Genomic DNA, 54,870 nt, shown 5'->3' with positions numbered 1-54,870 from the left:
GTTCGCAGCGGACGACCTCCGCCAGCACGCGACGCTGGGCGGGCGTCAACCGCTCCCAGACCTGCCGGCAACGCCCGATCCGATCCGCCGGGGACTCGATCTGCCCCAGCTGCAGGGAGGTCAGCTGTCGGAAAGCGGGGAAGTCCGCCCCCCAACGGGGGAAGGGCACCTCGATCAGGCGCACGCCATCCTCCGGCCGCGCGTGCATCCGCCGGCCGTCCCGCGCTCTCTCCAGGAAGGCGCGAGGGGTATAGAGATGCCACACCCGATCTGCATAATCCAGATGCACCACCGCGGTGAGGAAGAGCATCAGGGCGAGCAGGCGTCGTCCCCCGGCCAGCACGACATGGAGGGGACGGCCCTGCGCCTTCTCCGCCTGGAGGATCTCCATCATCTGCATCCGAACGGCCTCGGCCGCGCGCTCATCCGTGATATCCAGCATGGGGCCCCGGAGATCCTTCAGCATGACCCGGCGCAGGCGGATCGAGCGACGGGCATGGGCGTAGAAATCATTGGGGAACTCGCGATCCAGGCGTTCCAGGGCGTGACGGGTTCGGGGATCCTGGGGGGCGAGGTGCAACACCACGACCTCCACGATTTGCTCACCGCGGCTCAGCAAGGCGTCCAGGGCGAAGGTGATCACCTGTGGCTGCCCGCCCAGCGTGGCGATCATCGTGCTGGCCGGTCTGGGTTCCATGGCCCACCTCCCACAGGTCCATCTCTTGCGGATATGGAGGATCCCGATGGAGCTGTTTCCCGCTGTGCTGATCGGAGGGCCGCCGAACTCCGGTAAATCCGTTCTAACATATAGTCTATCACAATCCTTGCGGAAGCGTGGCGTGGCCCATTATGTGTTGCGGGCGGCACCGGATGGGGAAGGGGATTGGTTTCACGAGGCGGAGCCCCGGCTGGCCCGGCAGCTCCGGATCAAGGGGGCCTTCGATGAACGCTGGGTGGATCGGATCGTCCAGGACATCCGGCGTCGCCATCTGCCGCTGCTGGTGGATGTGGGAGGGATGCCGACCCCGGAGCAGGAGCGGATCCTGGGCGTGGTCACCCACGCGATCCTCCTCATCCGGGATCCCGCGGCCCGCCCGGTCTGGCAGGAGCGCGTCCGGCGTTACGGCCTCCACCTGATCGCGGATCTGGACTCCCGGCTGGAAGGCTCCTCGCAGATCCTCGAGGAGGCCCCTGTGTTGCGCGGGGTGATCACCGGCCTGGAGCGGGGTCGCATGGCGGAGGGGTCGGTCTTTGAGGCGCTGGCCGAGCGGATCGCGGCGCTCTTCCGCTACGACCCGGAGGAGCTGCGCCGCTACCACTTGGCCATGGCCCCCGACATCGACTGGGTGATCGACCTGGATGATCTGGCCCGCATGTTGGAGATCCGCCGGGAGGGGGAGGCCCCGCGCTGGGCCCCGGAGGATCTGCCCCGGATGCTGGATTTCCTCCCCGAGGGCAAGCCCCTGGCCCTTTACGGTCGCGGCCCGGCCTGGCTCTACGCCGCCCTCGCCGTCCACGCCCTCCCAGCGCCCTTCTTCCAGTTCGACGTCCGGCTGGGCTGGGTGGAACCCCCGCGCTTCCGATGGGCGACGGAGGGCGAGGAACGGACAGCGGACCGTTCATCTCCGCTGGCGTTCACGGTCGAACGCGCGCCGGGGGGGTGGCGGCTCCGGGCCACGTTCCGCCATCCCTATGTAGAGCGGGAGGAAACAGAAGGCCTGCTGTTGCCCCCGATCCCGGAGGAAGGGCTTCTCGTCCTGAACGGGAAGCTGCCCCTCTGGCTGTTCACCGCCCTGGCCCGCGCCTGCGCCGGCCGGCCGGCCCTTGCGGTCTTCGAGCCCCGCGGGAATCAGGCGGTGGTCATCGCCTCCCGGGACCCCGCGTTCCCGGTCGGGACGGTGTGGCGCATTGAGGATCCCACGCTTCCGGGATAAGCCTGTTCCGGAACATCAGGCCGATCCGCGCCGTGTCGCTCCGGCCTGCGGCTATACCGGATGTCCACAATGCGGGCAGGCCGTCGCCTCCGGCTCCAGCTCCGCGCCGCAGGTTTCGCACACATACGTGAAGGCGGCCCCGCAGACCGGGCAGGCGCGGGCGTCCTCGGCCACCGCCGATCCGCATTCCGGGCACAGGGCCTGCCCGCAGGCCGGGCAGGCATCGGCCTCCTCCGGCAGCTCCGCCCCGCACCGCGGGCAGCGCCCCGAGAGGTCCAGGCCGCAGCGGGGGCAGCGCTCGGTCCCTTCGGATACGCGGGCCTCGCAGCGCGGGCAGGCGAAGGCCAGCTCGGCCCCGCAGGCCGGACACGCGGAAGCGCCGAGGGGGAGGATCTCCTGACAATCGGGGCAGCGCGCGCCGGTCTCCGCCCCGCACCGCGGGCAGATGAGCTCCTCCGGCCAGAGCCGGGCGCGACACCGGGGGCAGAGCCGCTGGCCGCAGGACGGGCACGGCCCCTCCGATGGGCGAAAGAGCGTTCGGCAGTTGGGGCAAACGGCCAAGTCGGCGGTTCCGGAGAAGCGGCGGGAGGCCGGACGGGCTTCCAGGGGAGGGGGCGCGGGGATGGAGGCCCCACACGATGGACAGCGCTCCGGCGCGCCGAAGAGGGGTTTCTCGCAGGACGGGCAATACCGAGGAAAAACCCGACCGCAGTCCGGGCATTCCGAGGCCGTGCTCAGCAGGACGGTCCCGCAATCCGGGCAGGCGAAGGCCAGCGCGAAGCCACACCATCGGCATCGTGTCTCCGCCGTGAGGGGCTCTTCGGGGCCGGGCTCCCCGCACATGGGGCACCAGATCGCGCCGCAGGCGGGGCACAGGGCCGACTCCGGCGCCACGGGCTGGCCGCAGCGCGGGCAGGTGAGCTCCCCGGCTGGCGCGCCGCAGGCCGGGCAGCGGGTCGCGCCCTCCGGCAACGCAGCCCCACACTGTGCGCAGATCTCCCCCAGGGGCAACCCGCACGCCGGGCACGCGGAGGCGTCCGCCGGCACCCACGCGCCGCAATCGGGACAGGGTTCGGCGCCACAGCCCGGGCACGGCTCGTCGGGCGGCACCATGGTCCCGCAGCGGCCGCAGGGTCGGGGCCGCAGGGGCGCGCCGCACGTGGGACAAGTCTCTGCTTCCGGCGGGACGGGTGCCTCACAGTGGCTGCAGAACCAGGCCCAGACCGTTCCACAAGCGGGGCAGCGATCCGCGTCCTCCGGCATGGGGGATCGACACGCCGGGCAGAAAGCCGCTCCGCAGTGGGGGCAGACGCCCTCCTCCATCGGGATCTCGCGGCCGCAGGCCGGGCAGGGGATGCACTCGATCATACGCGTGTGCGCTCCGTCGTCGGGCTTCGCGTCTTCCTCGTGTGGGGTGGTTCAGCCTTCCGCCCGCGGGGCCAGGGCTTCGGCGCGCTTCCGCCAGTAGCGCAGGTATCCGGCGACCACGCTCTCGTAGCTCACAGCCACATCGTAGAACGCCGGGTCGGCCCCGGCCGCTCGTAACTCGGCGTCTGCTCGGGTCCGCAGCGCCTCCAGGATCTCGGACTCCGTCCGGTTCTCCTCTATCATCTCCCGGATCCATCGTCCCCAATCCCACAGCCGGCGCTCCAGGTCCTCCCAGTGCCACTCGATGTCCTCGCGGAACGTCCCGAAGTGGGTCAGGCACAGGGCCTGGGCCTTCAGGGCCCGTAGCCGGGCGATGCTGGCCGACCAGGCCTCCAGGTCCAGCTCCGGCGGCGGGGTGGGCGGGCGGACGTAGCGAACGCCGGGCAGGCGCACCCCCGCGATGTCCCCGGTGAAGAGGAGCCCGGTGGTCTCGTCCAGGAAAGCGTGGTGGTGTCGGGCGTGGCCGGGGGTCTCGAAGGCCACCAGGGTGTGACCGGCCACGGGCAGGCGTTCCCCATCCTGAACCACCCGCACGCGGTCGGCAGGGACGGGGATCACCTTCCCCCACAGCGGCTCCAGCATGTCTCCATAGATCCGGGCGGCGCTGGCGATCAGCCGGGAGGGATCGATCAGATGCGGGGCGCCCACCGGATGAACGTAAACCTTCGCCCCGGGCAGGCGCTGGGCCAGGAACCCGGATGCCCCCGCGTGGTCCAGGTGGATATGGGTGACGATCAGGTGGCGCAAGGCCTCCAGGGGTGCGCCGGCCGCCTGGATCCCCTCCAGCAGGTGCTCCGCGCTGGAGGTCGGCCCGGTCTCCACCAGGGCGGCCTCCCGGCCGTCGTAGATCAAATAGGCCGCGATGACCTGCGGACGGCCGTGGAAATGAAGATCGATGGCGATGACGCCTTCGGCGATGGGATGCAGGGTATACGGCATCGTCCTCACCTCCCTTAGAGCCAGCGGACAGGCTCTTCGTCTCCTGCCGATCTTACCCCCAACCGGAGGGCTCTCTCAAATCTCTCCCGCCGGATGACCCTTAGAACGCGGGATCCGCCAGGGCGTCGTCGAACGTGACTTCCTCCTTCCCCTGGAGCTTCTCGATCACCTTCTCCACGATCAAGCGGAGGTGGCGGGGGTGTTGCACGAAATCCAGCCGATCCGCCGGGATGGTGAGCACGGGACAGAGATCGAACCGCCGGATCCAATCCTCATAGAGCCGGTTCAGGCGCTCCAGATAATCCGAAGGGATCTCCCGCTCGAAGGCTCGTCCGCGCAGCGCGATGCGGTGCCGGAGCGTGGGGACGGAGGCCCGCAGGTAGATCACCAGATCGGGCGGCGGCAGGAACATCAGCAGCGCATCGTAGAGCTCCCGGTAGACCCGCCAGTCTCGCTCGCTCAGATCCCCCTGTTCATAGAGGTTTCTGGCGAAGATCTCCGCATCCTCGTAGATCGTGCGGTCCTGGATCACCGAGTGGGGGCGTTGGAGCAGCAACACGTGATGCCGGAGCCGGCGGCTCAGGAAGAAGATCTGGGAATGGAAGCCCCAGCGGGCCATGTCCCGGTAGAAATCGGCGAGGTAAGGGTTGTCATCCACAGCTTCGAGGAAAGGCTCCCATCCCAGGGCTTGGGCCAGCCGCTCGGTCAGGGCCGACTTCCCCACCCCGATGTTCCCGGCGATGGCGATGAACTTCTTCCCGAAAATCCCGTGGTCGGTCAAGGTTTCCTCCTTTGAGGAGGGCTATGCTTTACGACAAGCCCGCCCGGGCGGACCTCAGGCGGGCTCCATGATGTTCCCACACAAAGCGATGGCCCACCGCCCGGAAGGCTCCCCAGCCGCGCCACGGCGGGTCCAGGGATTCCAGGCGCCGCGCGATCTCGGGGAGGGTTTCCGGCCGAACCCAGCGGAAGGCGGCGATCTGCTCCCTGAGGTCGGCGGGTCGGGGCTCCCCCTCGGTGCGAACGTAGAACACAAAAGAGACAAAGGGCGTCCCCAGGTCCCGGCGGTCTGCGGAGGGATACAGGGTGTAGGTGATGAGCCCCCACCATTCGGCGGCCTGCACCGGCAGGCCGGTCTCCTCGCCCATCTCCCGATGCAGCGCCTCCCAGGCGGTCTCCCCCCAGCCGATGCCGCCGGTGGGGAGGCGATAGGCCTGCGGGGGGTAGAACGCTTTAGTGTGGACCAGGATCTCACCTTCCGGGCGTTGGATCACTAAGAGCACCTCCCCACGGCGCCGATCCAGGCTGCGGCGCGCTTCGTCCCACCAGCCGTCGCCGACCATCACCTCGGCGTGGTGATGGGGCTGAGGGCCGAAGCGGGCGGTCAGCGTCTCCAGCTCCGATGGGGCGATCAGGGGTCGGTTCACGGGAGCACCTCCCGAACGGCTTCCTCCAGCATCCGGCGATCCCGCAATCGCAGGGCGCCCAGGCGGATCACGCCGTGCAGGGCGCCGAACACGGGTCGTAGCTCGGCGTGGGGTCCCTGCAGCGGGATGATCAGCAGATCGGCGCGGGGGAAGAAAAAGGCGGTGTGGATCTGAACCGGCGGGTCGTAGCGAACCCAAAGGACCAGGGACTGCGGTCCGTGGCGATACTCGGCCAGGGTGGCTTCAGAGAGGCCGATTTGGGGCTCATATCCTTCGAGATTGAGGCCCGAGAGCGCCTGGTTCAGGGCGGCGTTCAACCGGTCGTATCCCGGGGTTCCGGGGACGAAGGCCACCTCGCGACCGCCTGTGGTGATCCGGATCTCGGCGGCCTGGGCGTTCAGCCAGGGCCAGAACCAGAGGGGATCCCGGTTGGTCAGCGCGTTGACTCCCCAGATCAGGGCCAGGGCGAGGGCAGCAAGCACGATCAGCGGATCCCGCAGGCGCGGTGTCCGGGGCTCTTCCATCCAGCGCGCTCCTTTTCGCGGTCTGAAGGATCCAGGGAGAATTTTCCTCATATGGGGCCGGCCAGCAAGCCCCGGGGCAGGTTGCTCCATGCGGGAAGGATGCCCGGCCGATTATCCTCGGAGGATCTCAGCGGCCTCCAGCGGCCGCGCGGCCTGCTCCCGAAGCGGCGTGTGAAAGCGATTCGGGTGGAGGAGGGCAGCCAAGAGCTCGATCCCATCGATGGTGCGGGGGCCCGGACGGCTGAAGTAGGCGGAGGCCTCGAGGGCATAGACCTGCCCGTTGCGCACTGCTGGGATCTGCGGCCAGAAGGACAGGCGGGTGAGGAGGGGATAGGATTCGACCGCGTCGGCCAGGTGATACCCGCATGGGATCAGGCCGATGACGTCCGGCGCGGCGGCGAGAACCTCCTCCCACCGGATGCGGCGGGAGGGCTCCCCCGGGCGCCCCAGGACCTCCCGCCCCCCGGCGATCTCCACCATCTCGGGGACCCAGTGGCCGCAGCAGAAGGGAGGATCCAGCCATTCGAGGAGCAGCAGGCGCGGTCGGGGGGCGCCGGCCACGGCATCCTCCACGCGGGCCAGCCGGCGCCGCCATGTCTGGAGGAGATCCTCCGCGCGCTTGGGCACCCCGGCGGCCTCGCCGATCTGTTGCAGAGCCTCGAACAGATCCGTCATGCGGTAGGTATTGACGGCGATCACCCGGGGCGGCCGGCGAAGCCGGCCCGAGGCCCGGAGAGCCTGGCCCATGGGGACGGCGCAGACCTCACACAGGGCCTGGGTGAGGATCAGGTCGGGCTCCAGCGCGGCCAGCTGGGCTTCATCGATGACGTAAAGGGGCTCGCCCCGCCGGGCCTTCTCCCGGACGGCCGCGTCGATGGCAGCGGGGTCCGTCAGCCCCTCCGGCAGCGTGCTGCGGGTGAGGCGGGGAAGACCGGCCACCACCTCCGGGGGAAAATCGCACTCGTGGGAGACCCCGACCAGGTGCTCCGCCAGCCCCAGGGCGCAGACCAGCTCGGTAGCTCCGGGAAGCAGGGAGACGATGCGCATCCTTCAGCCCTCCGTGGACAGGACGGGGGCGGCGACGGCGCGGGCGGGCCGCCGCTTTTCCCAGAGCCGGCAGAAGGCGCAGATCCCGGGCGCGGAGGTCGGCTGCCCGCACTTCTCACAGGCGTGCAGCTCCGCCTCGTCGGTCGCGAAGCGGATCTGCCCCTCCTCCCGGGCCTTGAGGAAGCCCAGGTAGAAGCGGAGCTTCGTGCCGGGGCGCTCCTCCTCCAGCTTCGCCAGCCACTCTTTGTAGGCGATGCTGGTGGAGCCCTCGGCGTAGGGACATTCGTCGTAGATGTAGTCGATGCCTCGCAGCAGGGCGTAGGCGGCGGTCTCCCGCTCGTAGAAGCGGCAGAAGGGTTTCACCTTGCGGGCGAAGCCGGGGCGGGAGGCGGGCAGCACCGGGCCCTGGCGGGCCAGGTAGCCGACCTGCCAGTTCATCACGTTGCCGAACAACACCGCCACCTCGTCGTCCAGGTTGTGACCGGTGGCCAGGGCGGCGTAGCCCCCATCGTAGGCCACGCGGTTCATGATATAGCGCTTGATCAGCCCGCAGACCGCGCACGGCTTGTCCCGGCCGCGCAGGGTCCGGGCAGCGACCTCCGGGATGGTCTCCCCGTAGACCTCTTTCACGTCCACCACGATCAGGCGGGCGCCGGGCCAGCGCTCGGTCACAAAGCGACGGCACTTCTCATAGGATTGATCGGAGTAGCGGATGCCACCGTCGATGCCCAGGCCGATGTAAAGGCCGTCGGCCGCGTAGCCCAGGCGCAGCAGCACATCCCACAGGCTCAGGGAGTCCTTGCCCCCTGAGACCGCCACCAGCACGCGCTCCGAGCGATCGAACATCCGGAACATCCGGATGGTGCGCTCGGTCTGTTCCACGAACCACTCTGGGTAATGCTCCTCGCAGAGAGCCAGGCGGTGCTGGCGCATCATGATGGCCGCCTCGCGGCCGCACTTCCGACACCGGATCGCCATGGACGAAGATCCCTCCTCGTGCCCGATTTGAATCGCCCAAGCCCCTTGAGATCCTGCTCTGTCGGGAGTCCAGCGCCATTCTAAACAGGAGGAGTCCTTTTGTCGAATATCTCGCCGGCTTGTTTCATCTCCGGGCATCCGGCGGAGGGTTTGCGGTTCAAGGGTCAGCGGGGGGGCGACTGGAGCGGATCCGGGATACGGGGTTCCGGAGCTGACTGCGGTGGGAAGGGTTCCCGGAGCCGGTCGTTCCAGCTGCCTTGGGGTGGGCGGTTTACGCGGGGGCGGACGTGATCGCCCAGGAGTTGGGGGTAGGGCTGTATGAGGCCCGGCGCGGGGAGGTGGTCGCCCCCCGCATCCCTTCGGCGCCGGGGGCATCCCCATCTTTGCCCGAAACATCGGGATGACGGATGCCGTCCTGAAACCGAAGGGGCCTCGTTCGATAGATCCGCTCAATAGGCCCCCCGTTTCCGGATCACGGCGGGGATGGTCTGAGCCAGGATGGCCAGATCCAGCCACAGGCTGTAGTTGCGGATGTAGAAGAGGTCCAGGCGCACCCGCTCGCTGTAAGGCAGATCCGCCCGCCCCGAGACCTGCCACAGCCCGGTGATGCCGGGCTTGACGGTCAGCAGGTTCAGCGCCCAGCGCCCGTAGCGGGAGATCTCCTCCGGCGTCAGCATTCGAGGGCCCACCAGGCTCATCTCCCCCCGCAGCACATTGAAGAGTTGCGGCAGCTCATCCAGGCTCCATCGACGCAGGATCCGCCCCACCCGCGTCACCCGCGGATCGTCCCGCAGCTTGTAGTTTTGCCGGAAAGCTTCCTTTAACGCCGGGTTCTGCTCCAGGAGGGCTTCCGCGTTCACCACCATGGTGCGGAACTTGAAGGCGTCGAAGAGCTTCCCGCCCAGCCCCACCACGCGCCGCCGATAGAACACCGGGCCGGGGGAATCCAGCCGGATGGCCAGGGCGATGAGCAGCATCAAGGGAGCGAGAAGGATCAACGCCCCGGCGGCCAGGGTATAGTCCATCACCGCTTTGAGGATCTGTTCCAGGGGTGAGAGCCGGAGCCGTCGCCAGTAGAGCAAGGGAACGCCCATCACCTCCCGCACCTCGGTTCCCGTAGCCAGGAGCTCATAGAGGCCCGAGGAAAGACGCAGGTTGACCTGGGGATGGAAGGCGAAGGTGCGGAACAGCTCCACCAGCGCCTCCCGGGGTAGCGCGCTGGCGGAGACGATGACCTCCCGGATCCCCAGCTGCTCCACGAGGCGGGGGAGATCCGCCGGTGTGCCCAGCACCGGCAGGCCGGGCAGCACCTCCTTCCCGCGTGGGAGGTGGGGATCGAGGACGCCGATCAGGTTCATCCCGGAGATCGGAGACGATCGAAGCTGCTCGGCGACCATGCGCCCCTCTTCGTCCGCCCCGATGATCAGCGCGGGGACCTGGAGCCGGCCTCGAGCCCGCAGGGCGTAGACAACCCGCCGGACCAGAAAACGTTCCCATCCCACCAGGGCGATGGAGAGGATCCAGGAAAGCAGCAGCCAGCCTCGCGCGATCACCAGGCCAGGCTCCATAAAGCTGGCGACGATAGCCGCCATCATCCCCACGCTGGCCGCCTGGATCACCCGCATGTATTCTGATGTTCCATGGAAAAGATGATCGGGCGCGTAAAGGCGGTGAGCGGCGAAGATCAGCAGCCACACGGGGATCAGGGCAGCCATCAGCAGGCCGTAATACCGAACCGGCGGGCTCTCCGGCTGATAGAAGATGGGCAGCCGGGTCTCAAAGCGGATCCAGTAGGAGCAGAAGAAGGCCAGCAGCAGGGCGAAACTGTCCGCCAGGACCAGGCCGGCCCGCAGCCCCACCCATTCCAGCTCCCGGGCTTCTTCCCACGATCTCACGCGGATCAGTTCGGAAGGCAAGACGTCCGGACGCATCCTCAAGCTCCCCTTGTCTCATTCTCGATTTCCGGGCAGAGCCGCTTACAGGGATCCCCCCTCCAGATGTCGCGTGATCTCCTCGGCCGAGCGGCGCGCGTGTCGGGTGAGGGATTCCCCATTGGTCAGAGCCGGGTAGATCTGGGTCAGGTTGACCAGGAAGAGCCCCTCCACCGGGGTGACGAGAGGGGGGATCCGCCGCCACTGGCCCCGGTGGAAGAGCGGCTCCACGTAGCGCTCCCGATGGACCCGGGCGTGGCGCACCCAGCTCGGATGGAACGAGGGGAACATCCGTTGGAGATGCTCCAGCCATGCCTCCAGGATCTCGGAGTCGCTCCGCTGCAGCCAGGGGGAATCCCATGCCACATACTTGGGCAGGTAGACCAGGTGATGGCCCCCCACATCCGCCGGATCGATGTAATGCGTGGTTTCGATCACCCCTGTGAAGGGCACGGACTCATCAGTGATGTAAACCGTCCAGTAATCCGTCAGGGGACGGTCCAGGGCCAGGAGCACGCAGATCACCCCCAGGTAGCGCCAGGCGCGCAGATCTTCCACCCACGATCCCTGAACGTCCGGGAGGAGGGGAGGGACGAGGGGAGGATGTAGCGTGATCGCGGCGGCCTCGAAAGGCTCCACTACCCCATCGATCCGGACGCCACGGACCCGGTTCTCCTCCACCCGCACTTCCCGCACAGGGGTTCGAAGCCGGATCTCTCCGCCGGTGGCCTCGATCGCTCGGATCATCGCCCGGATCATGGTCATATGGCCGCCGACCAAGTAACCGGCCATCTCCCGCTGGGAGACCCCCCGGCGGGTGGAGCGGGTGCGGATCAGACGAGCCCAGATGTAGGTGGCGGGGAGATCCTCAAAGCGCCCGTCGAACTTGGCGCGCAGCATCGGCCGCCAGAGATGGTGAAACGCCCGCCGGCCGCCCCAGCGGATCAGCCACTCTTCCACGCTGATTTCCTCTAGGCGGCGCCAATCCCGGTGAAGGTAGGCCGCGAGGATCGTCAGCCCCAGGCGGATCCGATCCGCTGTCCGCAGGAGGGGGAAAGCCATGAAATCCCGCAGGGTCGTCATCGGATAGAGCCGGCCCTCGTGGAAGAAAGCGGATCCGGTGGGACGGAACCGTAGCCGGTCCGCGATCCCGAGCTCCGCTGCCAGCGCCTGCATATGGGTGTCGCTGGAGAGGATCGTGTGATAAAAGCGATCCACCTCCACATCGCCCAGCCGGATGGTCCCGGCCAGGCCGCCGGGCTGGTCGCTGGCTTCATACAGGACCACCCGATGCCCGGCCCGGCTCAGGAAATAGGCCAGGCTCACCCCTACGATCCCGCCCCCGATCACTGCGATGCGCATCTTCCCTCCCGGGGCCTGGCCTAGAGGGCCAGGCGGCTTAAAAATCGCGTTCACGCGCTACGGGCTACCAGGCTGACCCCCAGGGCGATGAGCAGCACGCCGATCACCCGGAGAGGGCTCAGGGATTCCCCAAACAGCAGATACGAGGCGATGACGATCAGCACGTAGTTCAGTCCCGCGAAGGGGTAGGCCAGGCTCAGGTCGATCCGCGACAGCGCCGTCAGCCAGAACAGGCTTCCTCCCAGATACAGGCTCATCCCCACCACCACCCATGGGCTGGTGGCCAGGCGGAGGATCAGATCCGGCAGCCCGGACAGGCTCAGGGTCACCGGGCCCATCTCCCGCATGCCCTGTTTCAGCAGGAGCTGACCGATGACGGCGCACACAATGCTGACCAGCAGATATCCCAGCGCTCCCCTCATCGAAGACCTCCGGATTCTTTGTCCGCCATCTGGAGAGGACCGGTGGGAAGGGAGGGCGCAGCCCTCACCGGGAAGATCAGGTGGGCCATCAGACGCAGGTGGGCCAGGATGGTGCGCAGGATCTTCATCTTTGAGCGCCCGAAGCGGCGGACTCGCAGGGTGGTCGGATATTCGGCCACGCGAAACCCCCGGCGGATGGCTTTGGCCATGATCTCCGCCACCGCGACATAGCCGTCTGACTCGATGGAGATCGCCTCCAGGACACGGCGGCGGTAGGCGCGGAAGAGGGCGGTGTAGGTGCGCACCGGAGAGTGCAAGATCAGCCGGTAGAGAAACGAAGCGCCGAAGCTGAACAGCTGCCGCCAGGGGGGCACGCCCTCGATGCCTCCACCGGGGGCATACGGCGAGGCGGTCACCAGATCCACATTCTCCCGTAGATGCCGCAGCAGCGTGAGGGTCTCTTCGAAGGGATAGGTCCCATCGCTGTCGGTCGTGATCACGATTTCCCCGCGGGCCGCCTGGAATCCGGTGCGCAACGCAGCCCCCAGACCCCGGTTGTGGGGGTGGCTTAGGATCCGCACGAAGGGCCAGCCCGCGAAGATCGCTCGCAGGAGATCCCCCGTGCCATCGGTGCTCCCGTCGTCCACGAAAAGCACCTCCACCCCTCCATCGCTCTTCAGCTGCTCGATCACGGGCCGGAGGGCCTCCCGGAGATGAGGGATAGTCTCCGCCTCGTTGTAACAGGGAATGATCAGGGTATATCGGATTTCACTGGGCAAGACGCTTTCCCTCCATAGTAGATTTCAGAGGACCTATTGGGGCAGGGAATCCCTGGAAAGCCAGGGGGTGGGGCGGCTGTTGAGCCGCACAGCTTCCCAGCGCTCCAGTTCCGCCAGCAGGGCACGAAGACGGAGCCCCTCCTCATCGTCCCCATCGCGTATCAACCGGGCGATCTCCGCTCGCAGCGCCTGCAATCGTTCCTCAGGCCTCACATGTTTCATAGCGCTTCACTCCTCCTTGGCAACGAGGGGAATATGGGAACAGATTTCTCATCCATCACTTCGTTTATGGCGACGCGGGGGCACGCCACATTGCCTCGATGGCCTGCATGGACTGTGCTCCATCAAACCAGGCCAGGCTGGGCTCCCGCTGAACCCGCAAGGCACCGTGGGGGACGAGGACGGCAGGGCAGTCGATGTGACGGATCCAGTAAAGGCCAGCTGGCAGGGCGTTATAGGAGGGGAGCTCCGGGAGGGGCTCGTCGAAGGCCAGCCGGATCATATAATAGGGCATGTTGCAGCCCGCCCGCGTGTAGAAATACGTGGTGGTGAAGAAGCGGCCGGCGTTGATCTCAGTGGGGAACAGGTTGCCCCGCTCGTCTTCCATCAGGTCCACGCTGAACACCCCGGTCGCCTGCGGATCCACCGCCAGCACACAACGCGTAGCCACCTCGTTGACCCGCTCGTCATGCACGGTCACCGTCACGGCGCTGGTCCCCGTGCGGCCGGAGGGCGCCAAGTGGGGATAGATGTATTCGATCCGCTGTCGTCCCTGGGAGACGATGAGCCGCCCGTCCTTCCAGAGGGATTGCCAGGCGAACTCCCGGCCGGAGAAGTAGGGCTGGGCGATGAACTCCCAGCGCACGCCCCGCGACCGCCAGTAAGCGATCCAGTGGATACCGGTCTCGATGCGCTCCACCAGGGTGGCGCCCCGCGCCCCTGCCCCCTCTCGGGCGCGCAACCAGAGGGGGAGCCCGATGATCTCCACCGCCCGCTCTAGATCCTCCGGAGTTTCCACCGGCACCGTGGGGAACGTGTGGATCCCAGCCTGACGCCAGCGCTCCGCCGAAGCCTGCTTGTCCTGGAGCAGCCGGATGGTCTCCTTCCGCGGAAGGAATACACGGGCCGGAAAGCGCTCCCGGTTCTCCGAGAGGGCGCGGACCTCCACATCGGGCTGGGCGTGGATCAGGTCGATCCCTTCGCGCTCCACGATCTCCGCGATCGCATCCAGGTAATCGGGGTGATCGACCGGTGGGACCAGATAGACCCGGTCGGCGGGCACCCATTCCAGATGGAAGGGGTTCATATCGGTTCCCACGATGTAGAAGGGCTCAGGGGCTTCCCGCCAGGAGCGGATCACGTTGATCCCCGGTGGTCCCCCTGCGCCCAGCAACAGGATGCGCTTCGGACGTTTCTTCATTGGAGCCATCCCTCATAGGAAGTTGGGATGTCGACTACCCATGTCTGATGGGAGGAGAGGGCTTCGATCAGGACGTCCGCCAGGATGTCCACGCTGTCCACGGTGATGCCCCTCGCACCAAAGGCGGCGGCCAGGGTCGGCAGGTCTGGGTTCCCCAGCGTGGTGCCCACGGCATCTCCGAAGCGCGCCATCTGCATCCGGTGGATCAATCCCAGGGCGTTGTCCCGCAGCACCAGGGCGATCACCGGGAGCCCGTGGCGGGCGCTGGTTTCCAGCTCCTGGACGTTCATCAGGAACCCGCCGTCGCCGCTGACCGCCACGATGGGCTCCTCGGGGCATGCCAGGCGAGCGCCCAGGGCGGCGGGGAGCGCGAACCCCATCGCGGAAAGCCCGTTGGAGAAGAGGATCCGCTGGCTTCCCCGGATGCGATAGGTCAGGCCCATGGCATACTTGTTGAGCCCGACGTCCACGGTGATCACACCGCGATCCGGAAGTACACGGGACAGCGTCCGGGTGATCGCCGCAGGGGAGAGCGGGGCGGTTTCCGCCAGCGGCCGTTGCAGGGGCCGTTGCATCGCTTCCCGCACGGTGGTCACCTCCAGCCAGGGCTGGCGGTCGGCCGGGGCGAGGGCCGTCAGCTCTTCCAGGATCGCCGCCACATCCCCGGCGAGGGTGAGGTCGGCGGAGAGCAGCGGGCTCTCCCCCTCCACTACGCTGTCCATGCAGACCACGCGCTTGTGGTTCCCGACCATCCACAGGCTGGGCTTGACACCCTCCACCTCATCGTAGCCGATGGTGAGGATGAGATCACATGCGGTGAACAGGCCCACGAGCTCCCCCCGGGCGTGACGGCTGATCACCCCCAGACAGAGGGGATGGTCCTCGGGCAGGGCTCCCTTGCCCATATAAGTGGTCAGGGTTGGGATCTGGTAGGCTTCGATGAAACGGCGCAGGGCCTCCAGAAACCCTGCGCGCAGAGGGAGATTGCCCACGAGCAGGACCGGGGCCCGGGCCTCGCGAAGCCACGCGGCCATCTGTTGCAGCGCCCGGGGGTCCGGACGACCGCCTCGGGAGAGCGGACGTTCTGGAAGCTCGCTGCCCAGTTGGAACAGGAAGCACTCCCGCTCCAGCACGTTCACCGGAAGGGTGAGGTGCACCGGTCCGGGCCGTTCCGCCCGGGCAACCCGGAAGGCGTATTCCAGGGTGGGGGGGATGAGCTCCGGGTCGCGGATCACCGCGCTCCATTTGGTGATCGGCTGGAACATGGCCGTCAGGTCGATATATTGATGAACCCCCGAGCGCATCTGATCGGTGGGGACCTGATCCGAGAGGGCCACCACGGGGGAGCGGTCCAGCAAGGCGTTGGCCAGGCCGGTGGCCAGGTTGGTGGCCCCAGGCCCCAGGGTGGAGAAACAGACCCCTGGGCACCTGGTCAGCCGGCCGTAGGCATCCGCCATGAAGGCGGCAGCCTGTTCATGGCGCACGGTGATGAACCGGATGGGGCTGCCCCGGAGCGCCTCGAAGAACGCGACTTCATCGCCCGGCAGACCGAAGATCACCGAGACGCCCTGTTGCTGCAGGCTTTCCACCAGAAGCGCGGCTCCGTTCATGGATGACTCCTTTCCCTGCTTGGGAACCTTTCCACAATGTCCCTGACCATCCCTGGATCCTTGGGGCGCTTCAGCCGGATCCCCAACCCGGGGAAGGGATCAGGGAAAGTTCTCGGTCCTCGAACGTCCGCAGCCGTATTTGATCCGGCCAGCGGTAGTGCTGGCCGAAGCGCGGAGGGCTCTGGCGGAGCACCGCGGCGATCCGCTCCGCTGCGTGGCCGTCCCCGAACAGCGGCGGACGGGGGCCGCGGGGCCGGAAGGACCGCCATGCCTCTACGATGCGACGGGGATCCGTCCCCACCAGGAGATTCCATCCCACTTCCACGGTCTCCATCAGCTCGGTCTCCTCCCGCAGGGTGAGGCAGGGGATGCCGAGGAAATACGCCTCCCGCTGGACCCCGCCGGAGTCGGTGAGGATCATCCGGGCGTGGGCCTCCAGGGCGAGCATGTCCAGGTAGCCCACCGGCTCGATCAGACGGACATGATCCGCTGCTTGAAGGCCGTAGCGCGACAGGGCCTGACGGGTCCGGGGATGAACCGGGAACAGGATGGGCTCCGGGATGGCGTTCAGGGCGGAGAGGACCCCGGCGAGACGGTGAGGGGAGTCGGTGTTGCCGGCCCGGTGGACGGTGACCAGCAAGTATCCGCCGGGCGAAAGGTCGAGCTGCTCCAGCAGGGCGGGCGCTCGTTCCAGCGCGCGGGGCAGGTAGATCCGCACCGCGTCCAGCATCACATCCCCGACGAAGAAAACCCCCTCGGTGATCCCCTCCCGGGCCAGATGCTGCACCGCGCGTCGGGTGATGCAGAAGTGGAGATCGGCCAGGCGGTCGGCCACCAGCCGGTTAATCTCTTCCGGCATCCGTTTGTTGAAGCTGCGCTCGCCGGCCTCGATGTGGGCCAGCGGGATATGCAGCTTCGCTGCCGCCAGAGCCCCGGCCAGTGTGGAGTTGGTGTCCCCTCGCACGATGACCAGGTCCGGCTGTTCCCGGAACAGGACCTCCTCCAGGCGGGCCATCATCTCGCCGGTCTGGCGGCCGTGAGGCCCGGAGCCCACCCCCAGGTTGTAGTCCGGCTGTGGCAGATCCAGGTCCTCGAAGAAGATGCGGGACATGCGGTCGTCATAGTGCTGGCCGGTGTGGACCAGCACCTCGTGGTGCTCCTGCCGCAAGGCCCGGCTGACCGGCGCGGCCTGAATGAACTCGGGGCGGGCTCCCACCACGGACACGATCTTCAACGTTCGACCTCCGAAAGCTGGGGATTCGCCCCGACGGGGGCGGCGAGGGATGGAAAGCGGAGCGCCACGGCCGCTCCCTGATACAGAAGCGTTCGGATCCGTTCCGCCAGCTGGATGACCCGGAGGCCATCCTGCGCGGAGACCTGAGGCGTCTTCCCGGTTCGCACGCAGTCTACGAAGTGCTGGAGCTCCAGAGCCAGGGGCTCCGCCATGGGGATCCCGATCCGTTCCATCCACCCTTCCTGGCGGTATTTCACCGGCTGGTTGTCGTTGGTGTAGATCGGGATCGTGTAGCGGTAAACCGTGATCCCCTTGTTCAGGAGATCGGCTTCGATGTAAGCCTCGGCGGCGGTGATCTCAATGGCGCGGACTTTCTGCTCGGTCACCCGGGAGGCGAAGAGAGTGGCCAGCTCCCCGCCCGGGAACTCCATGGTCAGGATGGCGTAGTCCACCGCTTCGGAGAACACCTGGCGTCCCACCGGGTAGATGCGGGCCGGCGGGGCGCCGATCAGATCGATGGCGAGATCCAGATCGTGAACCATGAGGTCCAAGATCACGTCGGCGTCGCGGTTGCTGACCGCGTAGGGGCTCAGTCGCCGAAAGGTTAGGCTGATGGGCCGCATGGGCTCCAGGATGGTCTTGAGCTCGATGTAGACAGGGTTGAAGCGCTCGATATGGCCGACCTGGACCGGGACGCGACGACGGCGGGCGGCCTCGCAGATGGCCATGGCCTCGATGGTGGAGGTGGCCATGGGCTTCTCGATCATGACCGCCACATCTCGTTCGATCAGCTCCAGGGCGATCTCCGCATGGGTGGGCGTGGGGGTGGCGATGGTGGCCGCCTCCACCGCGGCGGCCAGATCCTCCAGGCGGGCGAACGCCCGGGTCTCATAGCGGGCAGCCACCTCCAGCGCCCGCTCACGACAGCGGTCATAAACGCCCACCAGCTCCACCCCACGCAGGGATCCCAGCACCCGGCAGTGCCGCTCCCCCATGGAGCCCACGCCGACCACCCCTACACGCACCGGTTTCATCTCAACCTCCCATCAGCTCGTCCATCAACGTGTTCACGGTCTCAATGACATACAGGATTTCCTCCTCGCGGAGGGCGGGATGGATGGGAAGGGAGAGCACCTCCTGCGTGGCGCGCTCCGCGACCGGGAGGGAATCGTTGTAGCCCAGACGCTGATAAAGCGGCTGACGATAGAGGGGGATCGGGTAATGGACGCCGGTCTCGATCCCGGCCTCCTCCAGGCGCTGGCGGAGCACATCCCGGAGCCCGGCCGGGACACGGATGGTGTAGAGATGATAAACGGGAGTGCTCCGGGGGGTGATGGCCAGCTTGTCGACCCCTCGAAGTCGAGCATCGTAAATGGCGGCGAGAGCCCGACGTCGGGCGTTCCAGCTGTCGATATGGATCAGCTGGCCGATCCCGATGGTCGCCTGGAGCTCCGTCATGCGGAAGTTCAATCCGAGGATCTCGTGGACGTATTTGGCGGATTGGCCGTGATCCCGCAGCATCCGCAGACGGCGGGCCAGGCGAGGATCACTGGTGGTGATCATGCCGCCTTCCCCGGTGGTTATGTTCTTGGTGGCATAGAATGAGAAGCATCCGATGCCGAAAGATCCCACCGGCTTTCCCTGATACAGCGCGCCGGGCGCGTGGGCGGCATCCTCAATCAAGGCCAGGCCGTAACGCTCCGTCAGCTCCTGAAACGCTTCCATCTCGCACGGGTTGCCATACAGATGGACCAGAAGGATGGCCCGGGTGCGGGCGGTGATCCGTCGCTCCACCGCCTCGGGATCCAGGTTCAGCGTCATCGGGTCGATGTCGGCGAACACCGGGCGGGCTCCTACGAACAGGACCACATTGGCGGTGGCGGCGAAGGTGAGGGGTGTGGTGATCACCTCATCGCCCGGGCCGACCCCGAGGGCCATCAGCGCGAGGAGCAACGCCGCGGTCCCGCTGGACACGGCGATGGCGAAAGGCACCTCGTTCCACTCCGCGAAGCGTTCCTCGAACTCCAGCACACGCGGGCCCTGGGCCAGGCGCCCCGATGCCAGCACCTCCAGGACGGCCTGGCGGGTTTCCTCGTCGATCAGCGGACGCGCCATCGGGATTTTCATCGTAACCCTCGAAGGGGCCGGGATCTCACACACCCGGGGAACGATTTCATTCATCACGATCGATCGCTCCCGTGAACAGGAATGGGACACCAAAGGCGTGCTCTTCATCCTGACCTCACTGTAAAAGCGGGGGGTTGGGAGGCTGTATCGAGGGGGTTAGAAGGCGGTAAGCCTTCGGCAACAGGCAACGCCCTTATATCCCGGGGATTGGCCCAAGCCTCGGTTTGGGAGCTTGGCGCGTGTTTCTAACCCGTTTGTGCTGCGATTCTAACCGGACGGCTGTATAAAAGCTTCGATGACAGGTGAGCGGGGGGAAGGCGCAGGATGCGCATCCTGATGGTGCTCCCGTATCCTCCCTCGCCCATCCGGATCCGGCCCTACGGGTTCGTGCAAGCCCTGGCCCAGCGAGGTCATCGGATCCGGGTGCTGGCGGTTCAGCCTCCGGAGGATCGCGAGGCGGCGTCGGAGGCCTTGAAAGCGCTCGGGGTCGATGTGCGCGGTTTCCCGCTCTCCCGAGGACGCACGCTCTGGAATGCCGTGCGCGCCTGGGCACGGGGGGAGCCGTTGCAGGCCGGTTACGCGGATCATCCGGGCCTGCGGGAGGCCCTGCGTCAGAGCCTTCGGGAGGGCTGGGAGGTGATCCATGTGGAGCATCTGCGGGGGGCGCTCTTCGCCCAAGAGGTCCCTCCCGAGCGTCTGGTCTTCGACGCGGTGGACAGCATCACCCGCCTGTTTGCTCAGGCGCAAGTCCTGGCTCCCACCGCCCGGGTCCGTTATCTGGCCCGTCTGGAGCTGGAACGGACGCGGCGGTTCGAGGCGGGATGGCTATCGCGGTTCCCCCGCATCCTGATCTCCTCACCCGAGGACGCGGCGGCGTTGCGCGCCCTGGCCCCGGATGGCCGGGCCTCCTTGGCGGTCATCCCGAACGGGGTGGACCTGGAGTTCTTCCGCCCTCAGGCGGTCCCCCGGGATCCGGCCACGCTGATCTTCACAGGGAAGATGAGCTACCACGCCAACCTTGCGGCGGCCCTGGATCTGATCCGCGACATCATGCCACGGATCTGGGCCCATCGCTCGGAGGTCCGCGTGCAGATCGTCGGCCGGAACCCCCCAGCGTGGCTGCGTCGGGCGGCCCGGGATCCCCGGGTGGAGATCGTGGGGACGGTTCCGGATCTCCGGCCGTATCTGGCCCGGGCCACGCTGGCGGTGTGCCCCTTGCGGTATGCGGTGGGGATCCAGAACAAGGTGCTGGAGGCGCTGGCGATGGGCACGCCGGTCGTCGCCACACCGCCCGTTCAGGGAGGCTTAAGCGCGGTCCCTGGACGGGATCTGGTGATCGCGGAAGGCGGGGAAGCTTTCGCGGCCGCCGTGTTGCGGTTGCTGGACAGCCCGGGGGAGCGAGCGGCCCTGGGGGCTGCCGGGCGGGCCTATGTGGAAGCCCATCATCGCTGGGAAGCCCTGGCGGAACGCCTGGAGGCCGTGTATGCAGGAAGCTGAAAGGGGCGACCCGGCGGGTCGCCCCTTTCCATGGCGCTCCACGAGTCATTCGTGGGGTGCCATAATGGGCCGGGGGGGACTCGAACCCCCACGGGTTGCCCCACGTGGTCCTAAGCCACGCGCGTCTGCCAGTTCCGCCACCGGCCCGTTCCGCGACCTCATTTCAATTATAGCCTGATCGCCGGAATGGGATCGCCCGAGGTGGGCTCCCCTGTTCCCCTTGTGATCCATCCGTCTTCCGGGATAGAATCCCTCCGGAATTCGCACCCTGAGGCAGGTCCATGCCCGTCGCGCTGTTGCTGGACATCGATGATGTGCTGGTGCTCCCCGTGGGCTACAAGCAGGGGATCCCGGCGACCCTGGGCACCTTCGCCCGACGTCTGGGATGGGAGATCCCGCTTCCGACCGAGATGGATATCGAATGGTTCGAAGCCTCCGGGGTGACCAGCGAGTGGGATTCCACGGCCATCTGCCTGGCCGGCCTCCTGCTGGAGGCGGCCCGTCTGGATGGGCAGTGGATCGTCCCGGATTTCGAGGAAGCGATGGTTCGCCTGGCGGATCGCGCCCTGGACAGTGGACAGATCCGCCCGGATTATGTGACCTGGGTTCGGCGGGCCGGTGAGGCCGCTCAGCCCGGGGAACGACCCTCCCAGGCGGCCCTTCGCCTCTGGCGGCGGGAAGCGCTGCCCTCATTGCCCCGCGCGGAGGCCCTGGAGACCCTGCTTCTCCATCTGCTGGCGGATACGCATCGGCTCTCATGTCCCACGACCGCCGTTTTCCAGGCCTGGATGGTGGGAAGCCGGACCTACGCGGAGACCTATGGCCGTCCGGCCCCGGTGGAGGTCCCTCAAGGGCTTCTGGAGCGGGATCAGCCGTTGCTGACTCGGGAGGGCACCCGTGCCTTGCTGGATCTCTGGTATGAAGGCCGTCTGGCCTCTGCGTTCTACACCTCCCGTCCTTCTCAACCTCCTGACGGAGAGCGGGCGCCGCCGCTCCCGGTTTACTCACCCGAGGCGGAGCTGGCCGCGCGATTGGTGGGGCTGGAGGACTGGCGGCCGGTCGGCCTCGGGCGTCTGTTCTGGCTGGTCGAGCGGGTCGGGCTGGAGGAGAGTCCCACCAAGCCCCATCTCCTCCACAGCCTGGCCGCCTTCGCCGCGGCCCTTGCCTCTTCGGATGGGATCGAGGAGATCCCCGCGCTGGAGGCCGCTTACGAAACGCTGATCTTCAATGCCCTGATGGGGCCTCTGGTGAAATGGGCCAAACTTCCCTGGCACGTGGTGCTGGTGGAGGATTCGGTGAAGGGGATTCAGGGGGTCTTCCGGATGGTCCGTCGCTTGTATGAGCTGGGCATGTCGATCCGGCTCACCGTCTTCGGGGTCGCTCCTCATCCCGGCCCAAAGGCGGAGGTCCTGGAGGCCTACGCGGATCGCATGGTTCCTTCCGTGAACGATGCCATTGAGGAGATCGCACGGCTGTGTCGGAACGGATGAGGGAGATGGATCTCGAATCGCCGCCTCGCGAACCCGGGGAGGGGGTGGAGTTCCTGACCGTGTGGCCGGATGACGACTGGGCTTCCCTCCGGTTCCGCATCGCCCTCGCAGCCGCCCCGCGGGTGGTCCTGGAGGTCCCGGAGGAGCATCCGGCCATGGGCCCGGTGCTTCTGCGTCGCCTCCAGCATCTCGCCGAGGGGCTCGGGAAGTCCATCGCCTTGGTCACGCCCTCCCGGGAGGGACGGGAAACCGCCCGGGAGCTGGGGATCCCCGCCTTTCCCCATCGCGAGGCTGCCCTGCGAGCGCCATGGGGGGGTCCGGAGGATGTGGAGCCCGCTCCGCCGATCCGGGGCCTTACGGAGCCCCTGCGAAACTGGGCGGAATCGAAACGGCGCCCTCTTCCCCGCTGGGCCCTCTCCCTCAGCCGGGCGGTGGGGGCGCTGGGGTTGCTCGCCCTCCTGACGATGGCGGTCTTCCTGATCCCTTCGGCGGAGATCATCCTGCACCCCCAAGCCCAGGCCATTGGGGTCACCGGCACCCTGGAGGCAGATCCCCGTCTCTCCGCCCGAGATCTCGCCCGTGGAGCGATCCCCGCCTATCCGGTTGCCGTCGTCGTAGAGGGTCGGGCGGAGACCCAGGCCACGGGCCGCCAAGAGAAACCGGCCGGTTATGCGGAGGGAACGGTGGTCCTCGTCAACCAGCTGGACCAGCCCGTGGAAGTCCCGGCGGGGACCATCGTTCGGGCCGCCAGCGGGGGCGTGGCGGTCCGTTTCGTGATCAGCCCTTCGGTGACGGTGCCGGCCGGGTTCGGCGCGACCGCGGAAGCTCGGGTGCGGGCCCTGGAGCCGGGGCCGGTGGGCAACGTGGGGCCGAACCAGATCAATCTGGTAGAAGGGCCGCTGGCCTTCGCCCTGCGGGTGAGCAATCCGGAGCCGCTCTCAGGGGGGAAAATAGAGACGGTGCCCGTGGTCACCGCGGAGGACCAGAAACGCGTGCGCGAGACCCTTCTGGACCAGCTTCGGCAACAGGGCTACGCGCAGATGCGGGCCGGCCTGGATCCGCAAGATTGCGTTCTCCCCTCTACGCTTCAGGTGCGGGTGCTGTTGGAGAGCTACGATCGCCTGATCGGAGAGCAAGCGGACAGCCTGCAAGGGGAGATCCGGGCTCAGGTGACCGGCTACAAGGTGGTCCAGAGCGACGTGGGGGCGATGGCGCTGATCGCCCTCAGCCGCCGTGTTCCTCCGGACTCCGAGCTGGCGGCGGAGGGGTTCACGTTCTCCGGATGCGACCAGCTGCAGGCGAAGGTGGAAACGGGCCCCGAGGGAACCCCGCGCATTCTCCTCACCTTTGAGGCCCAGGGCCGCGCGGTCCCGCGCCTGTCGATCCCGCAGATCCGCCACGCGCTGCGGGGGCGCTCTCCGGGCGGCGCGCTCCAACGGTTGCAGACCCTTCCCCTCGCCCGGCCGCCGGAGATCCGGATATGGCCCCCCGGTTGGCCGTGGCTTCCGCTCCTCGAATCCCGGATCCGAGTGCGCATCCAGCCGTGACCCTGCTGGCCGTTGTGATGGTGACCTGGAACGTCCGGGAGTGGGCCTTGCGGGCTTTGCACGCCCTGGAGGCCGCCCTGGATCGCTCCGGCCTCCCCGCTCGGATCTGGGTGGTGGATAACGCCTCGACCGACGGGACCGTGGAGGCCATCCGTCGCGCCTTCCCCTCCGTGGAGCTCATCGCCAACGACGTCAACCGGGGGTTCGCGGCCGCCAACAATCAGGCGCTGCGCGCCATGGGTTTCCCAGAGGATCCGGGAGCTCCGCGTTATGTCTGGTTGCTGAACCCTGACACCGAAGTACAGGGGCAGGCTCCTGCGGTGCTGGTGCGTTTTATGGAACAGACGCCCCGGGCCGGGGCCTGCGGGCCCCGGCTGATCCATCCGGATGGCGGCTTCCAGCACAGCGCCTTTGAGTTCCCCGGGCTGGCCCAGCTGTTCCTTGATCTCTTCCCCCTTCACCCGCGGCTGCTGGAGAGCCGGCTGAACGGCCGGTATCCCCGCTCCTGGTATGCGCGGGGGGAGCCTTTCCCCATCGGTCATCCTCTGGGGGCGGCCATGCTGGTGCGCGGGGAGGCCATCCGCTCCGTGGGGTTGCTCGATGAGGGATACTGGATCTATGCGGAGGAGGTGGACTGGTGCTGGCGGATGGCCCGGGCGGGATGGGCGCGTTACTGCGTGCCCGCGGCCGTCGTCGTGCACGCAGGCGGCGCGAGCGCCCGTCAGGTGCGCCCGGAGATGGTCCGGGCCCTCTGGGCCAGCCGGCTGCGGCTGTATCGTCGGCACTATCCCGCGTGGAAGTTCCGATTGGCCTGCAACCTGCTGGCCTGGGGGGCCGGGCGGCGGGCCCAGGCCCTCGCCCGATCGCCGGATCCTCAGGCGCCGGCGCTGCGCGCCGCTTACGAGGCGGTGCAGCGCATGGCTCGTGAGGCCTTGCGAAGCCCCTCGCTCCCGTGAGGCGGGGATGCTGGCGGTCGTCATCCTCACCCGGAACGAATCGGCCTTCATCGAGGCGTGTATCGAGAGCGTGCGCTGGGCGGATCGCATCGTCGTCTTCGACTCGTTCAGCGAGGACGACACGGTGGCGCGCGCGCGGGCCTGCGGGGCGGAGGTGCTCCAGCATCCGTTTGAGAACTACGCCGCCCAGCGCAACGCCGCCCTGGAACAGGTGGAGGCGGACTGGATCTTCTTCGTGGATGCCGATGAGCGGGCCACACCGGAACTCGGCGAGGAGGTGCGAGAGGCCATCCGGGATCCTCGTTATGTGGGGTGGTGGGTTCCCCGGCGGAATTATCTTTTCGGGCGGCTGACGCGGGGAGGAGGCTGGTGGCCGGATTATCAGCTCCGGGTCCTCCGGCGGGGCTACGCGCGCTATGAGCGCCCGGTCCATGAGATCGTGATCCTTCAAGGAGAGGCGGGCTACCTCCGCAATCCCCTGATCCATCACAACTACGACTCTCCGGCGGAGTTCCGGGCGAAGCAACGAGCCTACGCCTGGCTGGAGGCTCAGGCCCTGCGCCAGGCCGGCGTCCGCCCCAAACCTTACACCCCGTGGACGATGATGGTCCGGGAGTTCTGGCGGCGGTTCGTCCGGCTGCGGGGCTACATCGACGGCCTGCACGGGCTGCGCCTGGCGTGGTGGATGGCCCGGGCGACCTGGGAGACGTATCGCCTGCTGCAGGATGCGGCGCGCGTCGACACCGGATGAGCCGGACGTCGGCCCGGTCTCAACCGGCCGTGGCCTCGTCCAGGACCTCGATCACGTGCTGGACCGGGATGGAGAGACCGTTGCGACGCAGGCCCATAGCCAGCTGAAGCAGGCAGCCCGCGTTGGCGGTCACCACGCGCTCGGGGTTCAGCCGGCGGATTTGCGTCACTTTCTCCTCGAGCAGCGCATCGGCGATCTCCGGATGGGTGATGTTGTAAATCCCCGCGCTGCCGCAGCACAGATCCCCGTCGGGGAGCTCCAGCACGGTCAATCCAACCGCCCGCAGCAAACGCCGGGGCTGGGCGCGGATCCCCTGGCCGTGGGCCAGATGACAGGGGTCCTGGTAAACGGCCCGCCCGGCGATGCGGCGCAGCGGCGGCCGCAGTCCGACGGCGTCCAGGAACTCCGTCACATCTCGAACCTTCGCGCTGAAGGCCCGCGCCGCCTCCGCCCAGTGGGGATCATCCTTCAGGAGATCCCCATATTCCTTCATCGCCACGCCGCAACCCGCGGCGTTGACCAGGATGGCGTCGACCTCCTCGCGCGTGAAGGCGGCCAGGTTCCGTCGGGCCAGCATCTGGGCCCGCCGTCGCTCTCCGGCGTGCACGTGCAGCGCCCCACAGCACACCTGGTCTCGCGGGATCACCACCTCGAATCCCTGACGGGTGAGGACCCGGACCGTAGCCTCCTGGATGGGGGCCAGCAAGGTGCGCATGACACATCCGGCCAGCAGGGCGACTCGTCCGCGCCGCTCCCCCGCCGCCGGATAGAGCCTTCCCGTGGGGAGGAAGCGGGAGGGGAGGCGATCCGGGAGCATCTCCTCCATGTTCCGCAGCGCGGCGGGCAGGCGGGTGATCAGCCCGTTCCGCCGGATCAGAGCGCGAACCCCGCTGGCCTGGTAAAGCCACAGCCCGCGGGAGAGCAGGGCCAGGAGGCTTGGATGGGCAAGGATCCCCCCGAAGACGACGGCGCGGATCAGGCGCTCTGGGGGTGAGAGCGGGAGCGTCTGGAGGACCTGCCAGCGGGCGGCTTCGACCAGGCGTCCGAAGGACAGAGTGGCGGGGCAGGCGGTCTGGCACGCGCGGCAGGCCAGGCAGACCTCCATATGCTCCCGGAAGTCCGGGTTGATCTCCAGACGGCCCTCCGCCACCGCCCGCATCAGGTAGATGCGCCCCCGGGGCGAATCCGGCTCCCACCCCAGCACCCGGAAGGTGGGGCACTGGTTCAGGCAGAGCCCGCAGTGGGTGCAGCGGAGGATCTCCCCGTAATCCGGCGGGTGATCCGCCGTGAACCCCCGCACCTCCATCCCCTCTCGAACCGTCTCCTGCGCCGCCATATGGGTCCCTCCCGCTGGAGATCAAGGGCCGCCGTTCAACGCACAAGCACCGCTTGCCGAATCGCGGCTACCAGCGTTATCATGTTCAGAGATCTGCTGACCGGGAGCTTTTTCATGCACCTAGAATGGCGTGGACGGATTGTGGTGGATCCTGAGCTGCACCATGGCGAGCCCTGCATCCGCGGGACTCGCATTCCCGTTTATGTTATTGTAAGCAGCTTGGCGGATGGCATGAGCGAAGAAGAGTTGCTTGAACAGTATCCACAGTTAACTCGCGAGGATATCCGAGCTGCCCTGGCTTACGTAGCTGAGCTTCTGCAACATGAGATGATCATCGAGCTTTCTGGACAGAAGTGAAATGCACATCAAAGTCGACGAAGATTTGCCATACGCAGTCTTAAAAGTTCTTGAATCTTACGGATATGATGCATCAACTGTGTATAAACAGGGCATGGGAGGTTGGAAGGATCCAGACCTCTGGAGCGCGATTCAGAGCCAGTAATGTTTTTTAATAACCGGTGATAAGGGTTTTGGCGATATCAGAAAATATCCTCCCGGATCTCACCATGGAGTTCTTGTTTTACGACCTCCATCTCCTAATACAGTGAATTTCGTTCGCTTACTGGATCGCGTTCTTCGGACTGTAAGGCTTGAAGATCTCCAGGGTTGCATCTCTATAGCTACAGCGCGAGGTTTACGCGTTCGAAAACCTTGATCTTGATCAGGATGAAGGGACCCCCTTATCGCTCCCCATCCCGGCTTTCCAGCGCTTCCCGCAGGCGGGCGGCGATCTCCGCCATTTCGGTCTCGCTGGCGTAGCGCTGTCGCGGCCAGAAGAAGCCCCGCAGGCCGTCCCCCTTGCGCCGGGGCACCACGTGGATGTGCAGGTGCGGCACGCTCTGGCTCACCCGGTTGTTGATGGCCACGAAGGAGCCCTCCGCGCCCAATCCTTTCTCCATCGCCTGCGCCAGCCGTTGGGCGTTCCGGAAAAGCGGTCCGATCTGCTCCGGCGGCACATCCATAAGGGTCTCGTAATGCTCCCGGGGGATCAACAGGCAATGTCCCGGGAACAGCGGCCGGTGATCCAGGAACGCAACGGAGTGGGGATCCTCCAGCACGATCCAGGCGGCCGCTTCGCCGCGGGCGATCTGACAGAACGGACATGGCTTCCGCGCTACCATCCCATGCGCCCCGGGCTCAATCGTCCGTGCGGATCCAGCTGGGCTTTGATCCGTTGCATCGCGGCGATCTCGGGCCGTTGGGGCGCCCACAGGCCCAGGGCGCGCCGGGCAGCCTCCGGGCCGTTGAGGAGGGTGAAGTGCCCGCCTCGGGCTAGGGCAAAAGATCGAAGGGCTTCGCCCCATCGCAAAAGCGCCTCCAGCGGCCCATGGGCCCGCGCGTAGATCACCCCCGCGGTCCCCTGGGCCTGCCCGATCACCCGAACATCTGGAAGCGCTTCCAGCGTCCGGAGGGCCTCCGCTACCTGGGCGGGCAGGACGCCCAGCCGCACCCACAGGCCGTCGAGAGGGGGCGGGTAGGGCAGGGCAGTGAGGCGGGGCACGTGTTGCCAGAGGACAGCCGCCGCGTCCCCAGAGAGGCGCTCCCGGGCATGGGCGGCGGCGGCCAGGTTTTCAGCGTCCCGCAACACGCGCTCCACGGAGGCCGGCCAGCCTCCTGCCCGCACCAGGACCCAGATGCGCGCTTCAGGGGTCTCGGGAAGCGGGACCTGCCGGCGGAGCTCCGCCCAGGCCGCGGCGTTCAGGACCTCAACGGCCAGCGGGAAACCGGGATGGCGGAGCAGGCCCAGGGTGAGGGGCATAGCGTCCTCGGCGCGGGCGAACCCGAAGAGGGCGGTGGCTTCGGTTTGGGGCCGGGGCCACAGCTTAAAGGCGGCTTCCACGATCACCCCCAGAGTGCCCAAGGAGCCGCAGAAGAGCCGCGGCAGGTCATAGCCGGCCACGTTCTTCACCACCTCTCCACCGCCCTGGACGACGGTCCCATCCGCCAGGACCACCCGGATGCCAATCAGGAGATCCCGAGGGGGTCCGTAGCGGGCTCGCAGAGGGCCGCTTAGGCCGGTGGCCAGGATCCCTCCGATGGTCACCGAATCCCCCGGCGGGGGATCCAGGGGAAGCCACTGGCCGTGCGCGGCCAGCTGGGCGTTCAGGTCTGCCAGGCGGATCCCGGCCTCCACGCGGACGGTGAGGTTGGCCGGGCGATGGCGCACGATCCCGGAGAGGCCGGTCAGGTCCAGGGCCAAATCATAGCGGGAGGGCGCCTCGCCGTATCCCTGGTGGGCCCCGCTCCCCCAGGGCACGACCGCCCATCCGGAGCGAGCCGCCTCGCGCAGCGCCTCCGCCACCTCCTCCACGGTGCGGGGATGGATCACGGATCGGGGGGATCGGCCGTCCAGCCGGTAGCGCTCCGTCAGATCCACAGCTCCTCCTCCGGGGGCATCTCCGGCGGTCCGGCGCGGTAGCGGATGGGCTCCGCCATCCGCGCCCGGCGGCGGCTCCACGTTTCCAGGCACATCTTGGTGGAAGGGAACATCTTGCACGGGTTGAGGCGATTATCGGGGTTGAAGGCGGCTTTGATGCGGGCCATGGCCTCCAGATCCGCAGGGGAGAAGAGGAGCGGCATCAGATCCCGCTTCTCCAGGCCGATGCCGTGCTCGCCGGTGAGGGAGCCTCCGGCCTCCACGCACGCCCGCAGGATCTCCGCTCCGGCCTCCAGGACGCGGCGGGTTTGCTCGGGATCCCGTTCGTCGAACAGGATGAGGGGATGGAGGTTGCCGTCGCCGGCGTGGAAGACGTTGGCGATCACCAGGCCGTAACGCTGCCCGATCTCCTGAATACGGCGCAGCACGCGGGGCAGCTGATCCCGCGGCACCACGCCGTCCTGCACGTAGTAGCTCGGCGCCAGCCGTCCCATGGCCCCGAAGGCTCCCTTGCGGCCGGACCACAGGCGCTCCCGCTCGACAGGGTCGGTGGCCACCCGCACCTCCCGGGCGTCATAGTGCTCGCAGATGCGGGCGATGTGATGCGCCAGATCCTCCAACCCCTCGGTTAACCCCTCCACATCGATGAGGAGGACCGCTCCGGCGTCCGTAGGGTAGCCGCAGCGCTTGGCGCTCTCCACGGCCTGGATGGCCGTGCGGTCCATCATCTCGATGGCCCCGGGGATGGTGCCGTCGGCGATGATGGCCGAGACCGCCTCGCTGGCCTGGTCCACGGTGTCGAAGACGGCCAGCAGGGTGACTACGGCCTCCGGCTGAGGGAGCAGGCGCAGGATCGCCTTCGTCACGATCCCCAGGGTTCCCTCAGAGCCGACGATCAACCCGATCAGATCGTAGCCCGGCCAGTCAAGGGCGGCGCCACCCACCTCGATGACCTCCCCGTCCGGGAGCACCACCTCTAGCCCGAGGACGTGGTGGGTCGTCACCCCGTAGGCCAGGCAGTGGGGCCCTCCGGAGTTCTCGGCGATGTTGCCGCCGATGGTGCAGGCCTTCTGGCTGGAGGGATCCGGGGCGTAGTAGAGGCCGTAAGCGGCGGCGGCCTGAGAGACGGCCAGGTTGACCACTCCGGGCTGGACCACGGCCCGCAGGTTCACGGGATCGATCTCCAGGATGCGCCGCATGCGGGTGGTCACGATCATCAGGCCGCCCTGGTCGGCCACCGCCCCGCCGCTCAACCCGGTCCCCGCGCCGCGCACCACGATGGGGAGCCCGTAGCGGTTGGCGATGCGCACGGCGGCGACCACCTGCTCCGTGGAGGTGGGGAAGACCACGAAATCGGGGCGGCCCTTATCGATGGAGGCGTCGTATTCGTAGAGGAGGAGGTGATGCGCTTCCCACAGCACCCCGCGGGGCCCGAAAACTTCCCGCAGCTCTCGCAACACCGCTTCCCGCTTCACATCCCGCCTCCCGTTAAGCCTTTGGGGGGAGGAGATATCCTCCACCTGGATTATAATGGAAAAGATCCGGGGTGTTCTGTAGATGCCAAGAGCAGCGCCAGGGAAAGCCCAGGAGCCAAGGATGATCCGGCGGGTTCTGGTCGATGGGTACAAGTCTCTTCGGGGTGTGGAGCTGGCCCTCCGTCCGCTCACGCTGATCATTGGGCCCAACGCCGGTGGCAAGAGCAACCTGTTCGATGCCCTCGGGCTGCTCAGTCGGATGGCGACCCGGCCTTCTCTGGCGGATGCCTTTCGGGAGCACCGGGGGGATCCGCTGGAGGCTTTCTATTATGGTGAGGAGGGGCTTGCAGGCCTGTTGCGCCGGGATCATGCGGAGTTCACCATGGAAGTTGATGTGGAGCTGAGCGATACGGCGATCCGGCGTGCGGAGCAGTTGATGGACATCTATCGAGGCGGCAATGGGGAGTTACGCCCGGCCAAAGCCTCTCGTCGGATCACTGAGCGTCTTCTGCGCTATCGCCTGACCGTGGCGATCTGCCCCAAGACCGGAGTCCTGCGCGTTCAGGATGAATCCCTCCGGGCCTTGACCGAAGTTGGCGGGGAGTTGCGCCCCGATGAGCGTCGCCGTCCCTTTCTGGAGCGGGTAGGAAACCGTTTGCGGCTGCGGATGGAGGGTCAGGCCCGTCCGATGGAATATGAGATCGGGTTGAATCATACAATCGTCTCCCTTCCAGTTTATCCACCTCATTATCCCCACTTAGTGGCCTTTCGCGAAGAATTGGCCAGCTGGCAGTTCTATTATTTCGAGCCCCGTCAGATGCGGGAGGAGAGCCCGGTGAAAGAAGTGGAGGTTCTCACCTCATCCGGAGGGGATCTCGCCGCCTTTTATTACACACTCCAGCGCCGGGATCCGCTTCAGTTTGACAACCTGCAGCGCGTCCTGCGGGCCCTGGTTCCTTCGGTGGAGGGATTTTCGACCGAGCTAACCGATGAGGGGAAAGTCCGTTTGAAGATCCGGGAGGGAGGAGTGGATTTCTCCGCTCGCTTGATCTCTGAAGGCACGCTGCGACTGCTGGGGCTCATTGCGATCCTGAGCCCCTCCAATCCGGCTGCTGTCATCGGCCTCGAGGAGCCGGAAAACGGAGTCCATCCCCGGCGATTAAAGATCATCGCAGACCTGCTGCGTGAGGCCTCTCGACGCAGGCAGGTTCTCATCAACACGCATTCCCCTCTTCTTCCGGATTATCTGGGCGATGAAGCTCTTCTCATTCGATGTGTCCGAAGGGACGGAAGCAGCTCGTTTGAGGAGCTCACGGGAGCTGTGGGCCTCTTTCGCCGTCCGGCCGTGGGCGAGGCGCTGGAGGAGGAGGAGCCCTCGATCTCGCAGCGTATCTTGCGTGGAGACTGGGGATGAGTCGGGCTCTTCGGGTGGTATATTTCTTCGAAGATATCGCCCACGAGCGCTTTGTGCGGAGCCTGACGAAGAGAGTTGCCCGGGAGTGTGGGGTAGAGATCGAAGAGGATGTTCGGAACGCAACTCATGGGAGCAAGGTCTGGAGCGAGTGGCGACAATTCCTCAGAGAGATTCGGAAAGGGTGGGTGCCACAACCGGATGTGCTGGTTGTTGTAGTGGATGGGGATTGCAGGGGCGCTGCGCAAGTCCGTCGTCAGCTGGAGGAGGAAGCGTTTCGGATCGAGCCCCGTCTTTTCTGCTTGGTTTGTGCGGTTCCGGATCCTCACATCGAGCGTTGGTATCTGGAGGATGCCGAAGCGCTTCCTCGGGTGGTGCCAGGGGCTCGCCCACGCCCTCTCCGTTACAAATGTAAGCGCGATCGGTATAAAAATGCGCTGCGCAATGCGATCCGTGCGGCGGGGGTGGAGCCGATCCTGGGCGGCGCGGAATACGGCGAGGCGATCGCAGAGGTGTTGAGACCCGAGAGGATGGACCGATCCTTCCAGAGGTTCTGGGAAGATTTGCGCGCAGCCCTTTGTGCTTTGCACGCAGCCTTTGGTTGATCTGGGGTGTGTTCTAAAATCGCCGGACAACCTGCAAGTCTTCGGGAGGTTCGTAATGGTCAGGCGGGGATCCGGGGGGAAGCCAGCGCCTGGCCCGTGGGAGATCTCCCGCGGGTGACGAGGGAGGCGGTTCCCCGCTCCGGCGGGGCTAACCCGGCTTCTGAGCCGGGGAAAATCGAGGCTTCGGCGGATGCCGCCAGGGGTCCGGCCGCGACCCCTACTTCCCCCCTCTGGAAGCCGGCCGACAAAACCGCCGGGCAACCGGCGGGACAAAACGGCCGGCAGCGGCCCTCGATCGCTCCTCCTGACAGGCCCTCCCGGCCGGATGCTGGCCCGGGAAGGGCGAAGGATGGTCTTCCGGAAAATTCCCCCTTCATCTCGGGAGGCTGCCATGTGTGGCATTGTCGGATACGTCGGGCACCGGGATGCGGTGCCCATCCTGATCGAGGGCCTGAGACGGCTGGAATACCGGGGTTACGACTCCGCCGGGCTGGTGGTGGTCCAGGACGGCCGGCTGGAGGTCCGGCGGCGCGCGGGGAAAATCCGCCAGCTGATGGACCTGCTGGAGGCGGAGCCGGCCTCCGGGTTCATCGGGATGGGCCACACCCGCTGGGCGACGCACGGCGCCCCCGCAGATCATAACGCCCACCCGCACCGGGATTGCACGGGGCGCATCGCCGTGATCCACAACGGGATCGTGGAGAACTTCCTCGAGTTGCGCCAGGCCCTCCAGGCGGAGGGCCATCGCTTCACCTCGGAGACGGACACCGAGGTCATCGCCCATCTCATCGAGGCGCACCTCCGCGCCGGGGCCGACCTGGAGACCGCCGCCCGCCGCGCCTTCCAGGCCCTGCAGGGCGCCCATGCCATCGTCGTCCTCTCCGCCGATCACCCCGATCGCCTCATCGCCGTCCGTATCGGCAACGCCGGAGGGGTGGTGATCGGCCTGGGGGAGGGAGAGATGTTCATCGCCTCGGACATCCCAGCCATCCTGGAGCACACCCGCCGCATGCTCTTCCTCGAAAGCCGTCAGATGGCCGTGGTGCGCCGGGACAACGTCCGGGTGTGGACTTTGGAGGGGGAGCCGGTGCACCTGCCGGTACAGACCATCCCCTGGGATCCCGTGGCGGCGGCCAAAGGACCATACCGGCACTTCATGCACAAGGAGATCCACGAGCAGCCCCGGGCGGTCACGGACACCCTGCGGGGACGGGTGGATTTCGAGCGCGGGCGGGTGACGTTGGAGGAGGTCCCGCTGAGCCCCGAGGCAGCGCGGCGGATCTCCCGCATCGTGATCGTGGCCTGCGGCACCTCCTACTACGCCGGGCTGGTGGGCAAGTTCTACTTTGAATCCTTGGCTCGCATCCCCACCGAGGTCGATTACGGCAGCGAGTTCCGCTATCGCGACCCCGTGCTGGATGCGGACACGGTGGTGCTGGCCATCTCCCAGAGCGGTGAGACGGTGGATACCTTGGCGGCGATGGAGCGAGCGCGGGAGGGGAGCGCGCGGTTGTGGAGCATCGTCAATGTCATCGGCTCCCAGGCCCACCGCATGGCGGATGCCTGCATCCTGATGCACGCCGGCCCGGAGATCGGGGTGGCTTCCTCCAAAGCCTTCACGGCCTCCATCGTGGACGAGCTGTTGCTGGCCCTGCGGCTGGCCGAGCTGCGGGGGACCCTGAGCCCCGAGGAGATCCGCACGCACGTCCGCGAGCTGGCCCGCCTGCCCGACCTCCTGGGCCGGGTCCTGGACCGGGAGGCAGAGGTGGTGGAGGTCGCCCGGGCCTTTTACCGTTATGAGGACTTCCTCTACCTGGGGCGAGGGTTGCTTTACCCCATCGCCCTGGAGGGAGCGCTCAAGCTGAAGGAGCTCAGCTACATCCACGCGGAAGGGTATCCGGCGGGGGAGATGAAGCATGGGCCCATCGCCCTGATCGATGAGCGCATGCCGACGGTGGCCCTGGCGTTGCAGGACCCGGTGACTTATGAGAAGATGCTCAGCCAGATGGAGCAGGTGCGGGCCCGCCGGGGGCAGGTGATCGCCTTGATCACCGACGGCGACCGGGCGGCATCCGCGCGCGCCGATGCGGTCCTCTCGGTGCCGCACGCGCCCCGCTGGCTTCAGCCGGCGGTGGCGGTGGTGCCGTTGCAGTTGCTGGCCTACCATATCGCGGTGCTGCGCGGATGCGATGTGGATCAGCCCCGCAACCTGGCCAAAAGCGTGACGGTGGAATGAGCCCGCTGGGGACGAGGTCAGGGGAGCAGATGTCCTGGACCGTGGTGATGGTCGGCCCCTTCGGCCTGCGCCCGCGAGGGACGATGGCGGCGCGGGCGCTGCCGATGGCGAGGGCCCTGGCCCGCCGGGGCCACCGGGTGGTCCTGGTGTTGCCGCCCTGGCCGAACGTCGAGGACGCAGGACGGGCCTGGGAGGAGGAGGGCGTGCGCATCCTCTACGTGCCGCTCTCTCCACGGGCGTGGCCGCCCCTCGCCCTGACCCAACGAATGGTCCGTCTTGTCCTCCACGAGCGGCCGGACGTAGTGCACGCTTTCAAACCCAAAGCCTACGCCGGGTTCGTCCACTGGATCCTCTATCAGCTGCGCCGGGCGGGGCGCTTCCGGGGCGCCCTGGTGGTGGACACCGATGACTGGGAGGGCCCGGGGGGATGGAACGATCGGAACCCCTATACGCCCTGGCAGCGGCGTCTGTTCGCCTGGCAGGAGCGATGGGGGATGACCCGCGCGGACGCCCTGACGGTGGCCAGCCGCGCCCTGGAGACCCTCGCCTGGGCGATGGGGATCCCGCGCCGCCGGGTGTTCTATGTGCCCAACGCTGCCCTCCTCCACGCCCCGCCGCGGGCGCAACCCCCGGGACCGCCTTGTGTCGTCCTCTACACCCGTTTCCTGGAGTTCCGCCTGGAGCGCCTCGTGTATGTGATGGGGGAGCTGGCCCGGCGCGCGGAGGATCTCGTCTTTCTTTATGTAGGCAAAGCGCTCGGTGATGAGGAGGAGCGGTTTCGCGTCGCCCTCGCCGAGGCCGGCCTGAGCGGGAGGGTCCACTGGGAGGGCTGGGTGGAACCCGCCCGACTCCCGGAGGTCCTGGCCCGGGGCCATGTGGCCCTTTATCTCATGGACGACGACCTGATCAACCGGGCCAAGTGTCCGATGAAGCTCATCGACCTGCTCGCCGTCGGGCTCCCGGTGGTGGCTGACGCCGTGGGCCAGGTCCCCGAATACATCCGTCACGGGGAGACCGGATGGCTGGTCCCGCCGGGGGATGCGGCGGCCATGGTCGAGGCGGCCTGGATGCTGCTGCAGCGTCCGGAGGAGGCGTGGCGGATGGGGGAGAGCGCGCGACGGATGATCCTCGCCGCCCATCAGTGGGAACACCGGATGCCGACCCTGGAGCAGGCTTATGCCTACGCCGTGGACCGAGCGACAGCGCGTCCTTGAGCGGGCCGTGCGGGAAGCCCCCCGCGGGATCCGCTGGACCCTCACCCTGGCCTGGATGGGGGTGATCTTCCTCCTGTCCGCCCAGCCTCATCTACCTCAGGCTCCCGAGCCATGGCTGGACACGCTCCTCAAGAAAACCGCCCACGCCCTGGAATATGCGATCCTGGCCGCGCTGGCCCGCTGGGCGCTGCAGGCGGAGCCGGTGAAGCATCCCGGTCTGCTGGGATGGCTGTGGGCGGTCCTCTATGCGATCACCGACGAAGCCCATCAAAGCCTGGTCCCTGGGCGTCATCCCAGCGGGTGGGACATCCTCATCGACGGCGCGGGTGCCTGGCTTGGCGCGGGGGGATGGCCGATGGGGCGTGTTCGCAGAGGCCATAGTGCCGCACGGCGGGAGGAGCTGGCCTCCTCTATCCAGGGAGACCTATGAGGACTTCCGGCGTTCCCGTTGGGTCCCTGGTGATCACCGAAAGCGGATGAACGGGAGGTTGTCAGATGCCACGGCTGAACCACGTCGCTATCGTAGTGGAGGATCTCGAAGCGGCCCTGCCCTTCTTCCGGGACCTGCTGGGTCTGCCCCTGGCGCGGGTGGCGGACGCTCCGGCCGAGCAGGTCCGCGTGGCTTTCTTCCCCATGGAAGGGGGAGAGATTGAGCTGGTGCAGCCCACGGATCCGGAGTCCGGGGTCGCGAAGTTCCTGGCCCGTCGGGGCCCGGGCCTGCATCACATTTGCGTAGAGGTGGAGGATCTGGATGGGACCTTGAAGCGGCTGAGGGAGGCCGGCGTGCAGCTCATCCACGAATCCCCTCTGGTGGGGAGCGATGGGACGCGGTATGCCTTCATTCACCCCCGCAGCGCCTTTGGGGTGCTGGTGGAGCTGTATGAACGGGCGTCCGGCGCGTAAGGGAGAGCCCGGGGATGGAGGTGGTGTTCGACGGCCGGGTGATCCAGGATCGCTTCCCGGGGATCGGACGCTACGCCTTCCGCCTGCTGGAGGCCATGCTCTCGCTGGAGCCCGGGCTGCGCGTGCGCCTGCTCTACGTGCCGCATGCGCCCAACCGGCGCTGGGATCTCCAGACGTTAGACCGTTTCCCGGCTGTGCAGCGGATCCCGGTTTCCATCCCTCCCTTTGTGCCGGCGGAGCATGGGGTGATCCCTTGGCTTCTCCGGCGATGGCCGAAGGCCCTGGTCCACGTGCCCCACTATGCGGTCCCCCTGGGTCTGCTCCGGCGGTCGGCGCCGCTCGCGGTGACGTTGCATGATTTCGCCCCGCTGCGCCTGCCCGCCGCCTGGTCCCCGCTCCAGCGATGGCTCTACCGGTTCTGGCATCGATGCGTCCTGGCCCGGGCGGATGCGGTCTTCGTGATCTCCCGGGCCACGCAGGAAGACTTGTTCCGCCTCTTCGGCGTCCCCCGCGGCCGGGTGGCGGTGACCCCTGAAGCGGCCGACCCCCATTTCTTCCCGCGCCCTCCCCAGGAGGTGGCGGAGGTCCTATCCCATTACGGCATCCGGCCGCCGTATGCCCTCTGGGTGGGGGTGAACAAGCCATCGAAGAACATCGATCGATTGCTGGAGGCGTGGGCGCGCGTGCGGGGGCGGCTCCCGGATCCATCGGCGACCCTGGTCCTGGCCGGCCCGCGGGATCCCCGTTACCCGTTGCGGCTCCGGCCGGGCGTGCGGGATCTGGGGATGGTTCCCGAGGAGGATCTGCCGGCCCTCTACAGCGGAGCGCGGCTGTTCGTTTTCCCTTCCCTCTGGGAGGGCTTCGGCCTGCCGGTGCTGGAGGCGATGGCCTGCGGGGTGCCGGTGGCGTGCTCGGACATCCCGGCGTTGCGGGAGGTGGGAGGGGAAGCGGCGATGTTCTTTGATCCCCGGGATGTAGAGGGGATGGCCCGGGCGCTGGAGGCCGCGTGGCGACGCGCGGAGGACCCCGCGTGGCGGGCGGCGGCGCGGGCCCGCGCCGGGCAGTTCTCCTGGCAGGAGACCGCCTGGCGCACCCTTGGGGTTTATCGTGAGCTGGGGTGAACCCTACCCCGGTCTTCGATGCGACAAGGGGTTGCGGCCGAAGCCGCTCCTGCAGGCATCGGTCTTTTTGTAGCCCCGAACTCTTGTTTTTGAACCCTGATGGGTCGCGGCGGAAGCTGCTCCTACAGCTTTAGCCCTGAACCTCCGTCCTCGAGACGGCAAGGTTGTGTCGAAAGCTGCTTCTACGAAGAGATAGGGGCTGCCCGGAAGTCCGGGATCTCTCCTGTCCGCATGGCCGGGGCGCCGGGAGGATTCCCCACGGTATGCTGAGCGCAGAGACCCGAAGGAGGCGAAGGCGATCGGCCTCGCTCCCCGGGCAACCGAAACAAAAGGAGGCCCCCATGGAGCGTGAGTTTCTGAATCCACTGGTCGCTCTGTCCGAGGCCCTGGCGGAGGCCGCCGCGCGAGGGGCGGCGGCCACGGTCACTGTGGACGCGCGGGATCGCTGGCCGGCCAGCGGGGTCGGCTACGCGGCGGACCTGGTGTTGACGGCGGACCACGTCATCGAGCGAGAGGAGATCCGGGTGGTGTTGCCGGACGGCCGGGAGCGGACGGCCGTCCGCATCAGCCGGGACCCCGCCACGGATCTGGCGCTGTTGCGGGTATCAGAGGGCTCGGTTCCGGTGCTGGAGATCGCGGAGCGGGAACCCCGAGTGGGCCAGATCGTCCTGGCCCTGGGGCGGCCCACCTCAGAGGGCATCCAGGCCAGCCTGGGGGTGATCACCGCGGTCGGTGGTCCGCTCCGCACCCCCTGGGGCGGATGGTTGGAGCGCTATCTCCGCACCGATGCCACCATGTATCCGGGCTTCTCGGGAGGCCCGCTGATCGATGGGGAAGGGCGAGCGGTCGGGATCAACACCTCCGGCCTGGCCGGGATCCCGCTGTCCATCCCCATCCGGCTGGCCTGGCGGGTGGCGGAAGCCCTGGCCCGTGAAGGGCAGGTCCGCCGGGGCTACCTGGGCATCCGGACGCAATCGGTTCCCCTCGCCCCGGCGCAACAGGAGGCCCTGGGGCGTCCTCAATCCCATGGGTTGCTGATCGTGGGGGTGGAGGAAGGCAGTCCGGCAGCTCAGGCCGGGTTGCGCCCGGGGGACATCCTGACGGCCTTCCAGGGCCATCCGGTCCAGGAGGTGGAGGATCTCCAGACCCGGCTCTTCGGGGATGTGGTGGGTCGTTCGGTTGAGGTGGAGGTGCTCCGGGGGGAGGAGCGGCGGACGCTGTCGCTGATCATCGGGGAGCGTCGGGAGGCATGGGAGGCGGAGCGATGGCCTTTCCGGGGTGGACCGTGGCGGGGCTTCCGGCGGCGGTGGATGCCGCCCTGGGGGCCGTCCTGGAGCAGGTGATCCCGGGCGTTGTGCGGGTGTGGAACGGCCGCGGGGGATTTGGGGCCGGCTTCCTCGTGCGGCCGGGGCTTGTGGTCACCAGCGCCCATCTGCTCGCCCGCGAGCCCCATCGGGTGACCCTGTGGACGGGGGAGCATTTGCCGGCGGTGCCAGTCATTGTGGAGCCGGAGCTGGATCTGGCGGTGCTCCGGCTCCCACAGCCGGTGGGGCCCGCGCTTCCCCTTCGCGATCCGGCCACGCTCCGGGCGGGATCCCTGATGCTGGCCCTGGGGCATCCATGGGGCGAGCCTTATTCCGTCACCCTGGGGGTGTTCAGCGGATGGGTGACCGTCCGAACCGGCGGCCCGCGCAGGACGCTCCGTCTGTTGCGCACGGATGCGGCGCTGGCGCCTGGGAACTCCGGTGGCCCGCTGCTGGACGCCTGGGGACGGGTGGTGGGGGTGAGCGCGATGGTGGTGGGTGGGGATCAAAGCCTGGCGGTCCCGGCGGACGCAGTAGATGGGCTGATCCGGGAGGGGAACGGATGATCCGCGTGGCCGTCGTGGCGGCCGTTCCGGCCCTCCGGGCCGGACTGCGCGCGATGCTGGAGGGGGAGGAGATCCGGGTGGTGCAGGAGGCGTCCTCCCTAATGGATCTGGGGCGCTCCAGCGCTGAGGTTGTGGTGGTGGCGGGGGTGCACCCGGCCATGGATGCGCGATGGGGATGGCGGGAGTGGACCGGCGAGGGGCCGGCGGTCCTCTTCTTGGTGGAAGATGCGGAAGGGGCGGAGCGGCTGCTCCCCTCCATCGCGATGAGTTTCCCGATTTACGGGGTGCTCCTCTTTGAGACCTCAGCGGATGCACTGCGGGCGGCCGTGCGGGCCCTGGCGGAGGGCCTCTTGGTGATCGATCCCCGTTGGATGCCCGGGTTCGGGGCGCGGCCGGAGGGGATCGAAGAGCCGGGTGAGCCGCTCACGCCCCGGGAGCTGGAGATCCTGCGGTTGCTGGCTGAGGGCTTGGCCAACAAAGAGATCGCGGCCCGGCTGGGCATCCGCGAGCGCACCGTGAAGTTCCATATCTCCTCAATTTACCGAAAACTGAATGCTGTCAATCGCGCCGAAGCCGTCCGCCAGGGCCTGCGCCGGGGCCTGATCGCCCTGTAGACGCTCCGTTCACGTTTATCCTCTTGCTCAGGGGAGCGAAGGGGACCGTTGATGTAGATTGGGCTATCATGAGTCACGAGAATGCCAACCGGGAGGGGAGCGACATGGGCGTGATCCGTTTGGGCCTTCGTCAGTTCAGGGATCGTCTGGGATATTACCTTCAGCGAGTCAAAGAAGGAGAGACCATCATCCTGATGGAGCGCGGTGAGCCGATCGGGCAGATCCTTCCCTTCTCTGAAGATCCTCGAGGCCGCATGACTCAATTGATGCGTGCCGGGCTGATCGAGTGGAACGGCCACCTGCTGCCCCCCTATCAACCCGCAGTCCGGCTTCATGGTCCGGGGACGCTTGCAGAACTGGTGTTAGAGGATCGGGAATGAAAGTCCTGTATCTGGATACCAGCGCCCTGGTCAAGCGTGATGTTCAGGAGACACACAGCGATCAGGTGGCCCAGCTGCTGGAGGGAGAGGTGCTTGCGGGAACTGTTATCCTTGCCCAGGTGGAGATGGCTTCCGCCTTGAGCAAAGCGATCCGCCTGGGGTGGCTTTCCGCGGCGGAAGCCGGACGCGCATGGCAGGATTTTCTAAGCCACTGGGCGTTCTACGTTCGGCTTCCTGTGACGGGGGCCTTAGCCCGGCGTGCTGCGGACCTTTCGTGGCGTTATGGGTTGCGCGCATATGATGCGGTTCACCTTGCAGGAGCTCTCACGTGGTCGGAGATGCTGGGCGCGGGCATTCTTTTCGTGAGCTTTGACCAGCAACTGGTTCGGGCGGCCGAACGAGAGGGATTGCCGTGCTGGGCGTTTGGATCCCGGGCGGGATCGAGCGGGTGAGGAGGACATGCGGGCTGGATCCAGGCCGGGCCTCAGCGGGCTTTCGGGCGGGTCTCGTCGATGAGGGCGGCGAGGCGACGGTAGGCCTGGGCGCCGGGGTGGCTGGCCATGAGCTCCAGGAGGCTTTTGCCGGCCACCGGCGCCTCCGCGAAGCGGATGGTCTGGGGGATGAAAACCGGGAACACCTTCCGACCGAAGGCGGCGGTCAACTCCGAGAGCACATCCCGATGGTGTCGGACGTGGAGCTGGACCATCGTCGGGAGGATGCCCAGGAGCTCCAGGGAGAGCCCCAGTTGCTGACGCAGCCGCCCCACTGCGATCAGCAGGCCCTTGAGGCTGCGGAGCGATAGATAGTCCGGCCGAATGGGCACCAGGAAGGCGTCGGCGGCCGTGAGGGCGTTCACCGTCAGCGGGCCCAGGCCGGGCGGCGCGTCGATCAAGATGTAAGCGTAGCGTTCCTGGGCCGGCCGCAGGACCTCCCGGAGCCGATGTTGCCAGCTGGGCCGTTGATGCAGGCTCATCTCCGCCTGGTGGAGCTGGAAAGTGGCGGGAGCCAGATCCAGACCCGGGCGTATGCTCCGGATCACCTGGGCCAGGGCAATGCCTCTGAGCAGCGCGGCCTCGATGCCGGAGGGGAGGTCCTCGTTGATCCCGAAGGCCGCCGTCAGGGCCGCTTGAGGATCCAGATCCACCAGCAGGGTGGGCGCTCCCCGTTCCGCCAGGGCCACCCCCAGATGAACCACCGTGGTGGTTTTGCCCACTCCCCCTTTCTGGCTGACAACGGCGATCGTGCGGGCCAATCCCGCCTCCCATGTTTCGTCTTTCGGATTCCAACCCGGCGCCAAGTTCATCCTGGGGCCGGGATGCGCTCACGTTTCCTCGGACGGGATGGAGGAGGGCTCCGGTCCTTCAAGGGCGCCCCACCAGCGGCGGAGGCGCTCGGCGACCTCCCGTTCGTAGCCCTGATCCGAGGGCCTGTAGAACCGGACCCGGGGGAGGCCGACGGGCCAGTAGGACTGGCGGATGAAGTGCCCCGGGAACTCGTGGGGATATTGATAGCCCTGGCCGTGGCCCAGGGCCTCCGCGTCCCGGCTGGCGTCCTTGAGGTGCGCGGGCACCTCGCCGGCTCCATGCGCTCGCAGGAACTCCAGGGCCCGGAAATAGGCTCCGGCGCTGTTGCTTTTAGGGGCAGTGGCCAGGTAGAGGGTGGCCTCCGCGAGGTGGTAGGCTGCCTCCGGCATCCCCACCCACTCCAGGGCCTGGGCGCACGCCGCCGTGACCACAATGGCCATGGGATCCGCCAGCCCGATGTCCTCCGCTGCCAGGATCAGCAGGCGTCGCATGATGAAACGGGGATCCTCCCCGGCATCCACCATCTTCGCCAGCCAGAACAAGGCGGCGTCGGGGTCGCTGCCCCGGATGGACTTGATGAAGGCGCTGATCGTGTCGTAATGAGCCTCCCGGTCGTAGGCCAGGGCTCGCCGCTGGACCACCGCCTGGGCGATGTCCATCGTGATGCGGATCACCCCGTCCGGTCCGGGGGCGGTGGCGCTGACCGCCAGCTCCAGGGCGTTCAGGGCGCTGCGGGCGTCCCCTTCGCTGAGCCGGGCCCAGAAGCGGAGGACTTCCTCCGGGACCTCAATGGGCTGCCCGCCGTAGCCGTTCTCAGGATCGGTCAGGGCGCGGCGCAGCAGAGCCAGGATCTCCTCTTCAGTGAGGGGACGGAACGAGAACACCCGGGAGCGGGAGACCAGGGCGGGGACGACGGCGAAGTAAGGGTTCTCGGTGGTGATGCCGATGAACACCACCGTCCCGTCCTCCACGTGGGGGAGCAGGGCGTCTTGCTGGACCCGGTTGAAGCGGTGGAGCTCATCGACGATGAGGAGGGTGCGCTGGCCGTAGAGACGGCGGCGTTCCCGGGCTTCCTGGATCACCCGACGCAGGTCGGACAGGCCGGCGGTGACCGCGCTCAGGTTTTCCACGTGGGCGCCGGCGGCCTGAGCGATGAGCAGGGCCAGGGTGGTCTTCCCGGTGCCCGGGGGACCCCAAAAGATCATGGAGTTGAGCAGTTTGCCTTCTTCGATCAAGCGCCGGAGCGGGGCTCCGGGCCCGATCAGGTGGTCCTGGCCGAGGAACTCCTCCAGGCGCCGGGGCCGGAGGCGGGCCGCCAGCGGCGCTTCCCGCTTCCAGTACTCCGCCCGCCCGTGCGTGAAGAGATCTCCCATTCCCGCCATGGACAGGTCCCCTTTCGGAAGCGTGTGGGGTTGCACGCTTCATCGAGACGACGGCGGAGGGGACATAGGTTCCCGACGGGCCGCCCGGGGATGCGCTCGGCGGTGCTCCGCGCGGATGATCGCCAGGATGTCCGCCACCGCCTCGTCCAGATGCTGGTTCCGGTTGACGACCACGTAATCGAACTCCGCCCAGTGCTTTAATTCCTCCTCCACCGCCTGGAGCCTCCGGGCGATGGATTCCGGGCTCTCGGTGCCGCGGGCGCGCAGGCGCTCGATGAGCTCCTCCCGGGAGGAAGGGATGACGAAGATGAACACCGCTTCGGGGATCAGGCGGCGGAGGGTGGCCGCGCCCTGCACATCCACCCGCAGGATCACGTCCTTACCGCTGGCCAGGGCGTTCTCGATCTCCCAGCGGGGGATGCCCTTGTAATCCCCGTAGACCACCGCGTATTCCAGGAACTCCCCGGCCCGGATACCGGCCTCGAACCGTTCCCGGGAGAGGAAATGGTAATCCACGCCGTCGACCTCGCCGGGGCGCGGGGGACGGGAGGTGGCGGTGACCACGAAGTGAAAGGGGACCTGTAGCTCCTTCATCCGCCGGATCAGGGAATCTTTCCCGGCCCCGGAGGGTCCGGAGATCACCACCACGAGGGGCTGGGTCGGGCGCTGGGCCAGCCCCTCAAGGGTGACGGCCGGAGAGAAAACCGTTTCCATGGTTTCCGCGCCTTTCCGTTTGCTCATCGTGCTCCGCATGCGGTGGGATCGCTTCTCATTTTACCTGAACCCGTGCGCTCCCCGCCGGACCCCTGGATCGGGCTATAATCAGGAATTGCCTCCACGGTGGAATCCTGTTGGGGAGGGTTCCGCATGCCGATTTATGAGTATCGCTGCCGTCGGTGTCGGCGTCGGGTCACGGCTTTCTTCCGCACTTTTTCGGAGGTCGACCACAGCCAGGTCACCTGCACCTACTGTGGGAGCTCCGATCTGGTCCGTCTGATCTCCCGGGTTCGGGTGCTTCGCTCGGAGGAGGCGCGGCTGGAGTCTTTGGCGGACGCGGACTGGATCGGGGATGTGGACGAGAAGGATCCTCGCTCCATCGGCCGCTGGATGCGGCGGATGACGCAGGAGCTGGGGGAGGAGCTGGGCGATCTGGGCCCGGAGTTCGAGGAGGTCATCGAGCGCCTGGAGGCCGGCCAGACGCCGGAGGAGATCGAGAAGGCGATGCCCGAACTGGCCGGCGAAGGCGAGGGAGGGGAGGAGGAGGGCGAGGGATCTGCCGGAGAGGAATGAGAGGTGAACACGGTCCGTCAAGAGAGTCATCGAGTGCGTTCTCTGGGGCTCCGGCTCGCTACCCTATTGCTTCTGGGTGGGTTGGGGTGGGGGCTCTTCGGACCTTTCCTGTCTCTCCCCTATTTGTTCGATGATCCGGTTGTCCTGCAAGCGGCGCGGGATGCCCGATGGGCTGAGATCTGGACCTCTCTTCGCTGGCCGGTGGGTTACTACCGATCCCTCGGCCTCACGCTCTGGAAGGCGGCGGACCTGTTATGGGGGAAGGGTGCTGTCCTCGCCCTTCGGGGATTGGGATTGGCGCTGCACATTTTCAACGCCGCTCTGGTGGGCCTCCTGTATCGGCGCATCTCCGGATCCGGATCGCAATGGACTGCGCTCCTGGCGGCGTTTTGGTTTCTTCTGTTCCCGTTCAGCTTGCAGGCGGTGATTTATCCAAGCGCTCTGATTCATCCGCTGGTTGCCTTCTTTGCTTTATTGGGGGCCCTGCTGGCTTCTACCCATACTCTGCGCGGGATGGTTGGAGCGCTTTTCCCGGTGGCGCTGGCCCCCTTCGCGGCCGAGCACGGCGTCATGGCGGGCTGGCTGGTCTGCTTGGCGGCGATGTTATCTGGTAAGCGCCCTGTGGCCACTGATCCCCGCGTTCGGATCTTTGCCTGGATCTATGGAATGCTCCCTATGGCCTCCCTGGCGCTCTGGGTTTCCCTTGCTGGGCCCGGAAAGGCGATGCGAGGCCTACCGGTTGCGGATTGGGGACGGAACGCGCTTTATTTCCTTCAAGGACTGATCACCCCGCTTCCTCAGGCGATCCCCGCTGGCTGGCCGGCCGGGTCTGCGGCGCTGGCCTTACTCGGGCTGATCGTCCTGGGGGCGCTGGCTTTTGTGTTTTATCAGTCCGGTTACATATCAGTCTGGGTGGTAGGAGTGGGATGGTATGGGCTGGCGGTGCTTCCGGCGCTGCTGACGCGACCCTTCGTGTATGTCATGGACGGCCCCCGCTTGATGTATCTGGGGGCAGCGGGAGCGGCCTGGATCTGGGCGGAGGGGATACAGTGGCTTGCCCGGCGCCCTTCATGGGGGAGGATCCTCGCCGCTGTTGGAATCAGTGCCGTGGCCCTTGCCCATGGCGCTTTCCTAAAGAACATGCTTGAGCAGTTGAAGGCAGGCGGCGCTCTGGTCCGGGAAACCTTGAGACAGGTGCGGGAGGTCCCCCCGGGTTCTACGCTTGTGTTCATCAATTATCCCAGTTGGCTGGCCAGCTCATCGGAGCGCTATCCATTCGGCCACGAAGGGATCCCTCTCATCCCAGACTATGTGGGCATCGGGGCGTTCCTGCACGCTAATCTGGGGGAATCATGGGAGGTCCTTGCCCTCTCATTCCCGGACGTTCTGCAACCGTGGCGCTTCCGGTATGGGACGCTGGGATCCTGGCCGGGCTGGGAAGGAATGGCGGAGATCGTGCAACGTGCGGACGCCGTTTTCCGAGTGGATTATCGAACGGAGGGATCCTTGCGTCTCGTGCGAGTCGGTGGCCGCAGGCCGTGTCCGTTCGAGTGGGCATCTTTTGGGCCGGGGTCGCTGGTTCTGTGCGAAGCATCTGTGGAGCGGGGAAAAGGGGAGCTGATTGTTCTGACGACCTGGGCGCTTCGTGCTCCGGTTCATGAGGACTGGACGGTTTTCCTTCACCTCTATGGGCCCGACGGTCGTCTGGTGGCCCAAGAGGATGGCTATCTCATCGGCAAGACGTTGCCGCCGCGCTGGATGCGCGTGGGCGCCAGCGTGCAGGATATCCGGCGCCTTCCCATATCTCCGACAGCATCCCCCGGCGCTTACCGAATCGGATTAGGGGTTTACCGATCGGATACCGGCGAGCGTGTGAATTTCCACTCGGGCATGTTTGTCCCTCAAGAAGATCGAGTCGTTCCACTTGCAGCAATTGATCTGCCATGAGCTCCTCTCGAAGCGGCGAGTTAAAGAGCGCGATGGCATACCGGGTCCTGGCCCTTGTGGGGTTGCTGGTTGCATTCGCCCTGCGCGTCCATCGCCTGGGCGAGGCAAACGTCTGGTGGGACGAAGGGTTCACCATCGGGCTGGCCCGCCGTCCGTTCCCCGAGATGATTTGGGGGACGGCGCGGGACACTCACCCCCCGCTTTACTATGCGCTGCTCTGGCCCTGGATCCGGCTGGCGGGGGATGGGGAGTTCGCCGCTCGATTCCCATCAGTGGCCTTTGGGGTCCTCACCGTGGCCGCAGCGGGGGCTGCCGGCCGCCGGCTGGGCGGACCCGGCGTCCAACTCCTTGCCCTCTGGCTTCTGGGTCTCTCCCGTTTTCACATCTGGTGGTCCCAGGAAACCCGGATGTATGCCCTGGCGGCCCTTGGGATCGCCCTCTCCGCGTTCTTTGCGTTGCGGGTCGCATGCAAACCGGGTTCCTTCCGGATATGGGGCGCGTGGGCGCTGAGCAGCTCAATCGCCCTCTTCTCGGTCTATCTGGCCCTCTTCGCCTGGATCCCCCAGAGCCTCAGCCTGCTGTGGGCCATCCCCCGGCGCGCTTGGCCGCGATGGCTGCTCGCCCACGGAACGCTCGCGCTCCTGATGCTCGGGTGGCTCGCCTTTGCCTTGCCTCGCATGGCCACCTGGTCGGCGGGCGGTCCGCCCCCTGGGTGGTCCGCCGTGTTGCAGTTGAGCGCGGTGCTCTGGACGACGGGGATCTCGACCGATGTGGAGCGATGGGCTGGGCCTGCTGTGCTTCTGATCGCCGGGATGCTCCCCGGGATCGCCGTCGCCGCGCGGGAAGCCGTGCGCGCGACGCGCCGGATACGGGATCTGTTTCCTCTGGCCCTGCTCAGCATCGGGCTGGCTCTCCAGCCCGTTGCGGTCTGGCTGATCACCCGCCCCCGGTCTTTCCTGTATACGCCCCGCCTGGAGGCGCGTTACTTCCTCCCCGCTCTACCTTACTTCAGCCTCTTGCTGGCGTTCTCCATCGCCCGGGCTTTCTCCATCCCCCGCCTCCGACCTTTCGCCCTTGTGCTGGCGCTGGGCGCCTTCGGCCTATCGCTGGCCTCGCTCCCAGCGTATTACGCCAACCGCCACTGGCGGGCGGATCCGGCCCTTCTTCCCTTCCTGATCCGGGTTTACGCTCGACCCGGGGATGGCGTGATCCTGGTCTCCGGGGACCGCGCGCCGGAGTTTCAGTATTACTACGAGCGGATCGATGGGACGAACGGCCTCCCGCCGGTGTATCCGGTCCCCCGGCAGGCTGTCCCGGTTCGATCGGACACGGTGGGGGGGGAGCTGGAGGGGATCGTTCGGGCCCATCCGCGGATCTGGCTGGCCCGGGTGGAAAGCCACCTCCAGGACCCCGAGGGCTGGGTGGAACGGTGGCTGGACGCCCATCTTCATCGCGTGTTGGAGTTCCCCTTCGGCCACAACGCTCTGATCTTGTATGTAGCCTCTCCTCAGGAGCCTGCGGTCCCCGCGGAGAACCTGGCCCGCTTGAACGAAATCCATCGCCTGAAGGATCCGTCTGGAATCTTCCTCGGATACGATCGGGTGGGGCGTGGGTTCCGGCCCGGGGAGACCATGCGCATCGGCCTTTACCTGCAGCCTGGCCGTCCGCTCTCCTTAACAGTGGAATGGATCCGCAGGCCCGATCAGCGGGTCGCTCGGACGGAGCTCCATGTCCCGGCGGGATCAGGGATCCGACGGGGTTCGCTGGAACTTCCCGTCACCCCTTACACGCCTTCGGGAGATTACGTCGTCTGGGTTGAGGCGGAAGGAGACGGATCGGTGACGATCCCGGCGTTCCGGGTGGAGGGGACGATCCCTCCTCCTTCCCCCTCGGAGATCGCCCGTCCGATGTCCGCGCGCCTGGGGAATCGGATTCGCTTCCTGGGTTACAGCCTGTATGGGGTCCAGCAGGGGGATCCACCGGAGGCGGCGCCGGGGGATACGCTGTTTCTGGACCTCTACTGGGAGGCGGAGAGTCCGATCCCCCGTTCCTATGTGGTGTTCACCCATCTGATCGGAGAGGCCTGGAACCCGGCCACCGGCAACCCGGTGTGGGCCCAGGACGATCAGGTTCCCCTGGAGGGGGCGTATCCGACCACCCACTGGATCCCCGGTCAGCCGTTGCGGGATCGCTATGTGCTCCGGCTGCCAGCGGAGATGCCCGCCGGGGACTATCTCCTGGAGGCCGGGATGTATCTGCTGGAGACCGGGGAACGGCTGCCGGTGAGCGGGGAGGGGGCCGATCCGACCGCCCGCCGTCTGATCCTCGGCCTCATCCGCGTGCGCCCGCGGCGGTGAGCCGCGCGCTTCCTTATCTTGGCCCCCTTGCCCTTCCACGGGGCTCGGATCAAACTTCTTCCAGGAGAACACCCGGGCTGGAAGATCTCTGCTTGGCCCGAATCCGATACGAAGCCTTTCAAAGGGAGGTTTCCGGTGGAAGCGTTGAAAGAAGCGATCCGGCGTTATGGACGTCATCTGGGGAACGGCATCATCAAAGTGGATGCCTTCCTGAACCATCAGATCGACCCCGCCCTGATCGCCGCGTGCGGGCAGGAGCTCGCCCGGCGGTTCCGCCACCTGGAGCCCACCAAGGTGCTGACCGCGGAGATCTCCGGGATCGGGCCGGCGCTGATGACCGCCTACGCCCTGGGGGTGCCCTTGGTCTTCGCCCGCAAGCACAAGCCCCTCACGATGGGGGATGACGTCTTTTTCGCCACCGCTCCCTCCCACACTAAAGGTGGGGATGTGACGTTGCTGGTGGCCGCCGACTATCTGCGGCCGGGGGATCGGGTCTTGATCGTCGACGACTTCCTGGCCACCGGGGCGACCATCTTGGCGCTGGCCCGGCTGGCTCAGGCCGCTGGCGCTCGGGTGGTGGGGATCGGCGCGGTGATCGAGAAGCGCTTCGAGGGCGGGCGGGATCGACTGCGATCCCTGAACGTGCCCATCGAATCCCTGGCGGTGGTCACCGGCGTGGAGGGCGACCGGATCCTCCTGGAGTGAAGCCAGATAGCGCGTCAGGTTTGTGAGAGCCGCACACGGAGCGCAATGGATGGAACCGATCCCAGTCTTGAAAGATCGACGGATCGTCCTGGGGATCACGGGGGGGATCGCCGCGTATAAGGCGGCGGACCTGGCCAGCAAGCTGACCCAGGCCGGCGCCCGGGTGGACGTGGTGATGACCGCTGCCGCCACGCGCTTCATCGCCCCGCTCACCTTCCAGGCCCTCACGGGCCGGCCGGTGTACACGGATCTCTGGACACCCACCCCGGAAACCGCGTTGCCCCATATCGCCTTGGGCGAGGCCGCGGATCTGGTGGTGATCGCCCCGGCCACGGCGGATTTCCTGGCCAAGATGGCCCATGGCCTGGCGGATGATCTGCTCAGCACGTTGTGCTTGGCGGCCCGGGCGTCGATCTTGGTCGCTCCTGCGATGGACGGGGGGATGTGGTCCCATCCGGCGACCCAGGAGAACGTGGCGCGGCTCCGGGCCCGGGGAGTGGAGATCATCGGCCCCGCCTATGGCCGCATGGCTTCCGGCCTGGAGGGGTGGGGACGGATGGTGGAGCCCGCAGAGATCCTGGGACACATCCGCCGGGCGCTGGGGCGGAACGGCCCGCTGGCCGGCCGCCGGGTGGTGGTCACCGCCGGCCCCACCTATGAGCCCATCGATCCCGTTCGCTTCATCGGGAACCGATCCTCAGGGAAGCAAGGCTTCGCCCTGGCCCAGGCCGCCCTGGACCGCGGCGCGGAAGTGGTGCTGATCGCCGGACCGGTTGCCCTGGAGACCCCTATCGGGGCCCGCCGCATCGATGTGGGGACCGCCGCGGAGATGGCGGAGGCGGTCTGGCGGGAAGCCGAGGCCGCCGATGTCCTCTTGATGGCCGCCGCGGTGGCGGATTACCGCCCCGCCCAAAGCCGGCCTTTTAAAATCAAGCGGGGGGAAGGGCTCACCCTGGAGCTCATCCCGACGGTGGACATCCTCGCGGGCGTGGCCGCCCGCCGCGCCTCCGCCGGCAAACCCCATGTGATCGTAGGGTTCGCTGCGGAAACCCGCGACCTTCTGGAGAACGCCCAGGCGAAGCTTCAAGCGAAGGGGCTGGACCTCATCGTCGCCAACGATGTGACGGAGCCCGGGGCCGGGTTCGCGGTGGACACCAATCGGGTCACCCTCATCGACGCCCGGGGCCGCATCGAGCCGCTCCCGCTGATGAGCAAAGCCGCCGTCGCGGAGGCGATCCTCGATCGCGTAGTGGCGCTGCTTTCGGCGACCGGGGGAGGATAACCGTCCCGGTGGACGTGGCTCATCGCCCGTAGCGCCCAACCAGTCGCCCGATCCCCCGGATGTGGCCCTGGATGGCCTGCTCCACCGCTGCGGCGTCGGCGCCGGGCGGAAGATCCAGGGAGATGTCCAGGGCGTAGAGCGTGAACCGATAGCGGTGGGCCGGGCCCGGCGGCGGGCATGGGCCTCCGTATCCGATACGCCCGAAGTCGTTCCGCCCCTGGAACCCGATACCTTCCACCGCAGGCTCCGCCGGCACGCCCTCCGGGAGCTCCGTGCGGTCGGGCGGGATCTGATACAGCACCCAATGGATGAACCGTCCTCCCGGCGCATCCGGATCGTCCATGATCAGCGCCAGACTGCGGGTTCCCGGCGGGGGCGCGTCCCAGCGCAGAGGAGGCGAGCGATCCGCTCCGGTGCATGTATACGCCACGGGAATCGGATCCCCATCCGCGAAGGCCGGGCTGCGGAGCCGGAGCTCACGGATCTTCTCCTCCGGTGTCGCAGGGACAGGAGCGGCGGTGGGTAAGACCGGCACAGGGGAGGGCTGGCCTGCTGGAGTTGGGGAGGCCGGCACGGGCGATGGCCGGCATCCGAACCCGAGGATCAGCAACAACCCGATCCGCCCGCAAGCTCCGATTCCCCTCATCCAATCCTCCTTCCATTGTGTGGTGAAGGGGTGATGCGCCTTTCTCCGGCCCCGTCCGGCTTCATTTTCGCCCGTTCTGGGGATGGCGGGAAATCCCGGCAGGGGCTCTGGAAAGTTCGCGTGATCCGGGGTATGCTGAAAAGAGGTGGCTCCTTCAGCGCCTCGAAGCGGTTTCCCGGGCGGAGGGAGCGATGGAGGATTTCGGACTTATCCTGCTGGGTTATCTTCTGGGCTCCATTCCCACCGCTTACCTTGCCGGCCGCCTCCTGCGGAGGGTGGATCTGCGGCAGTGGGGCAGCCGCACGATCAGCGCGACCATGGTGTATTACCACGTGTCCCGCTGGGCCCTTCTCCCGGTCGGCCTCCTGGATGTCCTGAAGGGAGCCGCGCCGGCTCTCCTGGCCATGAGCCTGGGACGTCCCCGGGGCGTGGCGGTGGCCGCCGGCTTGGCCGCTGTGCTGGGTCATAACTGGCCGCTCTTCCTGGGCTTCCACGGCGGTCGGGGCATCGGGCCCTTCCTCGGGTGGCTGGGGGTGCTGTTCCCTCCCGGGGCGCTGTGGATCCTGGGAGGCCTCGCCGTCGGGCGAGGGCTGCGTCTGACCGCGGTGACGGCCCTCCTGGCCATCGCGGCCCTGCCGGGCTTCGTCCTCCTCCTCAACGGGCCGTCGGAGGTCGTCGCGGGGGCGCTGGGCATGCTGGGGATCACCGTAGTCAAACGCCTGGAGGCCAATCGGGAGCCGCTTCCGGCGGACCCTGCGGAGCGGCGGCGGGTGCTCTGGCGACGCCTCTGGCTGGACCGGGATGTTGCTTCCTGGGAGGCCTGGATGTTCCGCCACCCGGGCCGGCCATAACCCTTCTCCCTCCGGTCTCTACAGGCCCTGGGGATCCTCACACGCCGGACGCTTCGAGGCGCGGGAGCGCAGTCCTGCCCGATCCCTTCTCCGAGGGAGAGCCATGGCGAGGATCGCGGTGGTCACGGATAGCGTGGCGTGTCTGCCCCCGGAGCTGGTCGAGGCCTATGGGATCCGCATCGTCCCTGTGCGGATCCTCCTGGGCGAGCGGGTCTTCCGGGACGGCATTGACGTGACGGCGGAGGAGGTCTATGCCTGGCAGCGCGCCGGCATCATGCCAACTTCCTCCCAGCCGTCCATCGGGGATTTTCTGGAGACTTATCGGGAGCTGGCTCGGCAAGCGGACGGGATCGTCTCTATCCACGTTTCGGCGGCGATGACCGGCACCTATAACGCGGCCCTGCTGGCCGCTCAAATGGTCCCCGAGGTGCCCATCCGGGTGATCGACAGCCAAGCGGCCACTATGGCCCAGGGCTTCCTCGTCCTGGAGGCGGCCCGGGCTGCGGAGCGGGGAGCATCTCTGGACGAGATCGTCGCTCGGGTGGAGGCCCTTCGCCCCCGCCTTCGCTTCTTTGCGGTCCTGGAGACGGTGACCTATCTCATCCGCAGCGGGCGGGCGCCGGCCCTCGCGGCCCTGGCCGTGGACGTGTTGCAGATCAAGCCGATCCTCACCATGCAGAACGGCCGCATCGAGGTGCTGTCGAAAGTGCGTACCCGGCGTCGGGCCATCGAGGAGATGATCGAACGCATGGCGCGCGACGTAGGGGATCGGCCGGTGCACGCGGCGGTTTTCCATGCAGCGGCCCTGGAGGAGGCGGAAGCCCTGCGGCAGCAGCTCCTCGCCCGCTTCGACTGCCGGGAGTGTTACCTCACCGCCTTCTCCCCTGTGATGGGCCTTTACGCCGGGCCAGGCGTGCTGGGGCTCGCCTATTACACCGAGGAGGATCGCTAAGGGAAGAAGGTGGGGGGATCTTTTCACGGCTCCCAGAAGAACTGCATCAGCACCGCCACGTAAGGCCGGCCGTCCACATACGCGATCCCCACCACCCAGGTCCGCCAGTCCAGCTCATTGCCCGGCGTCCCCGGCCGGTGCAGGCTGTAGAAGTTGAAGGCCCGGTAGGCCTCCGGCCACGCGGGCTGATAGGTCACCGGCGGCACCAGCAGGCCGCAGTGCCGCTCGTGGGGGCGATCGATCACGTCCAGCAGATCCGGCAGCACGGCCTGGCGGAAGGGGCCGACGATCTCCATGGCGCTGGCCGGGTGAACACCCCAATGCACCGGCGTCTCGTCTGTGAACAGGGTGATCGCCTGCTCCGGACGGATCCGGACCGCGTCGCTGAGGCGGTTGACGTGGAGATGCAAGCCGTGGACCGGGCTGATCAGCGCGGCCAGCGCCGGACCGTCCCGCCCTCGGATCGCGGCCTCCAGGCGGTCGATCAGCGCCTGGACCTGCGGATCCGCGCAGAAGGCCTGGGGGGAAACTTCCTCCGTCAAGAAAGACGCGTTCACCCATCCGATCCGCCCGTCCGGCAGCCGGACCTCCACCCAGCGGGCGCCCTGAACGGTCTGCTCCCGTCCCGTGGGCAGCAGCCCGGTCGCGTCCGGGAGCAGCTCGGCCAGGATCGGCTGATCCGGACCCGGTCCGGTGCGCACGTGAAGCCGATCGGTCGGTTGAACTCGCACCACCGCCAGGGGCCGGAGCGGCGGGGCGGAGGTGGGGGTGAGCATCGCGGTGGGCGTGGCCGTCGGCGCCTGCAGCGGCGGAGCCGGCGTGGGCGTCGGGCTCGGCGTCCCCCCGGCCTGACAGGCCAGGAGCAGCCCGGCGATGCCAAGCCAGGCGATCCCATTTGTCGGTTTCATTGGTCCTGCTCCTTCAGGGTTGGCGCATGGATATGGTCGCTCGAGTGAAAGACGCTCAACAGGTCCTCGGAGTTCCCAGCTCCCATCTATTGTGGCATGCCCCGACAGATTTTATAAGAGGGTAGAAGTTACGCGATTGGACGTGCCCTTCTCTGACCCCATCCCCTATAAGCCGGGGGGAGTGATCGGGATCGACAGCCATGAGGGGAATCTGACGGCTTTCGTGACCTCCACCAGTGAG

General features: G+C 67.2%; 52 protein-coding genes, 1 tRNA gene and 1 pseudogene (1 of these 54 only partly in view). 26 read left to right on the top strand and 28 right to left on the bottom strand.

All coding sequences use genetic code 11. The features are described 5' to 3' along the window. A protein-coding gene (locus CFB18_RS12905) for a CRISPR-associated ring nuclease (protein WP_088572207.1) crosses the window boundary here: on the bottom strand, positions 1-697 show its 5' portion. Its footprint begins 185 nt before the window's first position; only the first 697 of its 882 coding nucleotides appear in the window; it begins with the start codon at positions 695-697; its stop codon lies off the left edge, out of view. Between the two features lie 46 nt (positions 698-743). Between CFB18_RS12905 and CFB18_RS12900 the strand changes: the two genes are divergently transcribed. Beyond that, on the top strand, positions 744-1,934 hold the full coding sequence (locus CFB18_RS12900) for a CRISPR-associated protein Csx3 (RefSeq protein WP_088572206.1): 1,191 nt from the start codon (positions 744-746) through the stop codon (positions 1,932-1,934). A gap of 51 nt (positions 1,935-1,985) precedes the next feature. Here CFB18_RS12900 and CFB18_RS12895 read toward each other — a convergent pair whose 3' ends face one another. The 17 genes from CFB18_RS12895 to CFB18_RS12815 form a co-directional block, all read right to left on the bottom strand. Continuing rightward, entirely contained in the window at positions 1,986-3,302 is a 1,317-nt protein-coding gene (locus CFB18_RS12895) for a zinc ribbon domain-containing protein (RefSeq protein WP_088572205.1), read from the bottom strand. Positions 3,303-3,353: 51 nt separating this feature from the next. Beyond that, positions 3,354-4,301, bottom strand: coding sequence for an MBL fold metallo-hydrolase (locus tag CFB18_RS12890; protein WP_088572204.1), 948 nt, complete (start codon positions 4,299-4,301; stop codon positions 3,354-3,356). Between the two features lie 100 nt (positions 4,302-4,401). Beyond that, the gene (locus CFB18_RS12885; RefSeq protein WP_200808220.1) at positions 4,402-5,082 is read right to left on the bottom strand and encodes a deoxynucleoside kinase; all 681 of its coding nucleotides are present in this window, start codon (positions 5,080-5,082) and stop codon (positions 4,402-4,404) included. Between the two features lie 28 nt (positions 5,083-5,110). Then, positions 5,111-5,728 (bottom strand): NUDIX hydrolase, encoded by a 618-nt coding sequence (locus CFB18_RS12880; RefSeq protein ID WP_088572203.1) that lies wholly within the window; start codon positions 5,726-5,728, stop codon positions 5,111-5,113. Further along, the gene (locus CFB18_RS12875; protein WP_088572202.1) at positions 5,725-6,252 is read right to left on the bottom strand and encodes a hypothetical protein; all 528 of its coding nucleotides are present in this window, start codon (positions 6,250-6,252) and stop codon (positions 5,725-5,727) included. Before CFB18_RS12875 ends, CFB18_RS12880 begins: the two co-directional genes overlap by 4 nt. 111 nt (positions 6,253-6,363) lie before the next feature. Next, on the bottom strand, positions 6,364-7,299 hold the full coding sequence (locus CFB18_RS12870) for a cobalamin-binding protein (RefSeq protein ID WP_088572201.1): 936 nt from the start codon (positions 7,297-7,299) through the stop codon (positions 6,364-6,366). Positions 7,300-7,302: 3 nt separating this feature from the next. Continuing rightward, entirely contained in the window at positions 7,303-8,277 is a 975-nt protein-coding gene (locus tag CFB18_RS12865; RefSeq protein ID WP_088572200.1) for a TIGR00269 family protein, read from the bottom strand. 449 nt (positions 8,278-8,726) lie between these two features. Next, a complete protein-coding gene (locus tag CFB18_RS12860; protein WP_088572199.1) occupies positions 8,727-10,208 on the bottom strand; it encodes a sugar transferase in 1,482 nt (493 codons plus the stop codon). A gap of 45 nt (positions 10,209-10,253) precedes the next feature. After that, on the bottom strand, positions 10,254-11,570 hold the full coding sequence (locus CFB18_RS12855; RefSeq protein ID WP_088572198.1) for an NAD(P)/FAD-dependent oxidoreductase: 1,317 nt from the start codon (positions 11,568-11,570) through the stop codon (positions 10,254-10,256). Between the two features lie 50 nt (positions 11,571-11,620). Beyond that, positions 11,621-11,992 carry an SMR family transporter gene (locus CFB18_RS12850; RefSeq protein WP_088572197.1) on the bottom strand — a complete coding sequence of 124 codons (372 nt, stop codon included), beginning with the start codon at positions 11,990-11,992 and terminating at the stop codon, positions 11,621-11,623. After that, positions 11,989-12,771 carry a glycosyltransferase gene (locus CFB18_RS12845; RefSeq protein ID WP_088572196.1) on the bottom strand — a complete coding sequence of 261 codons (783 nt, stop codon included), beginning with the start codon at positions 12,769-12,771 and terminating at the stop codon, positions 11,989-11,991. Before CFB18_RS12845 ends, CFB18_RS12850 begins: the two co-directional genes overlap by 4 nt. A 33-nt stretch (positions 12,772-12,804) precedes the next feature. Beyond that, on the bottom strand, positions 12,805-12,993 hold the full coding sequence (locus tag CFB18_RS12840) for a hypothetical protein (RefSeq protein WP_088572195.1): 189 nt from the start codon (positions 12,991-12,993) through the stop codon (positions 12,805-12,807). A 64-nt stretch (positions 12,994-13,057) separates the two neighbouring features. Then, complete coding sequence (locus CFB18_RS12835) at positions 13,058-14,191, bottom strand: ATP-grasp domain-containing protein (RefSeq protein ID WP_088572194.1); 1,134 nt, start codon at positions 14,189-14,191, stop codon at positions 13,058-13,060. Then, positions 14,188-15,801 (bottom strand): thiamine pyrophosphate-binding protein, encoded by a 1,614-nt coding sequence (locus CFB18_RS12830; protein ID WP_088572193.1) that lies wholly within the window; start codon positions 15,799-15,801, stop codon positions 14,188-14,190. The genes CFB18_RS12835 and CFB18_RS12830 overlap by 4 nt, the downstream gene beginning before the upstream one ends. 70 nt (positions 15,802-15,871) lie before the next feature. Beyond that, positions 15,872-17,026 (bottom strand): non-hydrolyzing UDP-N-acetylglucosamine 2-epimerase, encoded by a 1,155-nt coding sequence (gene wecB / locus CFB18_RS12825; RefSeq protein WP_234977059.1) that lies wholly within the window; start codon positions 17,024-17,026, stop codon positions 15,872-15,874. A 5-nt stretch (positions 17,027-17,031) separates the two neighbouring features. Further along, positions 17,032-18,069 (bottom strand): Gfo/Idh/MocA family protein, encoded by a 1,038-nt coding sequence (locus CFB18_RS12820; protein WP_088572191.1) that lies wholly within the window; start codon positions 18,067-18,069, stop codon positions 17,032-17,034. Between the two features lies 1 nt (position 18,070). After that, on the bottom strand, positions 18,071-19,162 hold the full coding sequence (locus CFB18_RS12815; RefSeq protein WP_088572190.1) for a DegT/DnrJ/EryC1/StrS family aminotransferase: 1,092 nt from the start codon (positions 19,160-19,162) through the stop codon (positions 18,071-18,073). 324 nt (positions 19,163-19,486) lie between these two features. Between CFB18_RS12815 and CFB18_RS12810 the strand changes: the two genes are divergently transcribed. Beyond that, a complete protein-coding gene (locus CFB18_RS12810) occupies positions 19,487-20,659 on the top strand; it encodes a glycosyltransferase (RefSeq protein ID WP_088572189.1) in 1,173 nt (390 codons plus the stop codon). A 65-nt stretch (positions 20,660-20,724) separates the two neighbouring features. On the opposite strand, the gene CFB18_RS12805 is transcribed toward CFB18_RS12810, so the two are convergent. Next, positions 20,725-20,806: transfer RNA gene (locus tag CFB18_RS12805), tRNA-Leu, on the bottom strand. Between the two features lie 134 nt (positions 20,807-20,940). On the opposite strand from CFB18_RS12805, the gene CFB18_RS12800 reads away from it, so the two are divergent. Genes CFB18_RS12800 through CFB18_RS12785 form a run of 4 tightly spaced genes read left to right on the top strand, consistent with a single transcriptional unit; the run spans position 20,941 to position 25,403 of the window. Then, positions 20,941-22,149, top strand: a complete 1,209-nt coding sequence (locus CFB18_RS12800) for a hypothetical protein (RefSeq protein ID WP_088572188.1) — start codon at positions 20,941-20,943, stop codon at positions 22,147-22,149. Between the two features lie 5 nt (positions 22,150-22,154). Then, positions 22,155-23,696 (top strand): baseplate J/gp47 family protein, encoded by a 1,542-nt coding sequence (locus CFB18_RS12795; RefSeq protein WP_088572187.1) that lies wholly within the window; start codon positions 22,155-22,157, stop codon positions 23,694-23,696. After that, the gene (locus tag CFB18_RS12790) at positions 23,630-24,652 is read left to right on the top strand and encodes a glycosyltransferase family 2 protein (protein WP_088572186.1); all 1,023 of its coding nucleotides are present in this window, start codon (positions 23,630-23,632) and stop codon (positions 24,650-24,652) included. The genes CFB18_RS12795 and CFB18_RS12790 overlap by 67 nt, the downstream gene beginning before the upstream one ends. A 7-nt stretch (positions 24,653-24,659) precedes the next feature. Beyond that, positions 24,660-25,403, top strand: a complete 744-nt coding sequence (locus tag CFB18_RS12785) for a glycosyltransferase family 2 protein (protein ID WP_088572185.1) — start codon at positions 24,660-24,662, stop codon at positions 25,401-25,403. A 19-nt stretch (positions 25,404-25,422) separates the two neighbouring features. Here the strand turns inward: CFB18_RS12785 and CFB18_RS12780 are convergent, their stop codons facing one another. Beyond that, positions 25,423-26,739: a (Fe-S)-binding protein gene (locus CFB18_RS12780; RefSeq protein WP_200808219.1), complete on the bottom strand. Its 1,317-nt coding sequence runs from the start codon at positions 26,737-26,739 to the stop codon at positions 25,423-25,425. 114 nt (positions 26,740-26,853) lie between these two features. On the opposite strand from CFB18_RS12780, the gene CFB18_RS12775 reads away from it, so the two are divergent. Further along, complete coding sequence (locus CFB18_RS12775) at positions 26,854-27,096, top strand: DUF433 domain-containing protein (protein ID WP_088572184.1); 243 nt, start codon at positions 26,854-26,856, stop codon at positions 27,094-27,096. Between the two features lies 1 nt (position 27,097). Further along, positions 27,098-27,454 (top strand): annotated as a pseudogene (locus CFB18_RS16620) (DUF5615 family PIN-like protein). A 25-nt stretch (positions 27,455-27,479) separates the two neighbouring features. Here CFB18_RS16620 and CFB18_RS12770 read toward each other — a convergent pair. Genes CFB18_RS12770 through CFB18_RS12760 form a run of 3 tightly spaced genes read right to left on the bottom strand, consistent with a single transcriptional unit; the run spans position 27,480 to position 30,651 of the window. Further along, positions 27,480-27,920, bottom strand: coding sequence for an HIT family protein (locus CFB18_RS12770; RefSeq protein ID WP_088572183.1), 441 nt, complete (start codon positions 27,918-27,920; stop codon positions 27,480-27,482). Next, positions 27,914-29,176 carry an FAD-binding oxidoreductase gene (locus CFB18_RS12765; RefSeq protein ID WP_159461754.1) on the bottom strand — a complete coding sequence of 421 codons (1,263 nt, stop codon included), beginning with the start codon at positions 29,174-29,176 and terminating at the stop codon, positions 27,914-27,916. Before CFB18_RS12765 ends, CFB18_RS12770 begins: the two co-directional genes overlap by 7 nt. Further along, positions 29,167-30,651, bottom strand: a complete 1,485-nt coding sequence (locus CFB18_RS12760; RefSeq protein ID WP_088572181.1) for an FAD-binding oxidoreductase — start codon at positions 30,649-30,651, stop codon at positions 29,167-29,169. Before CFB18_RS12760 ends, CFB18_RS12765 begins: the two co-directional genes overlap by 10 nt. 121 nt (positions 30,652-30,772) lie before the next feature. Here CFB18_RS12760 and CFB18_RS12755 point away from each other — a divergent pair, with 121 nt between their 5' ends. The 11 genes from CFB18_RS12755 to CFB18_RS12700 all read left to right on the top strand — a co-directional run bounded on the left by CFB18_RS12755 (position 30,773) and on the right by CFB18_RS12700 (position 41,457). Then, positions 30,773-32,065, top strand: a complete 1,293-nt coding sequence (locus CFB18_RS12755; RefSeq protein ID WP_159461753.1) for an AAA family ATPase — start codon at positions 30,773-30,775, stop codon at positions 32,063-32,065. Positions 32,066-33,058: 993 nt separating this feature from the next. Next, a complete protein-coding gene (glmS, locus tag CFB18_RS12745; RefSeq protein WP_088572178.1) occupies positions 33,059-34,903 on the top strand; it encodes a glutamine--fructose-6-phosphate transaminase (isomerizing) in 1,845 nt (614 codons plus the stop codon). Positions 34,904-34,932: 29 nt separating this feature from the next. Further along, positions 34,933-36,117: a glycosyltransferase family 4 protein gene (locus CFB18_RS16345; protein ID WP_159461752.1), complete on the top strand. Its 1,185-nt coding sequence runs from the start codon at positions 34,933-34,935 to the stop codon at positions 36,115-36,117. After that, positions 36,080-36,547 (top strand): VanZ family protein, encoded by a 468-nt coding sequence (locus tag CFB18_RS12735; protein ID WP_088572176.1) that lies wholly within the window; start codon positions 36,080-36,082, stop codon positions 36,545-36,547. The genes CFB18_RS16345 and CFB18_RS12735 overlap by 38 nt, the downstream gene beginning before the upstream one ends. 65 nt (positions 36,548-36,612) lie before the next feature. Continuing rightward, positions 36,613-37,020: a methylmalonyl-CoA epimerase gene (gene mce, locus CFB18_RS12730; RefSeq protein WP_088572175.1), complete on the top strand. Its 408-nt coding sequence runs from the start codon at positions 36,613-36,615 to the stop codon at positions 37,018-37,020. A 14-nt stretch (positions 37,021-37,034) separates the two neighbouring features. Beyond that, positions 37,035-38,141, top strand: coding sequence for a glycosyltransferase family 4 protein (locus CFB18_RS12725; protein WP_088572174.1), 1,107 nt, complete (start codon positions 37,035-37,037; stop codon positions 38,139-38,141). Between the two features lie 341 nt (positions 38,142-38,482). Next, positions 38,483-39,484, top strand: coding sequence for a S1C family serine protease (locus tag CFB18_RS12720; protein ID WP_088572173.1), 1,002 nt, complete (start codon positions 38,483-38,485; stop codon positions 39,482-39,484). Continuing rightward, on the top strand, positions 39,406-40,011 hold the full coding sequence (locus tag CFB18_RS12715; protein ID WP_159461751.1) for a S1C family serine protease: 606 nt from the start codon (positions 39,406-39,408) through the stop codon (positions 40,009-40,011). Before CFB18_RS12720 ends, CFB18_RS12715 begins: the two co-directional genes overlap by 79 nt. Beyond that, positions 40,008-40,625 carry a helix-turn-helix transcriptional regulator gene (locus tag CFB18_RS12710; RefSeq protein WP_088572171.1) on the top strand — a complete coding sequence of 206 codons (618 nt, stop codon included), beginning with the start codon at positions 40,008-40,010 and terminating at the stop codon, positions 40,623-40,625. Before CFB18_RS12715 ends, CFB18_RS12710 begins: the two co-directional genes overlap by 4 nt. 104 nt (positions 40,626-40,729) lie before the next feature. Next, a complete protein-coding gene (locus CFB18_RS12705) occupies positions 40,730-41,005 on the top strand; it encodes a type II toxin-antitoxin system Phd/YefM family antitoxin (RefSeq protein ID WP_088572170.1) in 276 nt (91 codons plus the stop codon). Then, positions 41,002-41,457 (top strand): type II toxin-antitoxin system VapC family toxin, encoded by a 456-nt coding sequence (locus tag CFB18_RS12700; RefSeq protein ID WP_088572169.1) that lies wholly within the window; start codon positions 41,002-41,004, stop codon positions 41,455-41,457. The genes CFB18_RS12705 and CFB18_RS12700 overlap by 4 nt, the downstream gene beginning before the upstream one ends. Positions 41,458-41,489: 32 nt before the next feature. Here the strand turns inward: CFB18_RS12700 and CFB18_RS12695 are convergent, their stop codons facing one another. The 3 genes from CFB18_RS12695 to CFB18_RS12685 all read right to left on the bottom strand — a co-directional run bounded on the left by CFB18_RS12695 (position 41,490) and on the right by CFB18_RS12685 (position 44,432). Continuing rightward, positions 41,490-42,257: a ParA family protein gene (locus CFB18_RS12695; RefSeq protein ID WP_159461750.1), complete on the bottom strand. Its 768-nt coding sequence runs from the start codon at positions 42,255-42,257 to the stop codon at positions 41,490-41,492. A gap of 69 nt (positions 42,258-42,326) precedes the next feature. Then, positions 42,327-43,691: a replication-associated recombination protein A gene (locus CFB18_RS12690; protein WP_200808218.1), complete on the bottom strand. Its 1,365-nt coding sequence runs from the start codon at positions 43,689-43,691 to the stop codon at positions 42,327-42,329. A gap of 39 nt (positions 43,692-43,730) precedes the next feature. Continuing rightward, positions 43,731-44,432: a guanylate kinase gene (locus CFB18_RS12685; RefSeq protein ID WP_200808217.1), complete on the bottom strand. Its 702-nt coding sequence runs from the start codon at positions 44,430-44,432 to the stop codon at positions 43,731-43,733. A gap of 126 nt (positions 44,433-44,558) precedes the next feature. On the opposite strand from CFB18_RS12685, the gene CFB18_RS12680 reads away from it, so the two are divergent. The 5 genes from CFB18_RS12680 to coaBC all read left to right on the top strand — a co-directional run bounded on the left by CFB18_RS12680 (position 44,559) and on the right by coaBC (position 51,272). Then, the gene (locus CFB18_RS12680; protein WP_088572167.1) at positions 44,559-44,981 is read left to right on the top strand and encodes an FmdB family zinc ribbon protein; all 423 of its coding nucleotides are present in this window, start codon (positions 44,559-44,561) and stop codon (positions 44,979-44,981) included. Between the two features lie 33 nt (positions 44,982-45,014). Then, a complete protein-coding gene (locus CFB18_RS12675) occupies positions 45,015-46,928 on the top strand; it encodes a hypothetical protein (RefSeq protein ID WP_143597616.1) in 1,914 nt (637 codons plus the stop codon). A gap of 32 nt (positions 46,929-46,960) precedes the next feature. Beyond that, entirely contained in the window at positions 46,961-49,285 is a 2,325-nt protein-coding gene (locus CFB18_RS12670; protein ID WP_159461749.1) for a glycosyltransferase family 39 protein, read from the top strand. Between the two features lie 135 nt (positions 49,286-49,420). Beyond that, positions 49,421-49,990, top strand: coding sequence for a xanthine phosphoribosyltransferase (gene xpt / locus CFB18_RS12665; protein ID WP_088572164.1), 570 nt, complete (start codon positions 49,421-49,423; stop codon positions 49,988-49,990). A gap of 49 nt (positions 49,991-50,039) precedes the next feature. Next, positions 50,040-51,272 (top strand): bifunctional phosphopantothenoylcysteine decarboxylase/phosphopantothenate--cysteine ligase CoaBC, encoded by a 1,233-nt coding sequence (gene coaBC, locus CFB18_RS12660; RefSeq protein WP_088572163.1) that lies wholly within the window; start codon positions 50,040-50,042, stop codon positions 51,270-51,272. A 19-nt stretch (positions 51,273-51,291) separates the two neighbouring features. On the opposite strand, the gene CFB18_RS12655 is transcribed toward coaBC, so the two are convergent. Then, positions 51,292-51,918 (bottom strand): YbhB/YbcL family Raf kinase inhibitor-like protein, encoded by a 627-nt coding sequence (locus tag CFB18_RS12655; protein ID WP_088572162.1) that lies wholly within the window; start codon positions 51,916-51,918, stop codon positions 51,292-51,294. A 191-nt stretch (positions 51,919-52,109) separates the two neighbouring features. Here CFB18_RS12655 and CFB18_RS12650 point away from each other — a divergent pair, with 191 nt between their 5' ends. Then, on the top strand, positions 52,110-52,769 hold the full coding sequence (locus tag CFB18_RS12650; protein ID WP_088572161.1) for a glycerol-3-phosphate acyltransferase: 660 nt from the start codon (positions 52,110-52,112) through the stop codon (positions 52,767-52,769). 103 nt (positions 52,770-52,872) lie between these two features. Then, positions 52,873-53,721 (top strand): DegV family protein, encoded by an 849-nt coding sequence (locus tag CFB18_RS12645; RefSeq protein WP_088572160.1) that lies wholly within the window; start codon positions 52,873-52,875, stop codon positions 53,719-53,721. 23 nt (positions 53,722-53,744) lie between these two features. On the opposite strand, the gene CFB18_RS12640 is transcribed toward CFB18_RS12645, so the two are convergent. Next, positions 53,745-54,629 carry an SH3 domain-containing protein gene (locus CFB18_RS12640; RefSeq protein ID WP_088572159.1) on the bottom strand — a complete coding sequence of 295 codons (885 nt, stop codon included), beginning with the start codon at positions 54,627-54,629 and terminating at the stop codon, positions 53,745-53,747. Positions 54,630-54,870 lie beyond the last annotated feature (241 nt).

Origin of the sequence: Thermoflexus hugenholtzii JAD2 (assembly GCF_900187885.1) — a bacterium.
GTDB lineage: Bacteria > Chloroflexota > Anaerolineae > Thermoflexales > Thermoflexaceae > Thermoflexus > Thermoflexus hugenholtzii.
Note: the sequence above shows the minus strand (reverse complement) of the source record. Positions and strands in the feature narration are given on the sequence as shown.

What these genes read in the sequence shown, in the direction of transcription:
- CFB18_RS12670 (WP_159461749.1), top strand. Translation starts at nt 46,961, where the DNA reads ATGGCATACCGGGTCCTGGCCCTTGTGGGGTTGCTGGTTGCATTCGCC.
- CFB18_RS12715 (WP_159461751.1), top strand. Translation starts at nt 39,406, where the DNA reads ATGGCCTTTCCGGGGTGGACCGTGGCGGGGCTTCCGGCGGCGGTGGAT.
- CFB18_RS12710 (WP_088572171.1), top strand. Translation starts at nt 40,008, where the DNA reads ATGATCCGCGTGGCCGTCGTGGCGGCCGTTCCGGCCCTCCGGGCCGGA.
- CFB18_RS12870 (WP_088572201.1), bottom strand. Translation starts at nt 7,299, where the DNA reads ATGCGCATCGTCTCCCTGCTTCCCGGAGCTACCGAGCTGGTCTGCGCC.
- glmS (WP_088572178.1), top strand. Translation starts at nt 33,059, where the DNA reads ATGTGTGGCATTGTCGGATACGTCGGGCACCGGGATGCGGTGCCCATC.
- CFB18_RS12865 (WP_088572200.1), bottom strand. Translation starts at nt 8,277, where the DNA reads ATGGCGATCCGGTGTCGGAAGTGCGGCCGCGAGGCGGCCATCATGATG.
- CFB18_RS12855 (WP_088572198.1), bottom strand. Translation starts at nt 11,570, where the DNA reads ATGCGCATCGCAGTGATCGGGGGCGGGATCGTAGGGGTGAGCCTGGCC.
- CFB18_RS12690 (WP_200808218.1), bottom strand. Translation starts at nt 43,691, where the DNA reads ATGGCGGGAATGGGAGATCTCTTCACGCACGGGCGGGCGGAGTACTGG.
- CFB18_RS12900 (WP_088572206.1), top strand. Translation starts at nt 744, where the DNA reads ATGGAGCTGTTTCCCGCTGTGCTGATCGGAGGGCCGCCGAACTCCGGT.
- CFB18_RS12815 (WP_088572190.1), bottom strand. Translation starts at nt 19,162, where the DNA reads ATGAAAATCCCGATGGCGCGTCCGCTGATCGACGAGGAAACCCGCCAG.
- CFB18_RS12700 (WP_088572169.1), top strand. Translation starts at nt 41,002, where the DNA reads ATGAAAGTCCTGTATCTGGATACCAGCGCCCTGGTCAAGCGTGATGTT.
- CFB18_RS12830 (WP_088572193.1), bottom strand. Translation starts at nt 15,801, where the DNA reads ATGAACGGAGCCGCGCTTCTGGTGGAAAGCCTGCAGCAACAGGGCGTC.
- CFB18_RS12725 (WP_088572174.1), top strand. Translation starts at nt 37,035, where the DNA reads ATGGAGGTGGTGTTCGACGGCCGGGTGATCCAGGATCGCTTCCCGGGG.
- CFB18_RS12685 (WP_200808217.1), bottom strand. Translation starts at nt 44,432, where the DNA reads ATGAGCAAACGGAAAGGCGCGGAAACCATGGAAACGGTTTTCTCTCCG.
- coaBC (WP_088572163.1), top strand. Translation starts at nt 50,040, where the DNA reads ATGGAACCGATCCCAGTCTTGAAAGATCGACGGATCGTCCTGGGGATC.
- CFB18_RS12795 (WP_088572187.1), top strand. Translation starts at nt 22,155, where the DNA reads ATGGATCTCGAATCGCCGCCTCGCGAACCCGGGGAGGGGGTGGAGTTC.
- CFB18_RS12680 (WP_088572167.1), top strand. Translation starts at nt 44,559, where the DNA reads ATGCCGATTTATGAGTATCGCTGCCGTCGGTGTCGGCGTCGGGTCACG.
- CFB18_RS12645 (WP_088572160.1), top strand. Translation starts at nt 52,873, where the DNA reads ATGGCGAGGATCGCGGTGGTCACGGATAGCGTGGCGTGTCTGCCCCCG.
- CFB18_RS12780 (WP_200808219.1), bottom strand. Translation starts at nt 26,739, where the DNA reads ATGGCGGCGCAGGAGACGGTTCGAGAGGGGATGGAGGTGCGGGGGTTC.
- CFB18_RS12790 (WP_088572186.1), top strand. Translation starts at nt 23,630, where the DNA reads ATGGCCCCCCGGTTGGCCGTGGCTTCCGCTCCTCGAATCCCGGATCCG.
- CFB18_RS12735 (WP_088572176.1), top strand. Translation starts at nt 36,080, where the DNA reads ATGCCTACGCCGTGGACCGAGCGACAGCGCGTCCTTGAGCGGGCCGTG.
- CFB18_RS12895 (WP_088572205.1), bottom strand. Translation starts at nt 3,302, where the DNA reads ATGATCGAGTGCATCCCCTGCCCGGCCTGCGGCCGCGAGATCCCGATG.
- CFB18_RS12720 (WP_088572173.1), top strand. Translation starts at nt 38,483, where the DNA reads ATGGAGCGTGAGTTTCTGAATCCACTGGTCGCTCTGTCCGAGGCCCTG.
- CFB18_RS12850 (WP_088572197.1), bottom strand. Translation starts at nt 11,992, where the DNA reads ATGAGGGGAGCGCTGGGATATCTGCTGGTCAGCATTGTGTGCGCCGTC.
- CFB18_RS12640 (WP_088572159.1), bottom strand. Translation starts at nt 54,629, where the DNA reads ATGAAACCGACAAATGGGATCGCCTGGCTTGGCATCGCCGGGCTGCTC.
- CFB18_RS12810 (WP_088572189.1), top strand. Translation starts at nt 19,487, where the DNA reads ATGCGCATCCTGATGGTGCTCCCGTATCCTCCCTCGCCCATCCGGATC.
- CFB18_RS12890 (WP_088572204.1), bottom strand. Translation starts at nt 4,301, where the DNA reads ATGCCGTATACCCTGCATCCCATCGCCGAAGGCGTCATCGCCATCGAT.
- CFB18_RS12785 (WP_088572185.1), top strand. Translation starts at nt 24,660, where the DNA reads ATGCTGGCGGTCGTCATCCTCACCCGGAACGAATCGGCCTTCATCGAG.
- CFB18_RS12875 (WP_088572202.1), bottom strand. Translation starts at nt 6,252, where the DNA reads ATGGAAGAGCCCCGGACACCGCGCCTGCGGGATCCGCTGATCGTGCTT.
- CFB18_RS12770 (WP_088572183.1), bottom strand. Translation starts at nt 27,920, where the DNA reads ATGGTAGCGCGGAAGCCATGTCCGTTCTGTCAGATCGCCCGCGGCGAA.
- CFB18_RS12755 (WP_159461753.1), top strand. Translation starts at nt 30,773, where the DNA reads ATGATCCGGCGGGTTCTGGTCGATGGGTACAAGTCTCTTCGGGGTGTG.
- CFB18_RS12820 (WP_088572191.1), bottom strand. Translation starts at nt 18,069, where the DNA reads ATGAAACCGGTGCGTGTAGGGGTGGTCGGCGTGGGCTCCATGGGGGAG.
- CFB18_RS12860 (WP_088572199.1), bottom strand. Translation starts at nt 10,208, where the DNA reads ATGCGTCCGGACGTCTTGCCTTCCGAACTGATCCGCGTGAGATCGTGG.
- CFB18_RS12835 (WP_088572194.1), bottom strand. Translation starts at nt 14,191, where the DNA reads ATGAAGAAACGTCCGAAGCGCATCCTGTTGCTGGGCGCAGGGGGACCA.
- CFB18_RS16345 (WP_159461752.1), top strand. Translation starts at nt 34,933, where the DNA reads ATGTCCTGGACCGTGGTGATGGTCGGCCCCTTCGGCCTGCGCCCGCGA.
- CFB18_RS12775 (WP_088572184.1), top strand. Translation starts at nt 26,854, where the DNA reads ATGCACCTAGAATGGCGTGGACGGATTGTGGTGGATCCTGAGCTGCAC.
- mce (WP_088572175.1), top strand. Translation starts at nt 36,613, where the DNA reads ATGCCACGGCTGAACCACGTCGCTATCGTAGTGGAGGATCTCGAAGCG.
- CFB18_RS12705 (WP_088572170.1), top strand. Translation starts at nt 40,730, where the DNA reads ATGGGCGTGATCCGTTTGGGCCTTCGTCAGTTCAGGGATCGTCTGGGA.
- CFB18_RS12650 (WP_088572161.1), top strand. Translation starts at nt 52,110, where the DNA reads ATGGAGGATTTCGGACTTATCCTGCTGGGTTATCTTCTGGGCTCCATT.
- CFB18_RS12800 (WP_088572188.1), top strand. Translation starts at nt 20,941, where the DNA reads ATGCCCGTCGCGCTGTTGCTGGACATCGATGATGTGCTGGTGCTCCCC.
- CFB18_RS12655 (WP_088572162.1), bottom strand. Translation starts at nt 51,918, where the DNA reads ATGAGGGGAATCGGAGCTTGCGGGCGGATCGGGTTGTTGCTGATCCTC.
- CFB18_RS12840 (WP_088572195.1), bottom strand. Translation starts at nt 12,993, where the DNA reads ATGAAACATGTGAGGCCTGAGGAACGATTGCAGGCGCTGCGAGCGGAG.